Here is a 57,403-nt window from a genome sequence, read left to right as displayed (position 1 = left end):
CCCACCCCGGGCGAATGCCACTCATGCGGAAAAGGCAGACACGATTCCACGTTGCCGCGAGCCGTCAAGAAGGGGCGGAGCCTGCCTCAGGGAGGCGGGTCGGCGTCGCGAGGCACCTGGCCGGAGTCGCGCTGTCCCGTGCCCGCGGGCGGTTGCGGCAGCGGCCAGCCCTGGAACAGGGGCCAGGCGCGGTACATCGCGCGGCGCTGCTCGTCGGTGAGGGGCGTGGAGGTGTCCGGTGCGTCGGGGACGTCGGGCGGCGGCGGCTCGGTCTCCACGGTGTGGAGCCGGAGCGCCCACGAGGTCCCCTGAAACGCGGAACGGGACGCCGCGAGCTTCCGCGGCGTCTCGTCCCCACCTCACCCGCGCAAGGCGGGGCTCACGTCAGTTGTCGACGTTGAAGTTGAAGCGCTGGATGACGAAGTTGCCGACGGAGTCGTTCAGCCCCTCAGGCTTCTTCGTCGGGGAGGAGTGTGCGAAGCCGCTCGTCATCGGGACTGAGCGGACGCCAGCCGGGAGGCGGTGGATTCGCGAGGAGCGCATCTCCGACCTGCCTTGCTCGCTCCTCGTGCGTTTCTGGGGTGAAGCTAAGCCACAGGGCGATTGCCTTGGCGATGGTGAACCGGGTTTCACGGGTCATCACGGGCGGCCAACCGTTGGGAAGACTCTCGGACATCTCGCGAACGAACTGTCCGCGAACGAGGCGAGTGACCCGGTGGCCCCGCTCTGCTTCCTCAACCAGCCCGCTGAATAGCTGCGCCGCGCTCAAGTCATCCCCGCCAAGCTCTTCGGCCAACTCAACCAGCGAGGTGGTAGGGCGTGCCTCCGCGAAGGCGGTGAGCGAATCGTGACCGCGTTCGCGGACCCGCTCATACATGCGGGCCAGCCAGTTGCCCTGCCACGAGCGTCCCTCACTCATCGCCCTGTCCCGGGAGTGAAGTTCATCGGGAGGTTATAGCGCCGCATCTCGATTGCGACGATGTCCAGGACCTCATTCCGCGTCAACATCTCACCAAGCTTGAGCTCGGCGTCACGCAGCGCCTTCATGACCATCTGGTTCCATTCCCTGGGCCATGTTCGCCCCAGGCGCCAGTTGCCACCGCCGTGGATGGCCTGATGGTGTGCCTGCTCCAATCTGACGCAGAACTGGTCGATGTCCATGTCACCCGTGAAGCCACGCTGCTCGAACCACTCGCGGTGCTCCCGCGGCAGGACATGGTGCTTCGGTGCCTCGGACATGCCCGCACCCGCTCTACCAGTCTCATGCATGCCTCGCACCTCGGGGCCATCGCCCAGGGCATCGCGCACCCCTTGCGGCAGGTCCCCGTGCGCCTGCGCCATCATCATCCCACCCGCGTGGATGCGGATGGCGGCGCTGACAGCGGGAAGGGAGATGACACCCGCTTTCACGAGGCGGCGAACCATCTCCATCCACTCAGCGGAAACGACGAGCCGGGAACCCGCCATCACTCCGCCCGAGCCCATGACGAGGCCCACGCCGACCGTGGCGGGAGCGGCCGGCGGCAGCCGTGGCAGCGATAGCTTCAGCGTCGAGACCAGGGGGAGCATCTCGATGAATTGAGCTGTTGCCATGGCCTGCCCCCCGCGCTCGGTTGCCACGCGCACGCCTTCATGCATGGAAAGGAACTCGCGGCGGAGCTGCTCCATCACCTCGGCCATCACGCTCGCCGCGGCCTCGACCCTCTCCGGGTCCAGGGAGGCGAGCTCCACCAGGGTGGGCTCCATCGTCCGCTGCACGCGGCTCATGTCCATGAAGAGCCGTTCGGCGCTGTAGGCGGGACACTGCTGGAGCACTGCATCCGCGAGGGTGAGGAAATCGAACCACGCGGCGAGCAGCATGGTGCCGAACATGGAGGCCTGGAGCCGGGGCCCGGTGAGGCGGAGGAGGCCCAGTGCCATGTCCGTGTCAGCGACCTCCCGGGCAGCATCCGCCAGTGTGGTAGCGCCACCGAGCGCGCCGTGAAGCCAGGGAAGTTGCTGGGAGCCGTAGTCGACGTAGCGGTGGAAGACGCCGTTGGCCCCGCCGATACCCGCCCGATGCGCTGCGAGTCTGGGGAGCGAGCTGGCGATATCGGCCGTGGTGTCCTTCGCCTCTTTCACGGCATCAAGGACCGCCTGGCGGGCGAGTGCCGCGCTCTGCTGGCCACCCCCCACCGCTCCCGCCACGCGACGCGGGCCCGCTTCAGTCATGTCCGTCAGGGAACCCGGGCGGCGTAACAGCCGCTCACTCCTGGCGCTGTCAGCGGCGCGCGGTGTGTAACCCAGGCGCTGTTCCCGACCGGGCGACGGTGTCAGTGATGCACAGCCAGTGGCAAGGAGGGCCACGCTCAACAACAGGGCCTCAGCGCGCATGGTCCACTCCCAGCCCCACGGAAGCGAAGACGCCCGGGCGTAGCGTCCCGTCTCCTTGCGGGAACAGCAGCGTGCCGCCCATGCCGAGCGCGTAGACCTGTCCCCCGAGGAACCGCCAGCGCATCTCCGCCGCACCGAGGTAGCGCGCCCCGGGCCGCCCCATGCCCACGCCCAGCCCCCTGGCCACCACCTCCAGGCTGCGGCTGAAGAGCTGCACCACGACGCGCCCGTCCACGTCGAGGCGACCCCAGGTGAAGGCTTCCGCGCCCAGCGACAGCTTCAAGTGCTTCTGGAGTCCGCCATAGCCGACGGCATCCCAGCCCACCTCTGCCTCACCGGAAACGGAGTAGCCATCCGGAAAGGGCGCGTCAGCCACCGGCTCGCCGTCGGGGCCCGCTGCCCGGAAGCGCGCCAGCTCGTAGTCCGGGCCGAAGAAGCCCTGCCGGAAACCGCCATGCTGTCGGCGCACCTCCAATCGCAGCTTCATGTCCAGCGTGGAGGTCAACGCGTCGGCGCCCACGCCCGCGACCGCACCCCAGGCACCACCCTTGCCCGGTCGGCCACCCCAACCTGCTATCAGGTGCGCTTCAAAGTCCGGGCGCACCACCACCACTGCCGTTGCGTCCAGGTGCGCCAGCGTCACCGGGGGCGTGCGTCCTCCCGCCCTTCCCCAGTCATGCGCGGCGGACAGCGCCAGCGTGTAGCGCCCCGGCTCAGGGGGCTGGCCGAAGAGGACATGCTGCATGTCCAGCGCGACTTCCGCCCCCAGCAGCCGCGCGCCCAGCACGTCCGAAACGAAGGCCTGCATATAGAGGGGCCCCAGCGTGCCAGAGAGGAGTCCTCCCGCCGGGTGGTAGTCGGGATTGAGGCGGTTGGAGTAGCGACGCACGAGGTGCGCGGAAAGCAGGCTGTAGCTCTCCAATGCACCCAACCACAGGCGCAGAGGCGCTTCGCCCGAGCCCAGCTTGAAGCCACGAACCCACTGCCCCCAGTCGGAAAGGGTGTCCCAGTCCTCCTTCCGCACGAGCCCCGAGCTCTCGCCACCGCCCCAAAGCCGCAGCCGCACCGGGGCACCGATGTTGACGCCAAATCCGGAGCCGCCGTCGATGATGAGTGTGGGCTCGACCTGCACGAAGCCTTGAGCCGCGTCCACGCCCGCCCGTGGTAGCAGCGCCAGTGTCGTCCCTCCAGCCGCCTGAGGGAGTACCACCTGCGCGCAACGGCTTCCGGAGGCTTCGAAGCAGGGGCTTCCCGCGGCTCGGTGGTGGGAGATGGCTCGCCGGCCTCTTCCGTCCACGCGACTCCTGGCAACAGCATCAGTGCCAACGCGGCCCAGCGTCGTTTCAGTTGCATCGGTGTCTCCTGAAGGCGTCTTCGACAGGAGAGAAGACGCAGCCCTCCCGGCCGGCGCGGCATCGGCGCATCCAGGTCAGCAACGTTCACCGTCTACGTGGCGGTCGCTACATGCGACGCATGCTCGGAAGTGGCAGCGTCAAGGCAGATGGAAAGCTACCCGAGGCCCCATTCAAGCTGAAGGACGCGTCAGGTCCGGCCGTGTGCTGAACGTGGACCCTGAAACGCGGAACGGGACGCCGCGAGCTTCCGCGGCGTCCCGTCCCCACCTCACCCGCGCAAGGCGGGGCTCACGTCAGTTGTCGACGTTGAAGTTGAAGCGCTGGATGACGAAGTTGCCGACGGAGTCGTTCAGCCAGAGGTCCACGGTGTGCTCGCCGTCCACCAGCTCGCGCGTGTCGAGCTCGGCGGTCCACGTGCCGTCCGGCTGCAGCGTGCCGGAGCGGATGCCGGACATGTCGCGGCTGAAGCCCACGTTGCTCACCGGCCCGTAGTTGTCGGTGACGCGGGCGCGCAGGGTGATGGTGCCGCTGACCGTGCTCCCCACGCCGGGGCTGAGCAGCGTGGCCTGGGGCGCCGCCACGTCGTAGTTCACCCGGCGGGTGGTGGTCGTGGTGACGCCCGTCTCGCTCGTCACGGTGATGCTGAGCGTGTTGACGCCCGGCTGCAGCGCGGCCGTCGTCTGGACCTGGCCGCCGCCGCGGGGCAGCGACATCACCGGCCCGCCGTTGACGCGCACGTTGGTGGCGGAGAGCGTCTGCACGTTGATGGCGTACTGGAACGTATTGTTCGGCATCGGGCCGTAGAGCTGGCCGTCCGCGAAGTTGGTGCTCACCACCGGCGTGCCGGGGTCCGACCAGATGATGATGAACTTCTCGGTCACGTTGCCCGCGCTGTCCGTGGCGCGCACCATGATGCCCTGGTCGCCGTAGTTCACCGTCACGTTGTGGGTGACGGAGCCGTTGCCGAACTCGAGCAGCGACACGTTGGCCCACTGCGTCTCCACGCGCACCGGCGTCTGGTCCTGCACCGACGACGTCACCGCAATCACCGACGAGCCGATGGCCGCGCCATGCGCCGGCGACTGGATGGTGAGGATGGGGGCGACGCGGTCCACCGTGAGGTTGACCTGCTTGGTGGTGACGCCGCCGAAGCTGTCGCGCGCCGTCATGGTGATGATGTTCGGGCCTTCCACCAGGGTGATGGTGGTGAAGATGAGGCCGCCGTTGCCCGGCGTGAGGACGATGGGCGCGCCGCCATTCACGATGAAGGCCGCGTAGGTGACGTAGGCGCCGGGGGCGCGCGGCGTGGCGTAGCCCCAGATGTCCAGGGTCGTTTCACGGGTGAAGGCCGGCGGGTTGCCGATGGTGACCGACGGCGTCTCGTGGGGGAACGGGTCGATGATGAGCGTGCGCGAGGCGGTGCTGCCCAGCAGGTTGGCCAGGGGCGCCTGCAGCTCCACGCCGGAGTACACCGCGCGGTAGTCCTGCGTGCCCGTCACCGTCCAGCTGTCCACGGCGGGATTCCACGGGGTGGTGAACAGGCCGTCGCCGTCCGTGTCCTGGTCCGCGCCGACGGGCACGCCCGCGACGTAGAAGGTGACGACGCCGCGGCCCGGGCCGACGACGGGTGCGCCCGAGTCCGTCACGCGCGCGGACAGCGTGGCGCCCTGGCCGATGATGACGTGGGCGTTGGTGGCGGGCGTCTGGATGGTGGTGACGGTGGGACGGCCCGTCACGGGAGGCAGCGGCGGGGTGTACGCGTTGACGCGGGCCTGACCGGACACGCCCGGCGCGCCACCCGAGGCGGCGATGAGGGTGAACTCGTTGGTGAGCGCGGGGAACAGCATCGGCGGCGCGGTGACGGTGATGCTGACGGTGCCCTCGTCACCCGCGGCGAGGAACAGCGTGGGCTGGCTCACCACGGCGGACCACCCGGGCAGGCCGGCCGGGGGAACGCTCAGCGTGTACGTGTCCGCCTGGTAGCCGTGGTTCTTCACGCGGAACGTGAAGGTGGCCGTCTGCGGAGCATTGTGGTCGATGAGCAGCTCCTTCCGGTCCGAGCCCACCACGGAGACCTTCACGCTGAAGTCGCCGAAGCAGGACAGGCCCAGGGCCGCGAAGGTGGTGGGGATGTCGAACGTCGCGGAGCCGGTGCGCCAGCTGCCGTCGGCGGACTGGCGCGTCTTCAGCCACTCAATCGCGCTGCGCAGGCGCGGGTCCGTGGCGGGCTCGCGGCCAGCGAGGCACAGGCCGTAGATGGCGCTGCCGGTGGCGAAGTCGTTGGCGGCCTCGTTGGCCAGGTTGCCCCAGCCCGGGACGCCGGCGGTGGAGGCGCGGGCGCTGAGGCGGTCGGCCAGCGTGTTGATGGCGGCGGTGTTCTCTCCATTGAGGCCGGGGCCCGCGGCCTTCAGGCCGACGATGGTCCACGCCACCTGGAAGGTGTAGGGCATGCCGTTGCCGGTGGCGGAGGTGTCACCGTTGTTGAGGTTGGCGCGCAGGTAGCTGGCGGCCCGGTCCAGCGCCGCCTGGTACTGCGCGGCCTTCGCGGGGGCCTCGCGCTGCTTCGCCTGGGCCAGGCCCGTCATGAGGCGCGCGGTGGTGGGCACGCTGCCGTAGTCCACCGGGAAGAGGGCGTGGTCCGACGGCCACCGGCCGCTGACCTCCTGCGAGGTGAGCGCCCAGTTGGCCGCGGCGACGAGCCCCGCGCTGTACTGGGTGGAGACGTTCTGGTCGTACCCGGCCAGGCCGAAGGTGGAGAAGGACGTCTTCTCGTTGCGGAACGACGTGCCCTCGTGAAGCCACGAGCCGTTCGCCAGCTGGTCCGTCTTGAGGCGCTGGGCGAAGAGCTCCAGGTTCTGGGTGTTGGTGCGCCCGTTGGCGACGACGACGCCCATGTCGTAGCCGTTGGCCTTGGCGTTGGCCATGCCGTACACCACCGCGCCCTGGCGGTGGCAGGCCACGCAGTTGTTCTCGGCGGTCCAGTGCGCCACGTCCGCGCTGAGGAAGTTGATGGCGCGCTGCGTGGCCTGGGTGTTGGTCTGCGTCTGGGCGGACGCGGGAAGGGCGAGGACGGACACCACCAGCGCCACCAGTCCGAGCAGACCGGTGCGACGCGCGGCGGGCCGCGGTGAGGAATTGGGATGCATGACGCTCCAAGGGGACGGCGGGTGTCAGGAATTGACACCACGCGCCAATCCTCCGGAGCGGTCAGCAAGACGCAGCGCGGCCCTCGCGGGGGAGATGCGCTCTCCCTCCGACGGGTGCTGTCTCTGCGAAATGGAAGGACGTCCCCCTCAGTTCAGCGCGTGGCTGCGGAATACTCTAGATTCACTGGAAGTGTCCAGTAGCCGGCTTTCGGACACTTCCCTGTATGCCTGGGGGTTGGGATTGACCCCGGTATTCCGAGACGCGTCTGTGACAGGGACTGGGGCGGGCTTTCAGCCTCCGACGATGTCGAGCTGCTGGCCGACGCCGCGCTTCAGGGCGACGTCGTAGAGGGCGCGGGCGAGGGCCACGTCCTGGAGCGCGAGGCCGGTGGAGTCGAAGACGGTGATTTCGTCCCCGGAGCGGCCGGGTTTCCTGCCGGCGACGACTTCTCCGAGGGTGCCGGCAATCTGCTCCTCCTTGAAGAGGCCATCGTGGAGGGGGACGTTGACCTCGCCGGAGTGGGTGGCCTGCTCGGTGTCGTCGATGAAGACGCGGCCGTCGGTGAGGATGCGCGCGTCCAGCTCCTGCTTGCCGGGGGCGTCGGCGCCCATGGCGTTGATGTGGGTGCCGGGGCGGATCCACTCGCGCTTCACGATGGGGGCGCGCACGGGGGTGGAGGTGCAGACGATGTCGGCGCCGCAGGCCTCCTGGAGGCTGACGATGCGGCCGCCCTTCTCGGCCTGGAGGGCCTTGGCGGCGGCCTCGGACGCGTCCGCGAGGAGCAACTCCAGCTCGCCGTAGATGGCGCGGTGGGCGTCGATGAAGACGCGGGCCTGCACGCCGCAGCCGACGAGGCCGAGGGTGCGCGGGGCCTTCTTCGCGAGGAACTTGGACGCGACGCCGCCCGCGGCGCCGGTGCGCCAGGCGGTGAGCAGGGTGCCGTCGAGGATGGCGAGCGGGGAGGCGGTGTCCGGGTCGCTGAGGATGTAGAGGGCGCGGACGGTGGGGAGGTTGTGCTTCTCGGGGTTGCGCGGATGGGCGTTGACCCACTTCACGCCGGCGGAGCCGTCGAGGAACGCGGGCATGGCGCGGAAGTCGCCGTCGTACTTCGGCAGGGAGAGGTAGACCTTGGGAGGCATGAGCGCCTCGCCGAGGCCGTGGGCGCGGAAGGCGCGCTCGACGGCGGAGAGGCCGAGCTCGACGGTGTAGAGGCTGCGCAGGTCCTTCGCACTGAGGATGAGGGTGGACATGGCGCGGCTATATAGCGTGCGCGCTGGGGCTGGAGAGGCCCGGATGCGCCGTGTCCGGTTCACCGCTGTTCATCCGGACGCGTATCCGCTTCGGCCGGGGCGGTCTTCGACGGGCAGAGTGCGCTCCAGTACGCTCGGCAGTGGAGGCCCCATCCACCCGTGAGTGAGCAATACGAAGCAGAGCTGCGCCATGCGCTCGCGGAAGGCGTGCTGTCCCGCGACGAGGTGGAGGCCCTGCGTACGGAGGCCGCGCGCAGGGGACTGGGCCCGCTGGAGTTGCTGCGGGAACAGGGCCGCATCTCCGAGGACTCGCTCATCCTGCTGCGCCACGAAGCCCGGGCGGATGCAAGCAAGGCCTCTGGAACCGTGGGCGCGGACACGCTCGCGCCCGCCGCCGGCCCACCCATGCCGTGCGCGGTAGGCGCTGCGGAACTTCGCACTGACGACACGCAGGCTCCGGGTATCGCCGCCGTGAAGCCCGCGTCACGCTCGGATCCACGCTCTAGCGACACGCTTCCTCCAGGCACCGCCGCGGTGAGCCCCGCGCCCCCACCCGCCGCGACCACCGGCCGAGAGCCCGAGGCCGCCCTCCGCGCCGACGAACCCGCGTTCCCCGTCCCCGGCTGGGACCGCTACCAACCCGTGCGCTTCCTCGGGCAGGGAGGCATGGGGCGCGTGTTCCTCGCGTGGGATCCGCGCCTGCGCCGCCACGTCGCGCTCAAGTTCGTCCGCGACGATGACGCCGAGCTCTCCCGCCGCTTCGTCTCCGAGGCCCGCGCCCAGGCCCGCGTGGACCACGCACACGTGTGCCGCGTGTACGAGGTCGGCGAAGTCCAGGGCCGCGTCTACATCGCCATGCAGTACGTGGACGGGCAGCCGCTCAACGTGCTCGTGGGCGCGCTCACCGTGGAGCAGAAGGCCATGCTCCTCCGCGACGCCGCCGAGGGTGTCCACGCCGCCCACCGCGCGGGCCTCATCCACCGCGACCTCAAGCCCTCCAACGTCCTCGTCGAGCGCAGCCCCGAAGGTGGCCTCAAGCCCTACGTCATGGACTTCGGCCTCGCCCGCGACTGGAAGGACGGCGCCACCGCCACCGGCACGGTGCTCGGCACGCCGCACTACATGTCCCCCGAGCAGGCCCGGGGTGAAGTCACGCGGCTGGACCGCCGTGCCGACGTCTACAGCCTTGGCGCCACCCTCTACGCGCTGCTCACCGGACAATCTCCTGTCCCCGGCGACAACGGATTGGAGGTGCTCAGCAACATCGCCACCGCCGAGCCCCGCCCGCCGCGCGCGCTCGACAGGGACATCCCCGCGGACCTGGAGGCCATCACCCTCAAGTGCCTGGAGAAGGACCGCTCCGCCCGCTACGGCTCCGCGCGCGAGCTGGCCGAGGACCTGGGCCGCTTCCTCGACGGCGCGCCCGTCCTCGCGCGCACCGGCCCCGGCTACCGCGCGCGCAAGTGGCTGCGCAGGCACCGCCGCGCCGTGGCCACCGCGTCCGTCGCGCTGCTCGCCGTGTCGCTCGCGCTGGGGCAGGCCGTGCTCGCCCGCCGTGAAGTCACACAGCGCGAGGCGCTGGCCCGCCGCTTCACGGAGGGCGTGGAGCGAATCGAAGCGCAGGCCCGCTACTCCGGCACCGCGCCGCTGCACGACACGCGCGCCGACCGCGAGGCCCTCCGCGCGCGGATGCGCGACATCGAGTCCGCCATGCGCGACGCGGGCCCCGTGGCGGAAGGGCCGGGGCACTACGCGCTGGGACGCGGCTTCCTCGCGCTCGGAGACGAGGCCCGCGCCCGAGAGCACCTGGAGGCCGCATGGGCGCGGGGCTACCAGGAGCCGCGCGTGGCGTACGCGCTGGCGCTCGTCTTCGGCCACCTCTACCAGGCGCAGCGGTTGGAGGCGGAGCGGCTGCGGGACGCCGCGCGTCGCGAGGCCCGCCTGCGCGAGGTGGAGGCCCGCTACCGCGCTCCCACGCTGGACTTCCTCCGTCGCAGCGAGGGCGCGGAGGTGCCCGCCCCCGAGTACGTCGAGGCTCTGCGCGCCTCGCACGAGGACCGCCCCGACGACGCGCTCGCGAAACTGGCCGCGCTCGGCACGCGGCTGCCAGGGTTCCACGAGGCGCCGCTGTTGCGCGGTGACATCCACCTCGCGCGGGCCCTGCGGCGCTGGAACGCGGGAGACCGCGAGGGCGCGCGCGTCGACTTCGACGCCGGTCGCCGCGCCTATGCCGAGGCCGCGGACATCGGCCGCAGCGTGCCCGCCGTCCACCGGGCGCTGACGCTGCTCGAGTACGAGTCGCTCGTCGTGGAGGTGTACGGGCAGGGCGACGTGCTGCCTCCGTACACGCGCGGCGTGGAGGCGGTGGGACGCGCGCTCACGGCGGCTCGCGACGATGCGATGAGCCACGTGCTGGAGTCCGCGCTCCACCGCCGCCTCGCCGAGCAGCACTCCCGGCAGGGCAAGGAGGTGGAGCCCCTGTTGGACAAGGCGCTGGCGGCGGCACGGGAGGCCGTGTTGCTCGCACCGACGGAGCCGAAGGCGCTGACGGAACTGGCGCTGGACTCGTGGCAGCGCGCCAACTACCGCCAGGAGCAGGGGCAGGACGTGCGCGAATTGCTCCGCGAAGCCGTCGCCACCTTCGAGCGCATTCCCACGGAAGCGCGCGACTTCGACTTCCACATCAACCTGGGTCTCGTCTTCAAGGTGTGGGCCGACTCCGAGGACGGCGCGGGCGGAGACGCGCTCCCGTACCGAGACCGCAGCGTGGACGCCTTCCGCACCGCCGTGGACCTGGACGCGCGCCGCGCCGAGGCGTGGACCAACCTGGGGCAGGCGTACGTGTCCCGTGCCTCGCACCCGCGCGCGCAGGACGCGGACGGCGACCTGGCCCGCGCAGCGGAGGCGATGGAGCGCGCGTGCACCCTCAACCCGAGCCTCCTCGCCTCCTGGTTCTACGCGGGCGAGGTGTACGAGGCGCGGGCCCGGCGCCTGCGGGACTCGGGAAGGGACGCGGAGCCGGAGTGGGCGCGAGCCCTGGAGGCCTACCGCCGGGGCGTCTCCATCAACGCGAAGCTGCCGCCGCTGCACAACGGCGTGGGCACCATCCTCTTCGAGCAGGCGAAGGACGCCTGGGACCGGGGCGACGACGCGCAGTCCCTGCTGCGCCAGTCCGTGGAGGCCTTCGAGCAGGCCATCGCCGTGGCACCTGGCCAGGGCTTCGCCCACAACAACCTCGGCGAGGTCCACGCGTGGCACGCGGAAGTCCTGCTCGCTGGCACCGACTCTCCGCTGCCCGCCGTGCGCGCGGCGGAGGCGGCGCTCCAGCGGGCCGTGACGCTGCTGCCGGACGTGCCACAGCCGTGGATGTGGCTGGGCGCGGTGCACCGGGTGGAGGCAGCCCACGCGCTGCGACGCGATGCCGACACGGCTCGCCCCCTGAAGCAGGCGACAGAGGCGCTGCGCCGTGCGCTCGCGCTCAACCCGGGGCTGGCCCAGGCGTGGCTGCTGCTGGGCGAGACGCAGGCCGTGGAGGCGCACGCGCGGGCGTGCAAGGGGCAGGGCCGCGACGAGGACTTCGACGCCGCGGCCCGGTCCTTCCAGAAGGCCGTGGACCTGGAGCCCGCGCGTCCGGAGTCACGCACGGCCTTCGCCCGGTTCTGCCTCACGTGGAGCGAGTGGCGCTCGCGTGCCGGCAAGGACGCGACGCCCGCGCTGGAGCGGGGCCTGACCCTGGCGGAGGCGGCGGTGGCGGCGCGGCCCACGTGGGCGGAGGCGCTGGCCGTGCGCGGTGCCCTGCTGGCCGAGCGGGTGAAGCTGCCCGACGCGGCGGCGCCCCGCCGTCAGGAGCAGTGGCGCGTGGCCCGTGAGGAGCTCACGCGCGTGCTGTCGGGGGACGACGCACGGAAGCGGGTCCTGGCGCGAGAGCAGGCCCGCCTGACGCGCGCTACCCCGAGGTGACGACGCTGAGGTTGCCCTTGATGGTGTCGGTGACGCCCTCGCCCTCACCGGTGCTCGTCAGGTTGTTACAGCCGCTGGTGCAGTTGCCGCCCTTCTGCTGGCAGACGCCGAGCTTGTAGTCGCCATCCGCGGGCGCGCCGATGTCCACCTTCCCCCCGGAGGCCGACACGCTCTTCGGCGTCACGGCGTTCTTGCCCTCGGAATCGACGATGACGACGCAGGCCGTGTACGACAGGTCGTTCGTCAGGGTCAGCGTGCCGGCGTTGCACAGCCGCCAATCGGAGCCGGGCGACGGGTCGAACTTCTTCTTCCCCGAGTCGTCCAGCTTCACGGTGATGGGCAGGCTGCTACTGCAGAGCCCCCCGTCCCGTGCTCCAGCGCCCGGGGATTCCAGGGTGACGGTCTCCGGCTCGCCGGCCTCCGCGCCCTTCGAGCGCGTCGCGCAGGCGCTTCCCCAGACCACTGCCACCACTGCCACCACGGCGTATCGCTTGTGCATGTCGGTTCCCTCCCGTTTCACGACGCGGCGCCAGCGTACAGGGCCCGGCATGAGCCCCGCGCGAAAGTCGTGCGACCCGTCCGGTGCACCCGCGTCCGGGATGTGTCCGTGCACTTCCCGCGCCGTCCACGCACCGGATGGTTCGTTGATTGCGGCGAGAGTGGGGGATAGGGAAGGGCGGACATGGCCTCTTCCCTGAACCGGACCTTCAACTGTCCCGTCGAGCTCGCGCTGGAGGTGCTCGGGGGCAAGTGGAAGGTCGTGATGCTCGCGCGGCTGAAGGAAGCGCCGCTGCGGTACGCGGAGCTGCGGCGGCTGACACCGCGCATGAGCGAGAAGATGCTCACCCAGCGGCTGCGCGAGCTGGAGGAGCAGGGGCTCATCCAGCGCGTCACCCGGCCCGGCGCGGGGAAGCAGGTCTTCTACACGCTGACACCCCGGGGCGAGTCCGCGCGCCCCACGCTCCAGGCGCTCTACGACTGGGGCCTGCGCCTGGCGGACGAAGTCGGCGCCCGCATCGAAGCACCCCGACCGGCAGCCCGGAGGAACACCGCATGATTGTCGAATACATCCGCTACACCATTCCCGAGTCCGACGCGGAAGCGTTCATCGCCAGCTACACCCGCGCGCAGGGCGCGCTCCTCGAGTCGTCCCACTGCCTGGGCTGGGAGCTGTCGCGCTGCACGGAGGACGCCACGCGCTTCATCCTCCGCATCCAGTGGGACTCGGCCGAGGGCCACATGCAGGGCTTCCGCAAGAGCCCGGAGTTCACGCGCTTCTTCGCGGAGATTCGCCCCTACATCGGCCGCATCGAGGAGATGCGCCACTACGCGCTCACGCCTGTCGCCGGTGTGAAGCGCTGACGGGGACGCGTCATGTGTTCCGCGGCGTGAGGCCCAGCTCCTTCAAGCGCCGGCCCAGCGCGCGGCGGGACACCTCCAGCCGGCGCACCATGGCGTCCAGGTCGCCGTCGCACTCCTGGAAGCAGCGGGTGATTTCCTCCGTGCTCAAGTCCCCGGCGGTGCGCAGGTTCGGGCTCTTGTCGATGAGGTCGTACAGCGAGGGCCTCGCAATCCCGAGCGCCTCCGCCGTGGCCTTGAGGTCCCAGTCGTTCTCCCGCAGCGCGGTGAGCAACTCCTGCTCGGTGAGCTGCGACGCCTTCCGTCGCGGCGCGGTCTTCTCGGGGGCGGGCTCGGAGGAGGCCGCCCCGGGGCTCGGGGACAGCGCCACCCTGTCCGCCAGTGGCGCCATGACGGGCGTCGGTGCGCCGCCGGACAGCGCATTGGCCGGAGCCTTCCGGGCCGCGGCCTCCAGCTCCTGCTCCAGCCGGGGCTCCACCAGCAGCCGAGGCTGACCCCGGCTGCCGATGACGAGCTGCCGCGCCAGGTTGCGAAGCTGGCGGATGTTGCCGGGCCACGCGAAGCGCACCAGTCGCACCGCGAGCGGCGCGGGCAGCCACGGCTCCGCGTACGCGTCGTCGTTGTCCAGCCGGTGCGCCTCGCCAATCGCCTCCAGCTCCTCGCGGGCGAAGTGGAGGAACAGCCGGCCGATGTCCTCGCGCCGCTCGCGCAGTGGCGGCACGTGGATGTCATAGCCGGCGAGCCGGTGCAGCAGCGGCGCCTTGAAGCGGCCGTCGCGAATCTGCTCCTCCAGGTTCGCATCCGTGGCGGCGAGCAGGCGCACGTCCACGGTGACGGGGGTGCTGCCGCCGACGGGGTACAGCTCGCCCGTCTCCAGCACGCGCAGCAGCATCACCTGCACCTCGGGCGGAGCCTCGCCCACCTCGTCGAGGAACAGCGTGCCGCCGTGCGCGGCGCGGAAGAAACCGTCGCGGCCCTGGGTGGCGCCCGTGTACGCGCCCTTCTGCGTGCCGAACAGCTCGGCGGCGGCCAGCTCCTTGGGGATGGCGCCCAGGTTGACGCTGAGGAACGTCCCGTCCCGGCGCTGGCTGCGCTGGTGGATGGCCTGGGCCACGCGCTCCTTGCCCGTGCCCGTCTCGCCGCGAATCAGCACCGGCACGTCCAGGTCCGCCACGCGCTCGATGTGCCGGCGCAGCCGCCGCACGCCGGTGCTCTCGCCCACCATGCCCAGCGTGTCGGCGGCGGGCGCTTCCTCGGTGAGGTCCGTCAGGTGCAGCAGCACCACCACGTGCCCGCCCAGCTCCAGCGGCACACCGTCGGTCAGCTCCTCGCGGGACAGCTCCCACGTCCCCTGCATCGGCGTGCCGGCGATGCTCACCTGCGTGCCGCCGTCGCTGTTGGTCAGCCGCACGCTGCCGGGCAGCGAGCCCGGGCCCAGGTGCAGCGGCTTGCGGCTGACGAACGGGTCCAGCAGCGGCTCGCCGAGCGCGGAGCCGGGACGCGTGAAGTCCGGGCCATTGCGAGACAGCTCCACGCCCCTGCCGGCGGTGAGGGCGTCGAGCAGCACCTGCTCGCCGACACGCCGGGACAGGGGATGCGACACGACGGTCAGCGCCGGGACGGTGCGGGGCTCCTTCGAGCCACCACTCCGTTGCGGGCGGGCGGCGGTGGAGACATCGGCGAGCGAGCGGGACATGGGGGCCTCGGGGCCAGGCGGCTCACTCTACTCCAGCACCGAGCGCAGGCCCGGTGGCGCTCAGGAGATGAACCACGCGGCCGACACGTTCCAGCCGTCCAGCGAGCCGCTCTCCTGCGCGGACAGGCCGCCCTCGGTCTGCCAGGTGACGCTGTTCTTGCCGACGGAGGGGATGGCCCACTCCAGGGTGAACGTCGCGCCGTTCGCCGCCTGGTAGACGACGTAGCCGTTGGCGGCGTTGGAGAAGTCTCCCGGGCTGACGAACTGCCCGGACTGGCCGGCCGCGATGGTGCCCGGCGGAGACTGCACCCACGGCAGGGCCGTGGCCGACCTCACGAGGGTGAGGACCCCCGAGGTCTGGTTCATGAGCGTGGCCTTGAGGCTCTCCGTCGTCTGCGGCGAGGGCTGCTCGTTCGTGGGCTTGGGGACGGACACGGTGGGCATGACACGGCTCCTTCTCGCCGGGAGGCGGAGGTGGGTGGGAGCGCGTCGGGAGCCGCGAGGCCCTTCGTTCGCGCCTGCCCTTCTCCCAGTGCAGCGCATGTGCCATGGCCCGCCGCCGCGCCTCCTCCTCTGGCGCCGCGTGCCTCCGTCCGTCCCGCCAATGTCGAAAGCATGCGTGCGACGTGTCGGAAGCCGCGTGCCGACATGTCGGAAGCGCTACCTGCGCACCCTGGGCCGGAGGACTTCGTAGACGGGCACGGCGGTGAGGCTGGCGCGGTCGGCCTTCACCAGCCGGCGCTGCTCGAGCCGGCGCAGCGCAGCCTGCACCGCGCTCCAGGACAGGCAGCCCTGGGGACCTGTCTGAAGTTCAAGGAACCGGACGGCAACCCGTTCGTCCTCTCGTCGCGCTGAAGCGAAGCTACTCGGCGCAGGGGAAGGACGTGTCCAGCGTCTTGCTGTCCTTGATGCCGGGCCCCGTCAGCGTGACGGTGAGCTTCACCTTCGAGGCGCACGCGTAGGGAATCAGGAAGGGCACCTGGGTGACGCCCTTCTCCGCGAGCGAGTGCAGTTCGCGCGTCTGCGTCACCTTGAAGCCGGGGCTCTCCCCGGCCTCGGAGGACTCCTTCGGCGCGGTGGCCTGGAGCTTGAGCTTCAGCGGCGCGCTCCCGTCGTGGGTGCCCTGCAGCATCACGACGATGAAGGCATCCACGTTCATCCCGTACGGGTCGGACGCGGAGTCCATGTCCACGACGGCGCCCTGCTGCCGGTCATAGACCTGTGCATGGATGTCGATGATGGAGACACGCGGCTCGGCGGGCTTCGAGGCGGCGGGAGCGCTCCCTGCGGCGGGGGCGAGGAGCAGGGAGCAGCCCAGGGCAAAGGCGCGCAGGTGGAGTCGAGCGGTCATGCCCGCAGTGTAGCGCTACCGGCGAGCCTTCTTCGCGGGCTGTGCATCCACCCACTTGGAGAGGACGTCCGCGTGGCAGGGGCCGGGCTTGCAGAAGCAGCCCAGGCGCTTGCCACGCAGGCCCAGCACGGCGGCGCGGTAGTCCGCGTCGTGCTTCGCGCGCAGCTCCAAGTACCAGCGGAAGGACTCGAAGGCGTCCGCGTCGGGGCCCATGCGGTGCAGGGCCTCCTCGCGGATGCGTGCCTGTTCGTCCTCCGGCAGCGCGGCGAGCCACGGGGCGAAGTAGGTGCGGAACATCGCGCCCGGAGTGCGCACGCCTCCGGGCTTGAAGGGATTGCCGAAGCGGCCGGGCACCGGGTTGATGGGGCTCGGCTTCGCGTAGGCGCGGAAGGCCCGGCCCACGTACACGTCACAGCCGTCGTGCACGTGGACCGCGATGGTGCGCTGTGTCCCGCTCATTCCCAGGGCTTCCTCGCGCCTACTTCTTGCGCTTCTTGCCGGAGGCCGGCACGGCGGCCGGGCTGGCGGCCTGCTCGGCGGCGACCTTCAGCTCGTCGCGCTCCTTCGTCAGCGACGCGACTTCACCCTCCAGCTCGGTGACCTTTTCCTGGAGCGCCTTGTTCTCCGCGCGCAGCGAGTCCGCGTCCTTGCGCGCCGTGTTCGCCTCGATGCGGGCCTTGTTCAGCTCGCGCGAGGAACCGCACCCGACGAGGGGAACCACCGCCAGCGCCACCACAGCCATCCATGCCTTCATTTGGTTTGTGCTCCTGGTTGTCTCGGGCCCACGGTGCCTCGGCCCGGAAGTCTTGCGTCACTCAGTGACGGGAGTGACCTGGTCAGCCACGGTACTCGTGAATCCACACGGATTCGAGTCCCCACGTGAAGAGCATCCGGTGGCGGGAGAGGACGGTGAATCCTTGGCACTCCACCGGTCGCGTCACGGTGAGGATGCGCGTGCCGGGGCGGCAGGTGCGCAAGCGCTCCACGAGTCGGGCGCGCGTCTCCGGGGTGAGGGCCGTCCAGTTGGTGAAGACGTGGGTGGCGTCCTGCAGGTCCGCGAGCGTCGCGTCACCGACGACGAGCTGTGCGCCCGCGCGCTGCAGCGGCCCGGCGGCGAGGGCGACATGGCCCGGGAGCAGCTCCACACCGCGAGCCTGCGCACCCAGCCACCGAGCGGCGAGCAGCGTGCGCCCGCGCCCCGCGCCCAGGTCCACCAGGAGGCCGTCCTTCCCGAGCCCGGCCTTGCGGAAAAGCGACAGCGCGGTGTGCACGGGCGTCTCGCCGTACATCAGCTCGTTGAAGGTCTGCCCGCTGGCCTGGAGCAGGCGCGTCAGCTCGAAGGAGCGGCGCACCCGGTAGGGAGACACGAGCGCCTCGCGCAGCCACAGGCCCAGGTAGGGCCCGAGCAGCCGGGGACGCCATATCAGCACCGCGAGGTCCCCGAGCCGCGTGAGCAGCTCGAGGACCATGGACCACAGGCGGATGAGGATGAGCCGGGGCAGGGACACGGCGAAGTCGTCGTCGTGAGGCGCCTTCACCGGCGGGCTGGAGGGCTCCTGGGCCATGGGCTTGGAGCCCTCCAGGATAGCACCTGCGCGCCGCCGCTCACCGCAGGCGCAGCAGGGTGGAGCCGGCCTCGACGCCACTGCCGAGCACCTCGGGGAAGCCGTCGTGCTCGACGTCCAGCAGGGCCACGTCGGTGGCCAGGATCCACAGGTGGGGCAGGGTCCCGAAGCACGCCGGGGGCTTGTAGCTGGTGAACCCTTCGAACGTCAGGACGCAGAGGGCCTCGTTTGACGAGGCGGCGGCGATGAGCTCCCGTGCTCCGTCTCCGTCCAGGTCCCCCGCGGTGAGCCCGTACACGTCCCCGTAGATGGGGAGGTAGGTGCCGTTCCAGAACGAGAACCCGCCCTGGTTCCACAGCGGAAGCACGCCGCCCTGGGGGCCCTGACAGCCGACGATGATGTCCTTGTCCCCGTCCTGGTCGAGGTCGTCGAGGAGCGGGTAGGCCGACCCCTGGCAGCTGAAGTTGGGCACGTGCGGGGCGTACTCCGCGACCTTGACCATCGTGCCGTTCGCCCGCCCTTCGTAGAGGGACAGGTCGTAGGCGCTGCGGACCGTCAGCAGGTCCGCCCTGCCATCGGCGTTCAGGTCCCCCAGGGTCAGCCCGGTGATGTTGGAATGGGTGACAATCTGGGCGCCGGGCTCGAAGGTGCCATCTCCCTGGCCACGCAACAGCCTCACGTCGTAAGCGCTCTGGAGGTAGTGGAGCCACACCAGGTCCTGCTTCCCATCCCCATCCACGTCTCCGGCGGCCATGCCGACGGGACTGCCTCCGGTGGGAATCTCCTCGGCGCTGGAGAACGTGCCCGTGCCCGAGCCCCGCAGCAGGAAGAGCTTCCGGACCCCGATGCCCCCGGAGAGCTCGGTGTAGGTCATCGCGACCAGGTCCACCGTGGCGTCCGCGTCGAAGCGGCCAGCCAGCAGCCGCCAGGTGCCCTCGGGGGTGGGCGAGGCGCCTCCCGCCACGAGTCCTTCTCCCGCCCGGGTGAGGTGCACCTGGAGCGCGTTGCCCACCAGTGAGACTGCGTCGTTCCAACCGTCCCCGTCGAAGTCCGCGGTGACGGCGGAGGCGCCGATGACCGGCCGCGAGGGAACCTCCAGGTCGCGCAGCACGCGCACGTCATCCCGCTTGGAGAGCACGGCCAGGTCATTCCTGCCGTTGGCGTCGAAGTCCGCCACCGCGATGCGCGTGGGATACCGCTGCGCCGCGAGGTCCTGGCGCTCGAAGGTGCCATCGCCCTTTCCGCGGAGCACGGTGACGACGTCATGGAAACCACTCACGTAGGCCACGTCCAGGTGTCCGTCCGCATCCACGTCGCTGGCGACGAGCGAGGCGGCGTCTTCCAGCGTGCTCAGGTTGTCACGCTCGAGCAGCGGTACGGGCTCGAGGAAATGGCCAGCACCGTCTCCCGGCAGCAGCTGGAGGACCGTCTTCTTCGATTCCCAGCCCGAGTTCGAGCCCCGCACGAGCGCGACGAGGTCCAGATGGCCGTCGCCGTTGAAGTCCCCGGACGCGGCGGACGGGACGCGGCCTCCCAGCACGCCGACGTACTCCGGGGTGAAGGCGAGCTGGCCCCGGCCCCTCAGGGCGTGGAAGGTGTCACCCACCACCAGCACGTCCTGGACGCCGTTCTCGTCGAAGTCTCCCACGACGACGGAGCCCTGGGGAATGACGGGCGCCGTGAAGGCCACGGCGAGGCGGCCTCCCCCCGTGTGGCGCAACACGAACAGGGTGTTGGTGTCGGACACGACGACTTCCGGCGTGCCATCGCCGTCCAGGTCTCGCACCACGGGGGCGGTGGGCTTGAAGTTGCCCGTGACCCCCAGCGAGAGGGAGACCGGCGCCATGAAGAACCCGGACCCATCCGCGCCGAGCGCCACCCTCACGCTCGTTGAGTAGTGGATGTCGCCGTCGACGACAATCAGGTCCAGCCGCCCGTCTCCGTTCAGGTCCGCGGCGGCCAGCGTGTCACCGGTCAGCGGGGAGAGGTTGGGGATGGGGCGCCCGAGGCGTCCGTTGCCCTGTCCCGCCAGGAAGCTGATGCCGGCGTCGCCGTCGTGGAGGACGACCAGGTCCGGCTTGCCGTCACGGTCGAAGTCGCCGAGCGCCAGGTCCTTCGCGCCATAGCCGGGGCTCACGGGCGCCTGCTTCGTGGGGCTGGAGTCCAGGTCCAGCTCGCAGCGCCGGCTCGCGGCCTCCAGTGACACGGGCAGCGTCTGGCTCACGGACGGGGTGCCGGGCACGGCGGCGGTGACTCGCACCCGGGCGGTCGCCGCGGCACCGGGGATGTCGCGTGAGCGGTTCCAGTGGAAGGTATGCGCGCGGCCCTGGGCCGTGGTCTCCAGCGCCACCAGGCCCGACATCCGCTCCAGCGTGTCGCCGCCCGCCTGGATGGCGCGGGTGAACGTCCCGTCTCCGTCGGCGTCCACCTCCACGAGCACGTCGGCCCGCTCGCCATCGACCTGGCGCAGCTCGTAGGACACGGAGCGGCAGCCGCTCGCTTCCGGGGAGACTCCCAGCTTCGCCAGCGCCACGGGCGCGGGCAACGGGCGCGCCCGCATGGACGCCCCGACGGAGCCGCTCCCCACCGCGTTGTTCGCGGTGATGGTGATGGACTGCTCCTGCGTGCTGGGCATGTTCTCCAGCAGGACCTCGCGCGCGTCGGGGCCCACCTCCACGTGCGCGAGCGAAGGCAGGGCCGTCACCGTGAAGCCGGTGAGGGGGGAGCGCCCGTCGGACTCCGGCGGCGCCCAGGTCAGCGTGATGGAGCGCACCCCCGGCTTTGTCTCCACGCGCAGGGGCTCACCGGGAATCGTGGGCGTGAACACCAGCTCGGAGTCCGTGGTGCCCCCCGGGCCGACCTCGTTCACCGCGGCCACGATGACGCGGTAGGCGGAGTCGTCCTCCAGGCCCGTGAAGGACGCGGTGGTGGTGGCGCTGTCGAGCTGCTGGCTGGCGCCGCCGGGGATGAGCGTCGCCACGTAGCCGGTGACGGGCAGTCCGCCCGTTTCCGTGGGCGCCTGCCAGGAGAAGGACACCCTGCGCACGCCCGGCACGGCGTGCACGGACGCGGGCTCGCGGGGCCTGCGGGCCGGCACCACGGGCGCGGAGGGCTCGGACGCGGGTCCCGCGCCCACGTCATTGACGGCGAGCACGGTGAAGGTGGTGGCCTCGCCGTTGGGCAGGCCGTCCACCACGGCCGTCAGCTCCGAGCCGCTCGTCTCGACGCTCGAGCCCCGGGGGTGCGCCGTCACCACGTAGCGCAGGATGCCCAGTCCGCCGTCGGAGGGAGGGCGCGCCCAGGTGACGCGGGCCTGTCCATCGCCGCGCTCCACGACGAGGCCCACGGGCGCCTCCGGCACATCCGACAGCCGCCGGGCCTGCGAAGTCGTGGCCGGGCCCACGCCCTCCGCGTTGCGCGCGGCCACGGTGAAGCGGTACGTCGCGCCCGCGCGAAGTCCCGTCACCCGCGCGGTGCGTCCCTCCACCGTCACCGCCATTCCTTCTTCAGCCGGGTCGGCCCGCACGTCGTAGCCGGTGATGGGGCTGCCGCCGTTCGTCTCGGGCTCGAACCAGGCGAGCTCCGCCGCGCGGACCTTCGGGACGACGGCGAGCTGGCGCGGAGCGGAGGGCGCGGTCCGCGAGGGCGGCGGCCGCAGCCGCTCGCACTGGGTGGCGTCCGCGACGCAGAGCTGGGCATCGGCGCAGCACGTCCAGCCCTCGGCGCAGGGGCAGGGCCGCTCTTCCTCCTTCACGAGGTCGATGCAGCCGGTGGTCAGGAAGGCACCGAGCAGCAGCAGCAGGGGTAGGGCGCGCGAAGAGCGCTTCGTGGGTGTCTTCAAGTTCAGCCTCCGCCGCTTCAACGTCGCGGCAGGGTGCGCCGGACGAATCAGAACTCGCCCGCCAGGCCAAGGGTGGCGCCCGAGGGGCTCAGGTCGGCCATGGGCAGCGTCTCCGCCTCCGGCCACAGCAGCAGCAGCGTTCCGCCGAGCACCGCCGTCGCGCCCAGTCCGTAGAGGAGTCCGCTCCGGGAGTTGAGGCTCCGGATGCGGCTGTTGCGCGTGGCCGCTTCGGCCTGGGACACGTCCGGGGTGATGCCGTCCCGGAGGTCTCGCGCCTTCAGCGTGGACCACAGGCCCACGCCGGAGGACGCCACGCCGAGCGCCACGCCGCTCCAGCCCAGCCGCGTGCGCGTGAGCCACGGGCCCGACGCCGACGGAGGGGGCGAGATGACAGAGGGGAACTGGAAGCCGGTGACGGACGCGTGGCTGAAGGGGAGGGTGAAGATGTGCTGGAAGGCCGCGTGCGCGGAGCCGCGCGAGGCCACCCGCACGGGCTCGGCGGAGAGCGACTCCAGGCTCACCACGTCGGGCGCGGAGGGCAGGGGGTACTCCGTCTCGTCGCCCACGCGCCACAGGAAGACGGGGCCGCGAGGCGGAGGCCGCAGCAGTCGCAGGGACTGGCCGGGCGCGTTGTGGAACTCGGCCAGGCGCACGCCGTTGGCGTCCTCGAGGACGTAGTGCGCGCCCTTCGAGCCCTCGACTTCCAGACGGCGTTGGAGGCCGGGGCGCAGGTCCACGAGCTGCTCGGAGTCCCTGGGCGGGCGCGCGTGGACCTGGGGGCGGAAGCGGTCATTGGGGATGGCGGCGTTGGCGCGCTCCACGAAGGCGGCGATTTCGCGGTAGCTCACCTGGCCGTCGCCGTCCGCGTCCGCCGCGCCGAACAGGCCCGAGCGCACCTCGTGGTTGAAGACGCCGGCCTGGAAGGCCTCCCACTCGTGGCTCTCGCGCGCGGAGGAGGTGGACAAGAGCAGGCCCACGTTGTCCGCCTGCGCGAGGCCCACCGCACGGGTGAAGCCCTCCGGCAGCGGCCGCCGCTGCCCACCGGGGCCCCGGCTGTACGCGAGGAAGTACGAGTAGCACGCGTCGACGATGAGGTGGACGCGGTCCGCGCCGAGCGCGCCCACCACCTGGTCGGACAGCATGGGCGCGGTGAGGGGGCCGTCCTCGAGGCTCACGTAGCCCTCGCCGTTGCGCACGTTGCCGTGGCCCGCGTAGACGACGTAGGCGACGGTTTGCACGCCGCGGCTGCGAGCCAGGGTGATGTCCTCGGAGAGCCGCTTCACGGCGGTGGTCAGCTCGGCGCGCTTCGGGTCCAGCGCCTCGGCGGCGGCCTGCGGGTGCAGCCGGCGCGTGTTGTCGTCCAGGCGCGCGAGCAGGTACGTGCGCGCGCCGAGCAGGCGGAACAGGTCCAGGTAGCGCGCGGCATCGTCATCCGCGTAGCGCAGCACGGGCTGGTCCGGCTCGCTGCCACGGTTGACGCCGATGATGAGCGCGAAGGAGGCGGTGCGGGGTGTGGCGGGGCCGGCTTCGGGAGTCGGAGCGCCCGCGAGGCCCGAGGCGAGCAGGGCGAGGAGCGGGAGGGCGGAGCTCATGGGAGGACCTGAAGCTGCAGCGACGTGACGTCCGCGCCCGGTGGGAGCACGGACTGGAGGGAGTCGTCCTTCGCAAGCAGCGCCTCCATGTCGCGCACGGTCAGGGGCGTGTCCAGGAACACCGCGTGGAGTGAGAGTGGCCCGGATGCTAGCGGGTGGGAGATGGCCTCGGGCAGCTCGCGAGCTGCCTCACCGGGAGGGATGGAGAGGGCCGAGGGGTTGCCCGCCGGGTCGGTCCAGCTCGGGTGGTACCAGTAGACGCGGCCGGCGGAGTCGCGCGCGAAGACCATGAGGAAGCGGTGGGCGTCCGGGTTGCGGAAGGCGAAGGCCAGCTCCTGGTCCGGCCGCAGCGTGGAGCCGAGCAGGGTGGTGTGCCCGCCGGGCTCCACCGCGTAGACGCGCAGCCGCGCCTCCGCCACGGCGTTCCCGGCGCCGCGGGGGGTGAACCCGTCATCGCCTGTGTTGGTGCCGCTCCAGGGGATGCGGACCATGAGGAGCGCCAGGCACGCCACGGCCAGAGGGACGAGCGCGAGGCGCCAGGGCGAGGCGGGCTCGCGGGCGTCGAGGCCCAGGCCCCGGGCCAGCCGGGTGCGGGCGTCGGGGGCGCGCGGGTCCAGGCGGGCGAGGAGGAGGTGACGCTCGTAGCGCTCGCGGCAGGAGGTGCAGCCGGGGAGGTGGGTGCGCAGGCGTTGCTCGTCGCCCGGATGGATGCGGCCGGAGAAGTGGCGGTCGACGAGGGGGGATTCGGCGCAGGCGGGAGTCATCGACCCTCCGGGGGGAGGAGGAACTTCTTGAGGAGCTGGCGGACGCGCAGCTCCTGGTAGGCGAGGGTGGTGCGGTGCATGCCGAGGGCGGTGGCGGCCTCGCGCTGGCTGAGCTGACGGAGGAAGCGGGCCTCGAAGACGGGGACCCACTTGGGCGGGAGGCGCTCGTGGCGGAAGCGCTCCAGCAAGTCGCTGGCGTCGATCAAGGGCTCCGGGGGCGCGGGGGTGTCGTCCCACCGGGGCTCCTCTGCGAGCCGGTCCAGGGCGCTCTGCTCGCGCTGGCGCTTGCGCACGGTGTCCACGGCGAGGTTGCGCGCGAGGGTGTGCAGCCAGGCGGAGAGAGAGCCTCCCCGGAAGGAGCGGCGCGCGGCTTCATCGGAGACGAGGCGCAGGAAGACGTCGTGGACGACGGTCTCCGCGTCCGCGCCGGAGAGGACGCGAGTGGCGGCGCGGTACACGGTGTCGAAGTGTTCGCGGTAGCAGGCATTGAGCACGTGCGCCTCCCCCGCATGGAAGCGGGCGAGCCACGAGTCCTCCCCGGCCGAGGCGTCGTCACTGCTCATGCACACATGCCCTGGGAGGCCACCGGGTCCACGCATGAATCATCCACCGCATCTGCCCCTCAACGTGTGGGGTGGGGGAAGTGGACGAATCTTTTTTCGCGGGGTTTCTACGTAGAGCGTGGCGGGTGCCGCCCCGAGCGCAGGAAGGCGAGGATGGCGGCCTTGTCGCCGGTGGCCAGCGTGTAGGGGATGCCCGGGGCGATGACGCCCGGACGCGCGGCGAGGGCGTCCACGGCCTGCTGTGCCTGGGTGAGCTGGATGCCGGCCCCGCCACCGCCAAGCACGAGCGGTGCACCCAACTTGAGGTCCAGGACGACGACCCAGCGCCGCGCCGGGCGAGGCTCGGACATGTCCACGACGATGAAGTCTCCCGCGAAGCGGCGTTGGTCACACCGGAAGACCCACATGTTCCGCTTGCGGCTGAGCAGCTCGCGGACGAAGGGCTTCTCGTCACTCTTCAGGGCATAGCGCTCGGAGAGGAGCGAGGCGGTGGCGAGGGAGTGGCCCTCCTCCTTCGCGAGGAGCAGCGCCCACGGGTTGGCGTGCCCGAGCAACGGCAGGGTGACGGGCAGGACGATGGGAGGCTCGCGAGGCATGCGTGGGGCGGGTTTCGCCGACGGCGATCCACGATTGTGCTGCGTGACTGTGTCCACGACAATTTGCTCATGGTCGGTTTGAGAACGGAGCCGTTTCCCTCAACGCAACCGTTCACCTCATGGCGCCAGCCTCGCTGGTCGGACGAGGGCGTGTCGGCTGCTCTTCTGCGGAGCTTCCCTATGCGCCGGTCCTTCCCCTGTCGGGTGCCGGATGCGATAAGCGGTGCCGGATGCCCCACCCGTCTGCCTCCTTCCTGCCAGGGGCTGTCGCAGCACCGCATCGACTCCGGGAGTGAGTCCGGCATGGCCCAACTCGAGAAGCTGACCATTGAAGGCTTCAAGTCGATCCGGTCGCTGAAGCACCTGGAGCTTCGGCGGCTCAATGTCCTCATTGGCGCGAACAGCGCGGGGAAGAGCAACTTCATCGCGTTCTTCCGGCTCTTGAATGAGTTGATTGAGGGGCGGCTTCAACTCCACGTCGCGCAGCGCGGGGGGCCGGATGCGCTACTCCACTATGGGCGCCGGACGACGCCCGAACTGAAGGCCGAGTTCGTCTTCGGTCAGAATGAGTATTTCCTCAGCCTTGTTCCCACCGTGGATAATCGGCTGATCTTTTCCGAGGAGTCGTACTGGCTTGCTGGGAGCCAACATCCCTATGACGGCCATGGAATGGGGCACGCGGAGAGCATCGTTTCGAACGCTGAAGGCCCTCTACCCGTGCACTCTGCTACGGTTGCTTCATCGATTCAGTCTTGGCGCGTTTACCACTTCCACGACACGAGCGACGCGGCGAACGTCAAGCGCGTGGGCGCCATCAACGACAACCTCTTCTTGAGGCCTGACGCGGGAAATCTAGCGGCCTTCCTCTATCGAATGCAGGTGCAGCACCGTGCCGATTACGAGCGCATCCGCGATGCGGTCCGGCTGGTGATGCCCACGTTCGATGACTTCCTGCTTCGCCCGTCGCCGCTCTCGCCGAACTCCATCGAACTGGAGTGGCGAGAGCAGGGCTCCGACTTTCCGTTCCTGGCGCATCAGCTCTCGGATGGCACGCTGCGCTTCATCTGCCTCGCAACGTTGCTGCTCCAGCCAGCGCTGCCCTCCACCATCCTCATCGACGAGCCAGAGCTGGGGCTGCACCCCTACGCCATCAACGTCCTGGCTTCCCTGCTTCGGAGCGCTTCGACCCGAACTCAGCTCATCCTCGCCACCCAGTCCGTCACGCTCATCGATCTGCTGGAGTTGGAGGATCTGATCGTCGTGGAGCGCCGTGACGGACAGTCGGTGTTCAAGCGGCTTGCCCCCACTGAGTTCGCGCAGTGGATGGAGGAGTACAGCCTGGGCGAGCTGTGGATGAAGAATGTCCTGGGTGGGAGGCCCTCCAGGTGAATCGGCTGAACATCATCGTCGAGGGACAGACCGAGGAAACCTTCGTGCGGGATCTGCTGGCGCCCCATCTGGGCCAGCATCAGGTCTTCGTGGTCGCTCGGTGCGTCGAAACGGGACGGCGCAAGCAACACATCCACCGTGGAGGACTGGTTCGCTACGCAAAGGCAAAGCAGGACATCCAGCGCTGGTTGGCGCAGGACAGACAGGCGCTGGTCTCCACCATGTTCGACTACTACGCCCTGCCCGAGGACTTTCCCCGGCCCGCGGCACAGCGTGGGAGTCTGGGCATCCAGGAGTGGATATCGAGGCTGGAAGCAGCCCTTGCCGCCGACATCGGTGACGCCCGTTTCGTGCCGTACCTCCAGATGCACGAGTTCGAGGGGCTCCTCTTCAGCGATGTGACCTCAACCGGTACCGTCCTTGGCGCGACTCCGCAGCAGCTTCAGCAGCTCCAGAAGATTCGTGATGCCTTCGAGACGCCCGAGCACATCAACGACTCACCGGAGACCGCTCCCTCGAAGCGGCTCATCCAGCTCTTCCCCAGGTACGACAAGACATTCTATGGCCCGGCGGCGTTGGCGCGAATCGGCCTGGATGCCGTCCGGCGAGCGTGCCCCCACTTCGCGAGCTGGCTGACGATGCTGGAGCGGCTGGGAGCTCGAGCCAACAGCGGCGGAGCGGCCGGGGCATAAGCGGCCCCAGCTCTCAACCGTTCACCCATGGCGCCAGCCGGCCCAGGTCGATGGGCGCAGCGAGGCAGGTGTCCGGAGTCCCGAACGCGTCCACCAGCGCCACCGCGTTCGGGCTGACCTCCGCGCACAGCTCCTCCACCGCCTCCTTGCGGATGGCCAGCGCCTTCGTGCCCTCCAGCAGCCCGTTCTCCAGAAACCAGCCCCTCGCCGATTCCAGGCACGACAGGCCGTAGATGTCACACAGCCGCCCCAGCACCGTCTTCGGCCCCGGTGCGCCGCTCCACCGATGCCGAATACAAGCGGCTGCTCGCGACGTGGCAGGAGCTGAGGAGCAGGGGCGAAGAGGGCCGTGCGGCACTCCTGCGGTTGATGGAGGGCGGTAGCCCGCCCGTGCAGGTCTGGGCCGCGTCGCATGTCCTGGAGTTCGCCCCCGCAGCCGCGGAAGCCATGCTGGAGCGGCTCGCCAGGGGCGCCCCCGGCATCGCGAGACTTGATGCCGAGATGACGCTCAAGGAGTGGCGGGCCGGCAACCTGACGTTTCCGGCAGGGTGAGATGCTCTCCCGGCCTACTCCGCCTTCCCACCCGTCCGCTGCCAGAACTCCCTCAGCAGAATCGTGGCGAAGCGCGAGTCATTCAGGATGTACCGGCGCCACAGCCGCTTCGGCTCATTGACCAGCCGGTACAGCCACTCGAACCCCGCCTTCGCAATCCACTGCGGCGCGCGCTTCGCCGTGCCGGCGATGAAGTCGAACCCCGCGCCCACGCCAATCGCCACGGTGGGCCCCAGCTTGTGCGCCACCTGCGAAATCCACACCTCCTGCTTCGGGCTGCCCAGCGCCACGAAGAGCAGGTGCGGGTCCTTCTCGCGAATCTTCGCCACAATCGGGTCGTTCTGCGCGTCGCCCGCGTCCAGCCTCACCATGGGCGAGTCCCAGCCCACCACCTCAATCCCGTACTTCTCGCGGACGATGTTCGCCACCTTCTCCGCCACGCCCGGGCCCGCGCCCATCAGGTACACGCGCCACTTGCGCTCCGCCCCCGCCTGCATCAGCGGCAGGATGAGGTCCGAGCCCGCAATCCGCTCCGGCAGCGACACGTCCATCGCCTTGGACGCCCAGACAATCGGCATCCCATCCACCACCGAAATCGTGGCGCGCGAGTACGCCTCGCGGAACTGCACGTTGTCCTCGGCCAGCACCACGTGGTCCACGTTGGCCGTGAAGACGTAGCCGCCCTGGTGCAAATCCACCAGGCGGCCAATCTCGCGGATGGCGTCCTCGAAGGTGAGCTGGTCGATGGCCAGCTGGCCAATGCGCAGCCGCGGCCGGCCGGTGGAGAACGAGGACGTCGGAGGGGAGGCGGCGTTCATGGCTTCTTCACCGTCAGGTCGAGCACCGTCATGGAATAGGGCGGCAGCCGCTGCGTCAGCGAGCCCTCCGCCTTCGCACCGGGAGTCTGCTCGGCGAAGCCCCCCGGCGCGCCCGAGTAACCCAGCACGCGCACGCTGTCGAGCGTACCGCAGCCCTTCAGCTCAATCTGGGCCTGCGCGGCCTCGTCCGGGTTGAAGTTGAGGACCACCGCCACCAGCTTCTTCCCCGCGTCGTCTCGCGAGACGAACAGGCTGGTGCCGTCCGCCGCCTTCGCCGGCACCCAGTGGTCCTGGAAGCGGCCGCCCTTGCCGTCGAAGTCGCGGAACGCGCGGAACGCCCAGAACACCGGCGAGCCGTCGGGCGGGTACTGCCAGAAGTACGCGGAGAGGATGTTCTCCTGCGCGAAGCGGCCCAGGGCCTCGGCCTGCGCCAGGCCGCCGCTCATGTGCTTGAAGGCGCCGAAGTTGTACTCGCCGATGGAGATGCCCCGGCCCGGGTAGTTCTGCGCAATCCACTCCTTCATCCGGGGGATGAGGCGCACGGGCTCGGCAATCCAGGACTCGTCCTTGTAGGTCGGGTCCCACAGCCCGCGCACGCTGCGGATGCGGCGCGCGTTGGTCTCCTTGTCCGTGTTGCCATCCAGCCCCACGCCCACGTTGCTCTGCGGGTAGAAGTGCAGGTCCACCACGTCGAGGATGCGCGTGCCCGTCTTCTTCTCGTGCTCGCGCAACTGCTGCAGGTACCAGGGCAGGAGCGGCACGTTGCCGTGCGCGAGCCGGTCCGAGTGGTTCATCTTCCCCGGCGCGAAGTCGGCCGCGGACCAGAGGTAGTTCGTCCAGCCCCACTCGGCCGGGCCGGCGATGACGGCCTCGGGGTCCGCCTTTCGCACCGCGGTGCCGTACGCAATCGTCCGCTTGAGCAGCTCGTCGTAGCCGAGCGGCTCCGGGAAGACGTCGCGGTGCGTGGAGTTCCAGAGCATCGGCTCGTTGTCCAGGATGTACATCTGGACGCCGCGCGCGCCACGGGCCTTGTCCTTCGCTCGGATGGCCGTCACCCACTCGCCGATGAACTCGGGCGGGGCCTCCACGCTGGTGAGCGTGGGCTCGCCGGGCTTCAGCGGGGTGCCCTCGCGGCTGTTGCCATTCCCGTTGCCGTTGTCATCCCGTTGCTGCGGGCCGAAGCGGGACACGGGGAAGCCGGCGGACTTCGTGTCCTTGGCCACCCAGCCCAGCATGGGCACGGTGAGGGCGGACTGGATTCCGCGCTTGCGGTTGGTCTCCAGGAAGTCGTCGTAGGAGACGCCGATGTCGACGTTCTCGTAGAACCAGTCGTTGGCGGTGTTCCACGCGCCGCCCAGCTTCCAGTTGTAGCGGGACGTGGGGTTGCCGCCCCAGCGGCGGGCGCTGGCGCCCATGCGGAACTGGTGCGTGTCCGTCTTCTCGTGCAGGCCGTCGAAGGCGATGCCGTAGATGAGCGGGCTGATGCGGTGGCTCGGCGCGGTGCAGTCGATGGACATGCGCGCCTCGCGGCCGCTGCCCTTGCCCGTCTTGCCGCCTCCCGCGGCGAGCGCGGCGGCCAGCTCCGGCGGCAGCGGGACGAGCGCCACCTTGTCGAAGAGCACCCAGTCGCGGCCCACGTCCTTGGACGCGCGCAGCACCACGCGGTCGAACGTCTCGCCGCGCGGGTTGAGCAGGTCCATGGGGATGACGACCTCCGTCCACTCGCCGTCCTTCTTGACCTTGAGCTCCGGAGTCACCGGGACGCGCGGGAAGACGACGGCGCCGGGGGCGTCGAGGCGCGCCTCCAGGAACTCGCCGTAGGACTCCGGGGCGCTGAAGCGGAACGAGAGCGCGCCAAAGCCGCCCTCCAGCTTCGGCCGGTAGAGAATCCACCCGCCGTAGTTGAACAGGCGCATGCGCGCCGGAGCGCCCTTCGGCAGCTCGCGGGGCGACCAGCCGATGTCACTCCACCCGGTGGCCAGGCCGCCGTCGTAGACCATGACGGGCGCGGTGGAAGGGGCCGCCGGGGCAGGCGCGGGGGCCGTTGCTCCCGCCGGGGTCTCCGTCGCCGGTGCCCGGGCGTCCGCGCCCGAGCCCCCCGTACCCGCCGCGTCCGTGCCCATCGCCCGTGCCACCGCCACCGTCCCGCCCGCGAGCAGGGCGCACGACAGCACGGCCGCGCCAGCCTTCATCCGCGCACGCTTCACACCGACCTCCATGAGCTTCTGTCCCCCGGATGCACGCAGCGGCGCCTTCAGAGCGCGACGTCGTCCGGGTCCTTGCGCGGGAAGATGCGGGCAGGGATGCCCACGGCCACGCTGTCGGGAGGAACGTCCTGGAGCACCACCGCATTCGCGCCAATCCGCGAGCGCGCGCCGATGCGCACCGGCCCGAGGATGCGCGCCCCGGCGCCAATCCACACGTCATCCTCGATGACGGGGTAGCCGTTGTCCTTGGCGGTGCCCACGGTGTTGTTGCCGTAGAAGCGCACCCGGTCGCCAATCCTCGCGTCGCCGCCGATGACGACGCCCAGGCTGTGCACGAAGTACACGCCGCTGCCGAGCGTGACGTCCTTGCCGATTTCAATCCCCATCACCGCCGTCTGCGTCACGCGCAGCACGTGGTTGACCAGGGGAATCCGGTACGCGAGCGCCGCCTCGCGGGCGCGGTTGAGCGCCGTAATCCGGTACGAGTCGCTGGTCAGCACCACCTTGGCGATGGACTTCGCGTCCGTGGTGCCGTTGGCGGCCTTCGCCAACTCCAGCGCGTCCGTGACGAGCGAGCCAATCATCGAAGTCTTGAGCCTCATGGTGCCCACTCAGTCCTCTCGCCCCTGCAGGTAGCGGGCGACCTCGCGGGCGACGCCCGTCCAGCCGCCGGCCTCGTTGCGGGCGCCGCGCAGGTACTCCATGCCGTACACCACCGAGGTGCCGGCGAAGGCGGCCTTCTCCAGCCCCAGCTTGTCCGCCGTCTTCGCCACGTTCATCACCGTGTTCGTCAGCACGCGCGTGGCCTCGGGGGCGACGACGGTGGCGGCGAGCAGCGGGCGGGCCAGCGGGTTGGTCTCGAAGAGCAGGCGCCACGGGTTGAGGCCGCGCACGTCCGGGTGCTTGCGCGCCACCTGCGTGTCGAACATGCCGTAGCGGTTGGCGCGCTTGAGCCAGCGCTCGAAGGACACGTGGTCGCTGCCGTGCAGCACGTACGCGTCGCGGGCGAAGACGAAGGTGCAGCCGGCCTTCTCCAGGCGCACGCCCAGCTCCACGTCCTCGGACTGGCCCAGGGACTTGTCGAAGCCGCCCACGCCCACGTAGTCCGCGCGGTGGAAGGACACGTTGCCGGTGTACAGGTTGGTGCCGCGGGCGCGCGCGCCGGGGGCGGACAATTCGTCGGCCATGCGGCCGTTGAGGTACGCGTACCAGCGCTCGAACAGCGGCATGTCGCCAATGGACGGGTCCGGGCGGATGCGGCCGAGCACCACGTGGCGCGAGCCGGGCGGGTGGTGCGCCAGGTGCTTCTCGAGGAAGTCCGGGGCCACCTGCATGTCGTCATCGGTGACGAGGACGACCTCACCGCGCGAGGCGATGACGCCCCGGTGGCGCGCGGCGGCGGCGCCGGCGTTCTGCTGCACCTCCACGCGCAGGCTGTACGGGAGCTTCTGCTCGAGCAGCGGCTCGCGCACGGGCTCCTTCGAGCCGTCGTCCACGACCACGACTTCGAACTGCTCGGGCGCAAGCGTCTGGCCGGCGAGCTGCCACAACAGGCGGGTGATGAGCGGCAGCCGGTTGTAGGTGGCGATGACGACGCTGAGGCGGGGCGTGGACGCGGTGCTCATGGCTTCTTCTTCTTGTCCTGCGCGGTCTTGGCCTTCTTCTTCTTGGACCGGGGGAAGATGACGCTGCCCACGAAGCGCTCGGCGCCCACGTACTCCATCGTCTTCCGGGCGGCGCTGAACTCCGTGTCCCCGAGCCCGACGCAGAGCAGGACGCCGTCGGCGGCGAGCGCCAGGGGCAGGCTGGCGGGGTGGGTGAGGAGCGAGTCGAGGACGACGACGACGCGCTCACCCTGGGCGACGCGCTCGCGCAACTGCAAGACGAGGCGCGGGGCGTCGGCGGGGGAGATGCCGGTGGCGTCCTGGAGGTGGATTTTCTGCGAGTACGCGTAGGGAGCGCCGGCCTCGAGGATGGCGGTGGCGGCCTCGAGCGCGGGCCCGCCGGGTTGGGCGGGGACGACGGTCAGGTAGGACCAGGCGCGGCGCTCGAGCGCGAACCACAGCCGCTGCAGCTCCGGAGAGGGCACGGAGCTGTCGGGCGGAGCGGCATCCGCGGGACTGGAGGGTGCGCTGGAGTCGGCGGCCATGGAGAGGCGCCCGGTATAGCGCAACGCGTGGCGGCGGCCCAACGACCTGCCCGGGCGGGCAGGGGGGCGGGTGCCGGTTGCCCTGCTTCCAGGGATTTCGAGGGGTTCTCGTGGGGGAAGGGGCCGGCCGGGCGCCGCGAGGGCGCCCGGCACCCCCTGACTTCAGCCCGCGGAATAGAGGTCCGGGGACTGGGAGATGAACGAGTGGTCGCGGGGCGGCTGGTCCTCTTGCGCCGGCGCATACAGCCCGTCGGTGCTGCCGGGGTTGTTGATGAGCGAGAGGAAGTTGTCGGCAATCTCCCGGTATATCTGGTCGGCCGTGCGGGTGCCGTTGTTGAACGCGCGGGACTGGGCCTCCGTCCAGCCCTTGTTGAAGGCCACCATCAGTGCCCAGTCGGGCTGGGCGGCGTCCAGCCCGGGCCACGAGGTCAGCATGGGGCCGAAGGGCGTCTGCTGCGTGCCCACGCCCTGCGCGGCGTCCTCCGCCGAGGGCATGGCGTCCGGGTAGACCTGCTGCGCCTTGTAGAGCGTGAGGTTCGCGAAGACCATCAGGTTGTAATACGGGTCCTGCACCACGCGGGCCATGTCGATGTCCGGCATCTGCAGCGTGAGGTTGGCGTCCGCCAGGAAGGGGTCCGCGGCGGTGCCCTGGATGCGCTGGCCGTTCTGGTAGACCTCCACGGACGCGGCGATGGTGGACGTGGGGAAGGTGAGCTGCGTGAGCCCCAGCCCCAGCGTGTCGCCCGTGGTGCGCTCTCCCTGCGCGACGCCCGCGTCCCAGCCGATGTTGACGGGCACCTGCTGGCCGTTGACCTGGATGGTGGGCCAGCCGTTCCCGCCCTGGGCCTGGGTCCACAGCTGCGGGTAGCCGTCTCCGTTCATGTTCCGGTACTGGTCCTCCGGCTCCAGGAACTGACGCGGGTAGGGGTCCTGGTAGTAGCGCGCCTGGGCCTCGCCGAAGGTGTAGGCCTTGAGGATGTCGGCGGGGACGCCCGTGCGCAGCTCCACGGCCTCGAAGAGGATGAGGTACTCGTTGCGGGAGAAGTCCGTCACGCCCGACATGGCGCGCTCGGAGATGAGGTCGGCGCGGGTGAGGACGGCGGCGCGGCGCGCGCGCTCGTCGGACGGGCGGTCCGCGGGCTGGGCCGCGAGGTAGGCGTCGTACTTCGCGAGGGCGGCATTGGCGGCTTCCTCGCGGAGGGCGTTCGCCTCGGCGGTGTTCGCGCCCTGCGGAATGACCGCGTTGTCGCGCGCGGACGTGCGGATGGCGGACCGGGCGCGGTCTCCGCTGAAGCCGTCCGCCACGGACATGGAGACCAGCGCCGGGTCGATGTTCGAGCGTGAGATGGCGGCGTCCCGCTCGGGGCCCGGCGACGCGGAGAGGATGTCATGGACGGCCTGCCCGGAGGCGGTGCCGGCGACCTGGTAATGGCGGTTCTGCTGGAGGAAGTCGCCCACGGAGGACCACTGGCCGGTGGCCGGGTCCCACAGTTGGTCTCCCTGGCGGATGACGACATGGCCGGAGTCGCCCTCGGCGCCGGACCGGGTGTCGCGCAGGAAGACCACCTCGCCCTCGGCGAGCAGCCCGGGGTCGGCGGCGAGCTGCTCTCCCACCAGGTCCAGGCAGTTGGCCTGCGAGTCGCGGGTGTTCTCCGAGCGCAGCGTGGTGGCGGCGGGCTCCGAGCCCAGGTCGGGCGCTCGGGACGCGGGACGTCGCGAAGTGAAGGTGTCCTGGGGCCGGGCCGTCTTCCGGGCGGCTTCCTCGGCGGCGCGCCGGACGGCCTCCTCCGCGGCACGTCGAGCTGCTTCCGCCGCCGCGCGCCGGGCGGCTTCCTCGGCCGCGCGCCGGGCCACGTCCCCCAACGTGGATGGCGGGACCTGCGGTCCATTGATGGTGCTTCCCATGGCTGTTCCCCCTCATTGGCGTCACCCCGGCAATGGAGTGACACCTGAATCATCGAGAGCACGGCGAGGAAGGTTCATCGGGCAAGTGGCCGTGGCGGGAAACCCACCCGGCCCGGCGCGGTCCGGACGCCTCCCCGCACGGTGCGTGCATCCCTTCCGCGGGGTGTTCGCTCGGGAAGGGCTCTCATTCCCGGGGAGCCTTCCTGCTCCCGGTGTACGACAGGTCCTGGAGGGACTGCCGGGATGCGGTCATGGACTGGCCCGGGCCGCGGCTCGGCGTCATGATTGGGGAACCTGACCGGGCAGTCCTTCCCGTCTCGTCCGCCACCGGGCCGGAGTCTCGGGGGCCCGTTGTCGGGACGACGGGTGCTGATTACCGCGAGGGTTCACGGCGAGAAGGGAGGCACCGGCGTTGGAAGGCTCCCATCAGCTCATCGCGAATGCCTCCGTCAAGGCCGCGCCCGCCCCCACGAGCATCCTCATGGTGGACGACCACGAGGCGAACCTGCTCGCCCTGGAGGCCATCCTGGAGCCGCTCGGTCAGCGGCTGGTGAAGGCGTCCTCGGGGCCCGAGGCCCTGCGGTGGCTCTTGCGCGAGGACTTCGCCCTCCTGCTGCTCGACGTGCAGATGCCGGGGATGGACGGCTTCGAGACGGCGCGCCTCATCCGCCAGCGGCAGCGCACGCGCTACACGCCCATCATCTTCCTCACCGCGCACAGCCGCGACGAGGCGCACCTGGTGCACGGCTACGCGACGGGCGCGGCGGACTACGTGGTGAAGCCGTTCAACCCGGACGTGCTGCGCTGGAAGGTGGAGGCCTTCGTCGCGCTGTACCGCCAGCAGCAGCGCCTGCAGGCGCAGGAGGCGGCGCTCTGGGAGCGCGAGCGGCACATCCTGGAGCGGCAGAGCGAGCTGCGCTTCCGGCGGCTGGTGGACTCGATGCCGCAGTTCGTCTGGGCGCTCCTGGTGGATGGCACCATCAGCTACGCCAACCGGGGGTGGCTGGAGTACGCGGGGCTGACCCCGCAGCAGGCGCGGCGCGGCGAGGAGGCGCGGCGCTTCATGCACCCGGAGGACCAGCCGCGTGTCCAGGACGCCTGGCTGGCGTCGCTGCGTACGGGACAGCCGCTGGAGCAGGAGTACCGGCTGCGGCGGGCGAAGGACGGCGAGTACCGCTGGTTCCTGGGCCGCACGTTGCCCGAGCGGGACGAGGAGGGCCAGCTCGTCGGCTGGATTGCCACGGCGACGGACATCGACGACGCGCGCCGGGCGGTGGAGGTGCTGAAGGCGGCCAGCGAGGCCAAGGACATGTTCCTCACCATGGCGGCACACGAGCTGCGCACGCCGCTGCAGGCGGCGCGCAGCTACGCGCACCTGGCGAAGGTGAAGGCGGGGGCGGGGGTGGACCCGGGGGTGGACAAGGCGCTGCGGGGCATCCACCGCAGCGTGAATCGCATGGCGAGCCTGGTGGAGAACCTGCTCGACGTGGGGCGGCTCCAGCGGGGCGAGCTACCCCTGCAGCCGGGCGAGGTAGACCTGGGCGTGCTGCTGCGCGAGGTGGTGGAGCACTTCCAGCCGCTGCCGGAGGAGTACCGCATCCACCTGGAGGCGCCGGAGTCGCTGGTGCTGCGGGGAGACCGGGAGCGGCTGGAGCAGGTGTTCACCAACCTGGTGGCCAATGCGCTGCGCTACTCACCCGGGGGCGGGCCGGTGCGGCTCACGGTGCGCGAGGAGCCGGGGCAGGTGCACGTGGAGGTGACGGACCGGGGGCTGGGGATTCCGCCGGGGCAGCTGGAGCACATCTTCGAGCGCTTCAGCCGCGCGCACGGAATCTCCTACGGCGGGCTGGGGTTGGGGCTGGCGATTTCGCGAGGCATCGTCGCGAGCCACGGCGGGCGCATCTGGGCGGAGTCCTCCGGCCGCGAGGGCGAGGGCAGCACGTTCCACGTCGTGCTGCCGAGGGGCTGAGCGCGAGGGCGCCCTGCTCCAGCGCTCAGGACGCCTTCCTGTCGCCAGCCGTCGCCGCGGCCCCCTCCTGATTCGGGAAGGAGATGGCACCGGGCGGCGGGACGGGCGCGGACGGCGACAGCGAGAGCAGCGTGCTGTTCGGCATGGGCCACGCTCCCGAGTACACGGCCAGCTTGCCCGCCATGGCCACGCACACGGAGATGTGGAACGTGCAGATGTACGAGATGATGCCCATGTCCCCGAACACCTGATTGATGTACGCCGCCACGATGCCCACGATGATGAGCGCGCAGGCGCGGTCCTCGGAGACGGGACTCCGGTGGTACGCGCGCACCGCCATGAACACGGTGACCACCAGGTACAGCCACACGCCCGTGTAGCCGAGCACCCCTCCGAAGGCGAACAACCCCAGCAGCGAGTCGTGCGGGTGGAAGCGGTACTGGGGGAAGACGAAGGCGATGTCCGGCAGGGGGATGGGCAGCAGGAACTCGTGCCCGTACCCCGTGCCGAGGATGGGGAACTGGGCCCACGTCGCAATCAGGTCCAGGTTCTCGATGTCCCGGTAGTCCAGGTTGCCCTCGCCGCCCTGGCCCTCGACGAGCGACTTGATGGTGTCCACCGGCGAGAAGATGCCCGTGGGCCGGTTCCACCCCACCGCGATGTAGACGGCGATGAACGGAGCGACGAACGGCAACGTCCGCACGAGGAAGCGCTTGAGCGGCGTCCACGGGTTGATGAGGAAGGCGGCCAGCAGGCAGCCCCCGAAGCTGACGTAGGCCAGTCGCCGGTCGTTGAAAATCATCCCCGTGACGATGATGGCGAGGACGGCCAGGCCCCGGATGAGGTGCGCCGCCTTCGGCTGCTCGATGAAGCGGATGAACACCACTAGGAGGCAGAAGATGAACGTCATCGAGTCCGAGTGGGACGTCGTGTACTCCACGAAGACGCCCAGGGCGGGGACGATGGCGAGCGCGAAGTAGCTGCCGACCAGGGCCTTGGTGATGCCGGCGGCGACGATGATTTTCGCGACGATGGGCCAGTCCTGCGGCCCGCGCAGGGCGTAGTGATACATGGCCACGATGAACGGCATCATCGCGGCCTGGTGCCACTGCCAGAGCGACTGCTTGAAGTCCCCGCCCCGGGCGACGCCACGCACCTCCATCCACAAGAGGGCGATGAGCGACAGCGCCGTCACCAGGATGAGCGGCCGGGGCATGGGCGGCGTCGGCGGGTCGATTGTGGACCCCACCACCCGCCGGTACATGGCCAGCCCCATCAGCCCGACGATGATGACGTCGATGAGGGGGAAGCGCAGCGCTCCAATCTTGGTGATGTAGCTGAGCTGGGCGAACAGCAACTCCCCGATGGGGTACAGCGGGGACTCCCAGAGGCCGGACTGGGGGCGCTCGGCCACGTAGTCCACGGCCAGCGTCAGGTACGTCACCACGAAGACGGGGTAGCGGACGGGCACCTTGAGGATGACCCACACCACGGCGACGCCCAGCACGGGGGCCAGGGCGACGATGGGGTGGATGATGCCCCCTCCCACGGTGGCCAGCACCAGGAAGCCGAGGAGCGCGAGGTAGCGCAGGTAGGGTGGGCGCTCGGGGGAGTACATCGTGGGCGGGAGGAGGCTACATCTGGAGGCTGGGTTGGGATAGATGGAGCGGCACGCATGCCTGCTTCCCGCCCTCGTGTCCTCCTGATTGCCGAGCTGTGCAACCCCGACTGGGTGAGCGTCCCGCTGGAAGGGTGGTCGCTCTACCGCGCGCTGACCGAGGTGGCGGACGTCCACCTCGTCACCCACGTGCGCAACCGGGAGAACATCCTGAAGCAGGGCGTGCAGGAGGGCGCGGGCTTTACGGCATTGGACTCGACGCCGGTGGAGAAGCCGCTCGACAAGGTGGGGCAGCTCTTGCGCGGCAGCGCGGGCGTGGGCTGGACGACGGCCACGGCGCTGAGCGCGCTGCCGTACTACTACTTCGAGGAGGTGCTCTGGCAGCGCTTCGGCGCGCGCATCCAGGCGAAGGAGTTCGACCTGGTGCACCGCTACACGCCCATCAGCCCCACCACGCCGAGCACGCTGGCGGCGCGCTGCAAGGCGGCCGGGGTGCCCTTCCTGATGGGGCCGCTGAACGGCGGCCTGCCGTGGCCCAAGGGCTTCGGCGGTGCGCGGCGGCGGGAGAAGGAGTGGCTCAGCTACGTGCGTGACGTCTACAAGCTGATGCCCTTCTACAAGTCCACGCGGGAGAACGCGTCGGCCATCCTCACGGGCTCGCGGGCGACGCGGGGGCAGGTGGCCCAGAAGTGGCAGTCGAAGACGGTGTACATCCCGGAGAACGCCATCGACACGCGGCGCTTCGGCTCGGCGAAGTCGGAGGGCCCGGTGGAGTTGCCGCTGCGGGTGGCCTTCGTGGGGCGCTTCGTGCCGTACAAGGGCATGGCCATGCTGATGGAGGCGGCGGCGCCGCTCATCCGCGAGGGCAAGGTGGTGCTGGAGTACATCGGGGATGGGCAGGAGATGCCGAACCTGCGGGCGCAGGCGGCGCGGGAGGGGATTGAGGCGGGGGTGACGTTCGCCGGGTGGGTGAAGCACCAGGAGCTGCAAGGAAGGCTGGCGAAGAACCACGTCTTCGGCTTCCCGAGCGTGCGCGAGTTCGGCGGCGCGGTGGTGTGCGAGGCGATGGCGCTGGGGCTGGTACCGATTGTGATGGACTACGGCGGGCCGGGAGAAATCGTGAGCCCGGCGACGGGCTTCGCGATTCCGATGGGGACGCCGGAGGAAATCGTGGTGCGGGTGCGCGAGGTGCTGGCGAAGCTGGCGGCGGACCCGTCCGTCATCCGTCCCATGGGCGAGCGTGCCCGGGAGCGCGTCTTCAAGTACTTCACGTGGCAGGCGAAGGCCGGGCAGGTGCTGGAGGTGTACCGCTGGCTGCTCGGCGAGCGCGGGCAGCCCGACTGGGGCATGCCGCTGGCGGACTGACGGCCGCGCTCAGGGCCTTCACGCACGAAACCAAAACTCCATTTTAGTTTCGTGCACGCCCACCTGCTCCCACCTCAAGGCACCGTGGGCACGCGGTCGAAGTCCATGGTGCTCACCGGGGCGAAGCGCTCGAACCGGTCCTCTCGCTGGTCCAGGGCTCGCGCCTTGCGGATCAGCTCCCCCAACTCCGTCACATCCGCCCGGCCCTTCAGCGGCTGGCCAACCTCTTCCCACAGCGACACCAGCCCGTCGTACGTCAGCGGCCGCGTCCAGTACGAGCCGCGGAGCTTCTCCGCGAACGCCGCCGCCACGTACGACAGCCGCGTGGGCGGCGCGGCCCGGCCATACGCCGTGCGCACCAGCGACGACGGCAGCGGCTTCTCCAGCAGCTTCGACTCCCCACCCTCCGGCGCCTTGTAGCGGATGCGCAGCGTGCCGAAGGACGCGGCGGGCTCGCGCAGCTTCACCTCGTACAGCGCGGTGACGGCGTGTCCCGCGCCCACCTCGCCCGCGTCCACGCGGTCATCCGCGAACTGCTCCTTCGTCAGCAGCCGGTTCTCGTAGCCAATCAGCCGGTAGCGCACGACGGCCTTCGGGTCGAACTCCACCTGCAGCTTCACGTCCTTCGCCACCACCTGCAGCGTCCCCGTGAGGTTCTGCACGAAGATGCGCCGCGCCTCCTCCAGCCGGTCCACGTACGCGTAGTTCCCCTCGCCCACGTGCGACAGCCGCTCCATCAGCACGTCGTTGTAGTTCCCCATCCCGAAGCCCACCGTGGACAGGGTGATGCCCCGCGACGCGTGCTCCTTCACCCGCGCCCAGATGCCGTCCGCGTCGGTGATGCCGTTGTTCGCCACCCCGTCCGAGCAAAGGATGACGCGGTTGATGCCCCCCTCCACCACGTGCTTCGCCGCGAGCGCGTAGCCCATCTCCAGCCCCTCCTGCGCATTCGTGGAGCCCTCGCTCGACACGCTGTTGATGGCGCTCAAGAGCTTCTGCTTCTGCGTCGCGTTCGTCGGCCCGAGCACCAGCCGGGCCCGCGAGCCGTAGACGACGATGGACACCCGGTCCCGCTCGTCCAGCGCGTCCACCAGCAGCCGCAGCGCGCGCTTCACCAGCCCGAGCCGCTCCTCGCCCTCCATGGAGCCGGACACGTCGATGACGAAGACGAGGTGGCTCGGCTTGCGCTCCTCCGCGCTCACCTCGTGCGCCTTCACGCCGATGTGCACCACCTGGTAGCCCTTGCGCGCCGGAGAGGGAAAGCCCTCCACGTGGACGCTGAAGGGCGCATCCGGCTCCGCCGCGTAGCCGTAGTCGAAGCTGTTGACGAACTCCTCCACGCGCACGGCCTGCTCGTCCGGCAGCGCCCCGCGCTCCAGGTACGCGCGCGTCAGCGTGTACGCGGCCGTGTCCGTGTCCACGGAGAACGTGGAGAAGCGCTCCTCCTCCGTCGTCACCGTCGGATTCACCCCGTGCCCCTTGAAGTACATGTCGAGGAAGGAGCCCTCCCTGGCCGGCACGGCACGCTCGGACGACACGCGAACCCGGGTCGCGGGTGCGGCGGGAGTCCCCGTCACCTGGGGGCTCGCGTTGATGCCGTAGGCGGGCTCGGACGAGGACAGTCCATCCACCACCCAGCCGTTTTCCGGCTCCGTCGAGCCGTTGAGGGACACACCGAAGGTGTCCGCCTGGGCGGCAGGCGCCAGTTCGGCCAGGGTGTCGAAGGAGTGGGCCGCGCCGGCCTTGCCACCCGGCTGGGCCACGGCGATGCGCCGGATGAACTCCTGGTCCACCCGGACGCCCGTCGTCGTGGAGCCCACGTCGATGGTCGGCGGGGTGCCGACAATCTCCGCCATCTCACCGAGCGACGCGGGAAGCAGCTCCACGTTCACTCGGATGGTGCGGTTGGGACGCAGCTGGATGTCTGCGCGCGCGTATGGCTTGTGGTCTTCCGTCTCGAACCGGAGCGTGTAGACGCCCGGCGGAAGCTGGGGAATCCGGTAGTGGCCCTGCGCGTCGGTGACCACGACCTGGTCGCCCGGGCCCGGGAGCTTGGGAGAAATCGCGCTGACGACGACGTCGGGAAGGGGCTGCCGTGTCTGCGCGTCGATGACGGTGCCGATGATGATGCTGGTACCCGTACCGGCATCCGGCTGTGCCACGGCGGGGGCGGCCATCATCAGGAGACCGCAGACCAGGCTGCGAGTGAGGGAGTGCATCGGTGCCACCTCGGTGAATCGGGAGGTGGCCATCTTCCGGACGACGCGCGCCGCGTTCCGCACGGGGGGCTCAGCGCTTCATCACGGTTCCCTCATGGCGGGTAGTCCGCGAATTACAGGGCACAGCACCTGGCCTCGCGGGGAGGGGGGCTCCTCAAGAGGGCCTGCTTTGTGGGTAGTCTGTCGTTGGGTGCCGGCGGCGCCGTAAGCGCGCCAGGGAATCAGCAGACAGCGAGTGTCAGTGATGATGATTGAAGACCCGTCGGGGCTGCTCCAGCGCATTCCGGAGCTGCGGGCGTTGTGTGAGGACTCGAAGGTGCGCCGGGCGGTGGAGCGCGGCGACCCGTTCAAGGTGTACCGGGCACTCATGTGGGCGCGGTGGCTCGGCAGGCTGCGCTCGCACCGCGAGGTGCTCGACACGCTGCTGCGCCGTCGCCGTCTCTTCGCCCGGCCGCTCAAGGACAAGAGCCTCTTTCTCGGCACCCTCAACGGCTTCGGCGCCACCCTGCTGGGCGACGCGGAGCCGGACCCGCACGACGGCACCTCCATCGCGACGCATGCGCTGGTCGCGCTCTTCGTGCTCCCGCTCCTTCCCCTGGGCGCCTACGTGGTGCGCCCGGGCGAGGGCAGCGGCCCGATGAGCCGCTCCTGGACGTTCTTCGCGCGCGTGCCGCTGGGGACGCTGCCGTGGATGTGGAGCCGGGCGGTGGCGCTCTCCGTCATCGCCCTGGTGGCCACCGGCGCGGCGCGGGCCTTCCATGCCTCGCGCTACCGCGACGTGTACGTGGCCAACGGCTTCGAGGAGCCGTTGAACGTCACGCTGGGTGGCTCGACGCAGGAGGTGCCCGCGCGCCAGGTGGTCTCCATCACCGTGCCCATGGGCACGCAGCCGGTGCGCGCCGTCACGAGCGGCGGCGCGGAAGTGGACGCGACGGAGCTGAACGTCACGTCACATCCAGGCGTGCTGGCGTGGAACATCGCGGGCGCCATGCCGCTCTACCTGGCGCGGGTCGTCTACACCGAGCGCCCCAACCCCGATGGGAACGGGGAGAAGCCGACGGTGTTCTGCGGGCAGCGCATCGTCGAGCTGGGTGAGGTGGACTACGTCCTCACCGACCCGCCCGAGTCGCTCAGCATCCCGAAGGGCAGCAGCCACGTCGCGCGCAGCCACCTGGGCATCGCGGTGCCGGCGGAGCCCCCGCTCCAGGTGTGCTTCAGCTACCTGGCGGCGAATGACAAGCTGGGCCAGGCGGTGCCCTTCACCGAGGCGGCGGCCCGGGTGTCGGGGTGGACCAGGGAAGAGGCCGCGCGTGCATTCCAGGCGGCGATGGCCGCGGGCCCGGCGGAGGCGGCACGGGTCTCCAAGGCGTGGCGGGAGGCGCGCCCGGACGACTCCGACGCCCACCGCACGTACCAGTGGGCCGCCCAGCGCAATGGCCAGCTCGAGGCCATCACCGCCGAGTACGCCGAGCGCGCCCGGGCGGCGCCGGACTCGTCGACCGCCCAGTACCTCCATGCCCGCCTGCTGCGCGGGCCCGAGGCCACGCGCGCCATGGAGCAGCACGCCGCGCGCTTCCCGAAGGACGCCAACCTCCTGCGGGCGTTGACCCATGGCCGCTACCTCGCCGGGGACTGGGAGGGAACGACGCGAAGCTTCTCGCAGCTGCGTGCCGAGAACGAGAAGGAGGCGGCGGAGGTCCTCGAGGCGCAGACGACCGCGCTCGTGGCGCTCGGCCGTCCGGCGGAGGCGCTCGAGCTGCTGAAGCACTTCTTCGAGTCCGACAATCCGCGCACGCGGGCCCGGAGCGCCGAGCTCTACGCGCTCGTCACGGCGCACACGGGCCAGGGCCAGCCGGACGCGCTCGTCGCCGCGCTCGAGAGTGAGGGCAAAAGCGAAGGCGAGATGTTCACCTGGCTGCGGGTGCGTGCCCGGCTGCCGGTGAAGGAGGAGTCCGAACAGCCCGGCACCCGGTTGATGCAGCTGATTGGGAAGGACCCGAAGGCGGCGCTGGCGGTGGCTCCGCGCGTGGCGATGTACGAGCTCGTCAGGCTCTCCGCGGAGGCCTGGGCGCTGGCCTATGGCGAGGCGGTGCGCACCGGGGCGGCGGAGAGCGAGCGCGCCCTCGCCGGCGCCCCGTTCCTCCAGCCCGAGGACCTGGACGGGTTCCGGCGCTTCATCCGCGGGGAGAGCGGCTCGCTGGACACGAGCGAGCTGACGCCGGACATCCGCGCGGCGGCGTACTTCCTCCGCTCGCGCAACGCGGCGCTGCCGGAGCGCGAGCGCAAGCGGCTGGTGGAGCAGGCCCGACAGGAGGACTGGCTCCACGGGCCGGTCAGCGAGGCGATTGCGTCATGGAGTCCGTGAATCCTCCGGGCATGGCCCGGCGCGCGGCGCTGACGGTGGTCCTCTGGGCGGGCTTCTGGCTGCTGGGGCTCGCCGTCGCGGGGGCCCTGCTCTGGGTGCCCGTGGCCGAGGCGCGCTACACCGGCTCCATGGGGCTCGCCGGAATCATGGCGGCGCTGGGCGCGGCGACGGTGCTGTGGGCGCTGCGCCCGCGAGGCTGGTTCACCCGCCAGAGCAACGACGCGAAGCCCCTGTCGCGCGAGGAGTTCCCCGAGCTGTTCAAGCTGCTGGACCAGGTGGCCACGCGGGCGGGCACGGCCGCGCCGCGCAAGGTGTACCTGTCCGGTGAGGCCACGGCCTTCATCGGCATGGAGCGGCGCTGGCTGGGCCTGAAGCGCGAGCCGGTGGTGGGCATCGGCCTGCCGCTGTTCGCCTTCCTGGACCGCGAGGAGCTGGCCTCCGTCCTGGCGCACGAGTACGGCCACCAGACGGGCGGCGACCTCTCGCTGGGGCCGTGGGTGTACCGCACGCGCAGGTCCATCGCCCTGGCGGTGGACTCGCTGGAGGACTCGGCCTTCTTCCTGGACGTGCCCTTCCAGCTCTACGGGCGGTTCTTCCTGCGCATGTCGGGCACGGTGTCCCGGCAGCAGGAGCTGGCGGCGGATGCGCTCGCGGCGTCGGTCTGCGGGCCCCGTCCCACGGCCGAGGCCCTGCGCAAGGTGCACGCGCTGGCACCCCTGTGGGGCGCGTACTTCGCGCATGAGCTGGTGCCGCTCTTCGAGCAGCGCGTGCGCGTGCCGATGCTGGAGGGGTTTCGCCGCTTCGTGGCCGAGGAGCGCCGCCGCCGCGACGTGGAGGAGGGCCTGCGCGAGGTGCTGGAGCGGCCGCCCTCTCCGTGGGACTCGCACCCTCCGCTGGAGGAGCGGCTGCGCGGGCTGGGGCGCTCCGGGGACTCCGGAGCCGCGGCGGCCTCGCAGCCGCTGACGGGGTGCCTGGAGCTGCTCGGCGGCGAGCAGGCGGCGGAGGAGGCGTGGTTCGAGCGCGCCGTCATCGAGGGACTGGTGTCGCTGCGGTGGGAGGAGCTGCCGGAGAAGGTCCTCGTGCCGGACATGCAGAAGCAGTGGGCGGGCTCGGCCATCGACCCGAGCCGCATGTCGCTGCGAGAGCTGCCGGGGCTGCTGAAGGAGGGCGAGGCGCTGTGGCAGCGCATCCGTCCTCCGGGCATCGAGCTGCTGTCACCGGAGGGGCAGCGGCAGCGCGTGCGGCAGCTGCTGGTGGGGTGGCTCGGCTCGGCGCTGGCGCACCGGGGCTTCACTCCCGAGCTGCGTCCCGGTGCCTACTTGCGGATGACCTGCGATGACGTCTCGGTGGAGCCGCAGGCCATCGTCGAGCGGCTGACGACGGGGGCGCTCACCGAGGCGCAGTACCTGGAGGCGTGCGAGGTGCTGGAGTCGGCCGCGCTGCAGCGGACGGCGGCGGCGGGGTAGAGGGACCGCGCCGCCGCCCTTCCTTCAGGGCCTCTCGGCCTCGCGCGTGGTGCGCACCCACTCGCCGCGCTTCTCCGCGCCGGGGCCGCGCAGCATGAGGCCCACCTTCCACACCACGTAGACGGGCGCCCAGGCCAAATCCAACAGGCCGCGAGGGCCCACGCCGGACACCCACCAGCCGCGCAGCACGTACGCGCCCAGCGACGCCAGGCCGAAGCCCGCCACGCTCGACGCCAGCACCGCCGTGCCCCCGGACAGCCACGCCACCACCGCCGCCGCCACCGCGCCGCCTACCACGGCCAGCACCAGCTGGCTCAGCGGCGGCACCAGCACGTCCATGGACAGGTCCAGCAAGAGCCCGCTGCGCTCACGCAGCGCCGTGCTCAACAGCGGCCACCCGTGCAGCTTGCGCATCTGCTTGCGCCCGCCCTCCCAGCGCTGGCGCTGCGAGCGGCTCTGCTTCTCGCCGGACACCATCTCCCCGAGCACCTCCGCCTCCCAGGCGTAGTGCACGCGGTGGCCCTTCTTGCCCAGGCGGATGCCGTACTCCAGGTCCTCCACCACGCTGAAGGCGTCGTGCGGCACCTCGCGCAGCACCGCGTGCGTGAAGCACATGCCGTTGCCGCGCAGGCCGCAGGACACGCCCAGCGCCTCGCGGCCCAGCGAGCGCACCTTGTGGAACATGCCCAGCGCAATCGTAATCAGCCGCGTGCGCCACGACGCCGTCGGGTTCATCACGCCGTAGTGCGCCTGCACCGCGTGCGCGCCCTGCTCCAGCCGGGCCGCGTACGCGTGCAGCAGGTTGGGGGACACCACCGTGTCCGCGTCCACCACCACCACCGCGTCGGCGAAGCCGTCCTTCTGGCTGAACTCGAAGGCGTACGCCAGGGCGTAGCCCTTGCCGCGCTTCTCCGTGTCGTGCCGCTCCAGCACCGTGGCGCCCGCCTCGCGCGCCTTCTGTGCCGTCGCGTCCGAGCAGTTGTCCGCCACCACGAGGATGCGCCGCAGCGCGCCCGGGTAGTCCACCGCGGACAGGTTCGCCACCGTCCGGGCGATGCCCAGCTCCTCGTTGTGCGACGGAATCACCACGTCGAACTTCCGCGTGGGCGCCGGAGGCACCGGTGCCGTCCGCCGCCACGACAGCAACGTCAACAGCAGCAGATAGCCGCAGGCCGCCGCCACCGGCAGCAGCCCCACACACAGCGCCAGGTCCACCCAGGTCCACACCGTCACGACTGTCTCCCCCGCTGGCGCGTCAGCGCCGCTCAGGCTTTCCCTAGCGCCGCTCCAACTGTGCGAGCACCGGCAGCTTCAGCAACCGCTCCACCTGCCACCGCTCCAGAATCCGACGACGGATGATGTCCAGCGCCACCGCCGCGAAGATGCCCATGGCGATGCCACCCACCACGCCCGCGGCGACGATGAGCTGCACCTTCGGCTTGGACGGCTTCTCCGGGAAGGTGGGCGGCGCCAGCACGCTGAAGCGGTGCTTCATGGACGCGCGCGAAATCTCCAGCTCCGTCCGCGACTGGTCCAGCCGCCGCATCTTCTCCCCGTACCGGGCCACCAGCATGCGGATGCGGTCCGTCGCCACCGACACCTCCGGGTTGTCCCCGATGGACGGGCCCATCGGCCCCGCGGCCAGCCCCGTCGTGGTGAGGCCGGACTCCAGCTCCGCCGGGTTGCCGCCGTTGCGCATGTACTCGTTGATGAGCTCCGTCAGCTCCGAGCGCAGCGCCACCAGCTGCGGCGAGTCCTCCGTGAGCGCGGCGATGCGCTGCTCGATGTCCGTAATCTGCGGGTGCTGCGGCGAGTACATGACGCGCGCCTCGGAGAGCTGGTTGCGCAGCTCCGTCAGCCGCCGCGCGCGGAACTCCTCCACGTCGCTGATGGCCCGGCGCTTCGTCTGAATCATGAAGCGCATCTGCGCCAGCATGTGGTCGGTGTTGATGAGCCCGCCGCCCACCGTCTGGATGCTCTTCTTGCCGGACTTCTCCTCCTCCTTGCGGCGCCTGGCCTCCAGGCGCTTCACCGTCGCCTCCCAGTCCGCGACGGCCTTCTTCACCCCTTCGGCTTCCTCCACCACCTGCTTCTCCAGGATGGTGATGGCCTCCTGCACCGCGCCCATCTCCGCCGACTGGCGCATGTCGAGGAAGTTCTTCTGCGCCGCCTCCACGATGTTCAGCGCCAGCTGCGGGTCCGCCCAGTCCACGCCGATGGTGACGGTGCCGCTGCCGCCCTCCACCATGACAATCAGCGACTGCTCCAGCATGGCGACGAGCGCCTCTTCCTTGGCCTTGTCCTCCATGGGCGCCGGCGGCTTCTTCGTCACCTTCTCCTTCAGCTTGGAGATGGGCGAGCGCATCAGCTCCCAGTACTCGACGAGCTTCGCCTCGTGGACGATGGTCTTCAGGCTGTCGTACTTCATGATCATCTCCCACGCGGAGCGCGTGGGCTGGTCCGCGTCCACGGGGATGGAGCGCCCGGGGTTGGCCAGCGAGGCGATGATGAAGTTGCGCTGCGTCAGCAGCCGTGTTTCCACGTGGTACTTGCGCGGCATGATCTTGCTCACGCCCACGCCCATCGCGGACACCAGCCCCATCACCACCAGGGCGAGGAACCAGTGCCGCAGGATGGAGTTCTTCAGGTAGCCCACCGAGTCGATGAGCAATCCCCAGTCGATGAGGTCCGCGGGCGCGTACGTCTCCGGGCGCTCCGGAACGAACATCGGGTGGGGATGCGGCACCGCCTGCGGCTGCGGGCGCGGCCCGGAAGGCCCGGGCGCGGGCATCGTCACGACTTCCTCCTCGGCCCGTAGCCCTTCATCACCTGCTGCACCCGCCGGGTGAACTCCTCCTGGGTGAAGGGCTTGCCCAGGTAGCCGTTGGCACCCGCCTCCTCGGCGTGGGCCTTGTCCTCGGGCAAGTCCCGCGCGCTCACCACCAGCACCGGCACGTCCTTCATCGCCGGGGTGCGGCGGATGACTTCACACAGGTCGTAGCCGGAGATGTCCGGCAGCGTCAGGTCCAGGCACACCAGGTCCGGACACGAGGCGGTCTCCAGGTGCTTGAGCGCCGCGCGGCCGCTGGGCAGCTCCACCACCTCCTCGAAACCCATGTCCCGCAGGTAGTCGCCCAGCATCTTCCGGAAGAAGGGGGCGTCCTCCACCAGGAAAACGGTCTGCAGTTGAGGCTCCATCCGTCGTCAGCCTTTCTTCGGAAAGCGTGCTCAGCCGAACCCGAGCCTCGGCACCCAGACGAGGACGCCGTACGTGTATGCCGCGTTGAAGAGGACGATCCACAGGATGGCCTTCTTCAACCCCCGCACGGGGTGCGGGTCCCTGGCCGCCATCGCGGGCAGGACGATGGTCATGAAGAGCACGGACATCAGGATGAGCTTCGCCATGTCTAGCGCCCTTAGAGGATACCAGTTTGCCGCACGGACAGGCCCAGCGAGGCGGCCCAGGTCAGGCGGGCCGCTGGCAGCTCGGGCGAGCGGCTCCACGTGCTCCGCGTGTCGACATCCACTGAGACCCAACGTGTAAGAAACCACGAAGCCGACGCGCCTCCGTTGATGATGCGGTCCCCGGTGGCCCCGCCCACGGCGAAGGCGGTGCCGGCCGTGCTGGACAGCCGCACGCGCGGGCTCAAGGCCCAGCTGCCCGTCAGGGTGAGGTCGGCCCTCGGGTACACCCTACCTGTCAGGCGGTCCACGAAGGGCGTCACGCGCACGCCGACGCTGCCGTTGAAGTCCGCCGTGCGAGAGGGGATGTGGTGGCCCACCGAGAAGGTGAGGTTGGGCAGCAGCTCAAGGCGGGGGGCGTCCGCGGCGGGCCCACCCACCGGGTCCTCCGGCGGGTCTTCTGGCGGGTCCTCGGCGTCGTCCGGGGCCTCCAGGGAGTTCACCACGCTCACGCCCGCGCCCGCCTGCAGGGCCGTGCGCCGGCTCACCCGCCGGCCCCAGCCCTCCGTCAGCGTCACCACCGTGTTGTTGGCCCCGGTGGAGAAGCGGGAGTGGTTCACCGAGACGGACGTGGTGATGGCGCTCAGCGGAGTCAGCGCGCGGCTCAGCGACACGTCGAAGCGCGGGCCGTACTGCATGGGCACCGCCTCGCGCGCGGGCCCGTCCAGGCCGCCGCTGATGGAGAAGCCGGTGGAGCCGCCCAGCTGCCAGCCCGGGCCCAGCCAGCTCGTGCTGGCCGTCAGCGTCGTGGCGGAGGACAGGAAGTAGACGGTGTCGGCCTCCGGCAGGGGCTGCAGCGGGCCGCCGCCCTCGGGCGGCCTGAGCGGCCCGTCCGGGTCCGAGCCGTCGGTGTCCGGCAGCGGCAGCGCGTCCGTGGTGAAGAGGTTGACGGCGCCCAGCGTGAGCTCCTGGCCCAGGCGCAGGGACAGGCCGCGCTCCGGGCGCCAGTCCGCCGCGAGCCGGCCGCTGTGCTGGATTTCGGTGCGCGGCCGCGCGGTGATTTCGCGCAGGCTGATGCGCGGGACATAGTCCAGCAGCAGGGCCACGTTGCCGTCGCGCACCGCCAGGCCCAGGACGGGGACGATGTCCGTGTCCCCGGCGATGCCGGGGGCGTCCTCGGCCGGGTCCTCGTTGGAGCGCACCCGCGAGTCGGTCCGCAACGTCACGTCGTAGGTGACGGAGGCGGCGGACACCTCCAGCAGCGCGGCGGTGAGCGCGGCTCCCAGCACGGGCTACTCCACCACGACGACGTCGCCGGGACGCAGGCGGAAGGTCGGGGCCTTGCCCTCGGCGCGGATGAGGTCCTCGTAGCGGAAGCGGATGCGCACCGGGACGCCGTCCTCCTGCCGCATGACGAAGACGCGGTCCTTGTGGGCGTACTCGGTGAAGCCGCCCGCGCCGGCCAGCGCCTGGAGGAGGCTCGAGCCCGTCTCGATTTCCAGCGGGCCGACGTTGTTGATTTCCCCCACCATCGTCACCTTGATGGGGCGCGCCTGCTCCAGCGCCACCGTGACGACGGGGTGGTTGATGTAGTCCTTCAGGCGCGTGGAGATTTGCTGCGACAGCATGGCCGGCGAGTGCCCGGCCGCCTCCACGTCGTCCAGGAAGAGCAGGCTGATGCGCCCGTCGTCCCGCACGCGGGCCTGCGTGGTGAGCGCCTCCTGGTTCCACACGCGGATGTTGAGCAAATCCCCCGCGGCGATGCGGTAGCTCGCGTCCAGCGGGGGCGGCTTCTCCTGGTACTCGTCCACCCAGGTGTACTTGCCCAGGCCGCTGCAGCCGGCGGCCATGAGCAGCAGCGCGGCGCAGGCGAGCGCGCGAAGCGGGAGGCACGAGGAGGGCGGGGACTGGCGGGGCGCGGACGACATATGCGGCGAAGGTCTCCTCTAGGGGGCCGGTGAGATGGACACGGCGGGGACCGCTTCCGCACCCGGCGCGGGGTTGCCACGGCGGCGCGCCACGCGCACCACCTCGATGACTTCGGCGGGGCGCACCGCGCCGGTGGCGAGCACGCCAACCACGTAGAGCACCGCCTCGATTCCCAACCGCACCCACGGATTGAGCGGGGCGAGGACGGTCTGGTCCGCCACGGCGATGGCGATGCACACCGCCGCCGTCTTCCCAATCATGGTGAGCAGGCGGGCGTCGAAGGCCGCGCTCTTCATGCGGCCCATCAGGCTGAAGGTGACGAGCACCTCCATCAGCAGAATCGCCAGCGCGGTGCCCGCGGCGGCGCCGCCGGCGCCCAGCGCCGAGTGCATCACCGGTATCAGCACCAGGTTGAGCACGGGGATGATGAGCAGGCTGCCGATGACGTTGGTGATGGTCACCCACCACTCGCGGTTCGTCATGGTGAGCCACATGCCCGCGTTCATCGTCACGAAGGCGAGCACGAACAGCGGCGACATCAGCCGCAGCGCGGTGGCGGACGGGCCGAACTTGCCGCCCAGCAGGCCCACCCACAGCGGCGCGCCCAGGACGATGAGCATCATCAGGGGCACGGTGATGACGAGGGTGCCCTCCAGCGCGCGGCGGATGAGCCGGGTGAGCTCCGCCTCGGAGCGCTCGGCCGCGCGCGACGCCAGCGGCATCAGCACCCAGCTGAAGACGGGGTTGAGGAAGAAGGTGAGGCCCGCGATGTTCCACGCGGCGCCGTAGTAGCCCACCTCTTCGTAGGAGGCCTTCAGGCCCAGAATCATCACGTCCAGGCGCCCGTTGGTCGCCAGCGCCGCGCCGGTGATGAAGAAGGGCAGGCTCTTGCGCAGCACCGTCCACGTGGCGGGCAGGTCCACCTTGAAGGTGAGCCCCATGTGCTGCTTCGCCAGGTACCAGCCCACGCCCAGCTTCACGGCCTCCGACGCCACCAGCGACGCCGCGAACCACGGCAGCGAAGCCTCCAGCACCACGGCCAGGAACAGGCCGCCGCCCCACACCAGCTTGGTGACGACGTTGGAGATGGACAGCCCCGCCACCTTGCCCTTGGCGTGCAGCAGCGCCGCCATGGAAGAGTTCATCATGACGAGCGACTGCGCCACCGCGGAGACGTAGACGAGCTGCCGCACCTCCTGCGAGTGGCTGTCGTGCGACATGACGAACGCGAGCGCGCCCATCAGCACCGCGGTGAGGGCCAGGCGGATGAGCAGCGTGGCGCCGAAGAAGTCGCTGGCGTGCTCCGGCCTGCGCGTGACTTCCTTGCGGATGTACATCTCCAGGCCCAGGTGCGTGGCCACGAAGAAGACGGCGGAGAAGCTGTCAGCCCAGTTGAAGCTGCCGAAGCGCTCCACGCCCATCTGCTTGGGCAGCAGGAAGCGCACGCCCATGGCGATGACGTACGTCACCAGCAGCGAGCCGCCGAGCTGCAGCCCGTTGCGGATCGCGCCCATCGCCTCGTGCGAGGACGCGGAGTCACGCCCCTGGGCGTCCTGCGGAATGGATTGGCTGGGACTGTTCACGGTGGATTCTCGGGCCCCCCGGCCCTGAGCCGGTCCTACCCGGGTGCATAGAAGACGAGCGGGGGCGGCACGTCAATGCCGCCCCCGCGTGAGACTGGTTGCCTGGAAGCCGCCCGAGTCGCGTCTAGCTGGCCCCTCGACCGGTGAGCACCACCGGCACCGTCTGGAGCAGCAGCGTCAGGTCGCTGGTGAGGCTCCAGTGGTCGATGTACTGCATGTCCAGGTACATCCACTCCTCGAAGGAAATCTGGTTGCGGCCGGAGACCTGCCAGATGCAGGTGAGGCCCGGGCGCACGGACAGGCGGCGGCGCTGCCACGTCTCGTACTTGGCGACTTCGCTGGGCACCGGCGGGCGCGGCCCGACGATGCTCATCTCACCGCGCAGCACGTTGATGAACTGGGGCAGCTCGTCGATGGAGAACTTGCGGATGAACCGGCCGATGCCGGTGATGCGCGGGTCGTTCTTCATCTTGAAGACCGGGCCCGTCTGCTCGTTCATCGCCGCCAGCTTCTCCTTCAGCTCCTCGGCGTTCACCACCATGGAGCGGAACTTCAGCATGTAGAACGGCTTGCCGTTCTGCCCCACGCGCATCTGCTTGAAGAAGATGGGCCCCTTGGAGGTGAGCTTCACCACCGCCGCGACGACGGCGAGCAGGGGCAGGAGCATCCACAGCGCGACGGCCGACACGCAGATGTCGAACAGGCGCTTCATGGCCATCTGGTGCGGCTTGGGGCTCACCGCCGCGAAGTGCAGGAAGCCGTCGGACACCGCGCGGCGCTCAATGGGGCGGGCGCGGTCCAGGCGGAAGCTGTGCGCCGGCAGCGCGAAGGGCACGCCGAAGCGCTCGGCCAGCTTGATGGCCGCCTGCATGGACTCGCCCTGCTTCAGCGTGTTGCCCGCGATGTAGACCTCGTCCACCGCCGTGTTGCGGAGGATGCGCTCCAGGTCCTCCAGGGAGCCCATGATGCGCGCGGGCAGCTCACCGGAGCCGTTGTCCTCCGGGAAGCGCACGTAGCCCAGCACCTGGCGGCGGCCGCGGCCCACCAGGTCCTCACCCGTGTAGCGGCCCATCGCGCCGGTGCCGACGATGAGCACCGAGTCCATGGGGCGCTCCTGCGCGGCCACCGGACGGAAGACGAACAGCCGGAGCAGCAGCGCCACCGGCCAGAAGATGACCAGCAGCGGCGCCACGCCCGTCATCGTCACGCGGTCCGGCATCGCCAGGCCCACCAGCGCCAGCACCGTCACCACCGCCAGCGTCGTGACGGACACGAGCGCCACGTGGTCCAGCTTGCTGCGCTCGGCGAAGCGCGAGTCGTACAGGCACAGCGCGGTGCCGGTGATGATCCACGTCATCAGCGACGACACCATCAACCCGGTCACCACCCAGCCGAACTCCGGGGTGAGCAGGCCGCCCAGCCACGAGGCCACGGCCAGCACCGCCGTCATCAAAACCAGGTCCACCGTGAGGTTCAGCTTCGCCGCGAAACCCGGAGCCAGCTTCGGCCCCTGGACCTCCGCCAAGCCCTCGCCCTGAGAGGATGCCGTCCCAGGAGCCCCGACCGCCGCACTTGCCGTTGCGCTGCTCATCGTCTCCACCCCCCTCTGCGCTGAGTGCATTCTTTCGTTCAGTTCAGGCAGAGGATGCCGTTGAGGCTAAAAATCTTCAAGTCGGAAAGAACTACTTATCACCGATACTGCGACGCGTTGCAACCGCCGCTCTGCAAGTAAGACGTGACAGGAGGTGAATTCTTGGGATCGTCCCGACCTCAGTCCCGGGTCGATTGAGCCCCATGAATTCGCATCCCGGACGCGCACGCCTCCCCGAAGCATTCGTGGCGCCGCGCCGGAAGAGTGCATCTACGGTGCCGGTCTGACTCTGGATGTCGCGGGGGGCTGGAACGCGGGGCGTCATGATCGGCGCGGACGGGGATTCGCGGGGTTACGGAAGGCGGAGACGCTCGGGTGCGGTGTAGATGTTGAAGCGCCCGTCCCGGACGAACGTCGCCAGCGTCATCCCGGAACGCAGGGCCAGTTCAATTGCCAGGGAGCTGGCTGCAGAAACTCCTGCGACCACGGGGATGTGGGCCACCGCTGCCTTCTGGATGATTTCGAAGCTGACGCGTCCGCTCACGGCGAGGACCGCCGCTTGACGTGTCAGTGGGGTGCGAGGGACTCGCACGCTGTGTATGGCTCCGGCGAGGACGAGGGCGCCCACCACCTTGTCCACGGCGTTGTGGCGGCCGACGTCCTCGAAGGCGGCGAGGACGTGGCCGTCGGCGTCGAGCGCGGCGGCGGCGTGGACCCCGCCGGTGCGGGCGAAGTTGCGCTGCACGTCGCGCAGGCGCTCGGTGGCGCGGGCCACGGCCTCGGGCGCGAGCTGGGGACCGGGCGGCAGGGGCGGGCAGACGGCGAGCAGGTCCTCCACGCTGCGGCGGCCGCACACCCCACATGCGGAGGTGGTGAGGGTGCCACGGCGAGCGGCACGCACACGCTCCACGTCGAGCACGGCGCCGGAGGCGGGCGTGACGTCGAGCACGTTGCCCCAGCCCTCTTCACCGGGCCGGCCGCAGTGGGCGAGGGTGCCCAGGTCGTCCACGCTCTGGAGGATGCCCTCGGAGAAGAGGAAGCCCGTGGCCAGCTCGCGGTCATGGCCGGGGGTGCGCATGGTGATGGCGACGGAGTCTCCGCTGACGCGAATCTCCAGCGGCTCCTCCACGGCGACGTCGTCCTCCTCGGGGCGGGAGAGGGCGGCGCCGTCCCACCGCTGCACGAGGCGCCGCGTCACGCCGCGCGAGTCCGCGGCGGGCAGGGGGCCGCGCCGGCCCGGGCGCAGGTGCATCAGGACGAGGTCCGCCACGGCGCGCACGTCGTCGCGGTGGAGCACCCGCATGTCCTGGGAGACGCCCGCGGGCCGGGTGGAGGACTCCGTGAGGAGGGCGAGGACCTCCGGGCGCGACGGGGCGAGGGGCGGGCCGAGGCCCTCGCGCCACAGCTCCAGCTTGGGCAGCGGGCCGTCCTTCCAGCCCTCCACGAGGATCAGGTCCACCGTGCCGGAGAAGCGGCGGAACAGGTGAGGCAGTGCGTCAGCGGGGGCGTCGCTGGTGGTGAGCTGTACGCCGGAGGGGGTGGCGAAGCCGGTGAGCACGGCGCCGGCTTCCTGGAAGCGCGCGGTGTCGCTGCCCGGGCGGTGCAGCGGGTGCGCGTCCGAGGAGTGCTTCACCACGGCGACGCGCAGGCCGCGCGCGGACAGCTCCGGTACGAGCTTCGTGAGCAGCGTCGTCTTCCCGGTGCCGGACCAGCCGACGATGCTGAGCGCGGGTGCGGGGCTCATGCGGTGGCTTCCGGAGCCGGGTCCGCCGCGCCGTAGGCGGCGTCGTGGAACAGCTCCACGTCGACGGAGTCGCCCTCGGCGAAGTCGGCGCGGCCGGCGGGGAGGACGGCCCAGCCCTCGCCGTGGACGTTCTGCAGAATCTGCCCGGCGCCCTGGGGGCGCAGACGCGCGAGGGGCTCGCCGCCGCCGGAGTGCTCCAGCGCGGCGGTGATGAGGTACGTGAGCCCGGCCTGCTTGTGGCGCGGCTCGGAGAGGCGGGCGCGGACGCGGCGGCGCGTCTCGAGGACGCCCTGGCGCTTGAGGAGCAGCGGACGCGCGAGCTGGTCGAACGCGACGGTGGCCGCGCCGGGGTTGCCGGGCAGCACGACGACGGTGGTGTCACCGAGGCGCGCCACGGCCACGGGCTTGCCGGGCTTGAGGGCCACGCCGTCCACATGGAAGCGGGCGCCGAGCGCGGTCAGCACGCGCTTCACGTGGTCCTTGTCGCCCACGGAGGCGCCGCCGGTGGTGATGAGCACGTCGACCTGGGGCGCGAGGCGGCGAAGTGCGTCGCGCAGTGCGCCCTCGTCGTCGCGAGCGCGGTCGAGGTGGCGCACGTCGGCGCCGGCCTCGCGGGCGAGCGCGGCCACGAGGATGAGGTTGCTCTCGTAGACCTGGTGGGGAAGCGCGGGCGCGCCGGGCGAGACGAGCTCGTCACCGGTGGCGAGCACCGCCACGCGTGGCGCGGGGCGCACCCAGGCGGCTGTCTCTCCCATGGACGCGAGCACGCCGAGCACCGCGGCACCGACGCGCTGGCCGGGGGCGAAGAGGGGCGTGCCGGCGACCACCTCTTCGCCCGTGCGACGGATGTCGTGGCCGGGCGGGACGGTGATGAAGACGTCGACGTGGCGCCCGTCGTCACTGGCGCGCGCGGCCTCCTGGCGGATGACGGCGTCGGCGCCGGAGGGGAGCGGGGCACCGGTGAAGATGCGTGCGGCCTCGCCGGGCTGGAGCGGGCGCGAGGGGAGGGCGCCCGCGTAGATGGCGTC

46 protein-coding genes and 1 pseudogene (1 of these 47 only partly in view) are annotated in these 57,403 nt (G+C 70.7%); 10 read left to right on the top strand and 37 right to left on the bottom strand.

Features of this window, described 5'->3' with window-relative positions; all coding sequences use genetic code 11:
• Window positions 1–86 precede the first annotated feature (86 nt).
• The 6 genes and pseudogenes from ACX9TP_RS48645 to ACX9TP_RS48620 form a co-directional block, all read right to left on the bottom strand.
• A complete protein-coding gene (locus tag ACX9TP_RS48645; RefSeq protein WP_482977576.1) occupies window positions 87–278 on the bottom strand; it encodes a hypothetical protein in 192 nt (63 codons plus the stop codon).
• Window positions 279–448: 170 nt separating this feature from the next.
• Window positions 449–919: an NUDIX hydrolase gene (locus tag ACX9TP_RS48640; protein WP_482977575.1), complete on the bottom strand. Its 471-nt coding sequence runs from the start codon at window positions 917–919 to the stop codon at window positions 449–451.
• Entirely contained in the window at window positions 916–2,373 is a 1,458-nt protein-coding gene (locus tag ACX9TP_RS48635; RefSeq protein WP_482977574.1) for a DUF2380 domain-containing protein, read from the bottom strand. Before ACX9TP_RS48635 ends, ACX9TP_RS48640 begins: the two co-directional genes overlap by 4 nt.
• A pseudogene (locus ACX9TP_RS48630) lies at window positions 2,363–3,726 on the bottom strand (hypothetical protein). Before ACX9TP_RS48630 ends, ACX9TP_RS48635 begins: the two are co-directional and overlap by 11 nt.
• A 295-nt stretch (window positions 3,727–4,021) precedes the next feature.
• Window positions 4,022–6,874, bottom strand: a complete 2,853-nt coding sequence (locus tag ACX9TP_RS48625) for an Ig-like domain-containing protein (protein ID WP_482977573.1) — start codon at window positions 6,872–6,874, stop codon at window positions 4,022–4,024.
• 291 nt (window positions 6,875–7,165) lie between these two features.
• Window positions 7,166–8,125 carry an ornithine cyclodeaminase family protein gene (locus ACX9TP_RS48620; protein ID WP_482977572.1) on the bottom strand — a complete coding sequence of 320 codons (960 nt, stop codon included), beginning with the start codon at window positions 8,123–8,125 and terminating at the stop codon, window positions 7,166–7,168.
• Window positions 8,126–8,284: 159 nt separating this feature from the next.
• Between ACX9TP_RS48620 and ACX9TP_RS48615 the strand changes: the two genes are divergently transcribed.
• The gene (locus ACX9TP_RS48615; protein WP_482977571.1) at window positions 8,285–12,085 is read left to right on the top strand and encodes a protein kinase domain-containing protein; all 3,801 of its coding nucleotides are present in this window, start codon (window positions 8,285–8,287) and stop codon (window positions 12,083–12,085) included.
• Here ACX9TP_RS48615 and ACX9TP_RS48610 read toward each other — a convergent pair.
• Window positions 12,072–12,584, bottom strand: coding sequence for a hypothetical protein (locus ACX9TP_RS48610; RefSeq protein WP_482977570.1), 513 nt, complete (start codon window positions 12,582–12,584; stop codon window positions 12,072–12,074). The two genes, ACX9TP_RS48615 and ACX9TP_RS48610, sit on opposite strands and share 14 nt — an antisense overlap.
• Before the next feature lie 183 nt (window positions 12,585–12,767).
• Here ACX9TP_RS48610 and ACX9TP_RS48605 point away from each other — a divergent pair, with 183 nt between their 5' ends.
• Window positions 12,768–13,142, top strand: a complete 375-nt coding sequence (locus ACX9TP_RS48605; RefSeq protein ID WP_482977569.1) for a winged helix-turn-helix transcriptional regulator — start codon at window positions 12,768–12,770, stop codon at window positions 13,140–13,142.
• Window positions 13,139–13,447, top strand: coding sequence for a putative quinol monooxygenase (locus ACX9TP_RS48600; RefSeq protein ID WP_482977568.1), 309 nt, complete (start codon window positions 13,139–13,141; stop codon window positions 13,445–13,447). The genes ACX9TP_RS48605 and ACX9TP_RS48600 overlap by 4 nt, the downstream gene beginning before the upstream one ends.
• 10 nt (window positions 13,448–13,457) lie before the next feature.
• Here ACX9TP_RS48600 and ACX9TP_RS48595 read toward each other — a convergent pair whose 3' ends face one another.
• From ACX9TP_RS48595 to ACX9TP_RS48545, 11 genes are all read right to left on the bottom strand, one after another.
• Window positions 13,458–15,140: a sigma 54-interacting transcriptional regulator gene (locus tag ACX9TP_RS48595; protein WP_482977567.1), complete on the bottom strand. Its 1,683-nt coding sequence runs from the start codon at window positions 15,138–15,140 to the stop codon at window positions 13,458–13,460.
• A gap of 60 nt (window positions 15,141–15,200) precedes the next feature.
• Window positions 15,201–15,584, bottom strand: a complete 384-nt coding sequence (locus ACX9TP_RS48590) for a hypothetical protein (RefSeq protein WP_482977566.1) — start codon at window positions 15,582–15,584, stop codon at window positions 15,201–15,203.
• 418 nt (window positions 15,585–16,002) lie between these two features.
• Window positions 16,003–16,491 carry a hypothetical protein gene (locus tag ACX9TP_RS48585; protein WP_482977565.1) on the bottom strand — a complete coding sequence of 163 codons (489 nt, stop codon included), beginning with the start codon at window positions 16,489–16,491 and terminating at the stop codon, window positions 16,003–16,005.
• 15 nt (window positions 16,492–16,506) lie between these two features.
• Entirely contained in the window at window positions 16,507–16,950 is a 444-nt protein-coding gene (locus ACX9TP_RS48580) for a DUF4326 domain-containing protein (RefSeq protein ID WP_482977564.1), read from the bottom strand.
• Window positions 16,951–16,969: 19 nt separating this feature from the next.
• Window positions 16,970–17,245: a hypothetical protein gene (locus tag ACX9TP_RS48575; protein WP_482977563.1), complete on the bottom strand. Its 276-nt coding sequence runs from the start codon at window positions 17,243–17,245 to the stop codon at window positions 16,970–16,972.
• 82 nt (window positions 17,246–17,327) lie between these two features.
• On the bottom strand, window positions 17,328–18,056 hold the full coding sequence (locus tag ACX9TP_RS48570; protein ID WP_482977562.1) for a class I SAM-dependent methyltransferase: 729 nt from the start codon (window positions 18,054–18,056) through the stop codon (window positions 17,328–17,330).
• A 40-nt stretch (window positions 18,057–18,096) separates the two neighbouring features.
• The gene (locus tag ACX9TP_RS48565; protein WP_482977561.1) at window positions 18,097–21,897 is read right to left on the bottom strand and encodes an FG-GAP-like repeat-containing protein; all 3,801 of its coding nucleotides are present in this window, start codon (window positions 21,895–21,897) and stop codon (window positions 18,097–18,099) included.
• 47 nt (window positions 21,898–21,944) lie between these two features.
• Window positions 21,945–23,489, bottom strand: coding sequence for a caspase family protein (locus tag ACX9TP_RS48560; protein WP_482977560.1), 1,545 nt, complete (start codon window positions 23,487–23,489; stop codon window positions 21,945–21,947).
• The gene (locus ACX9TP_RS48555) at window positions 23,486–24,253 is read right to left on the bottom strand and encodes an anti-sigma factor (protein ID WP_482977559.1); all 768 of its coding nucleotides are present in this window, start codon (window positions 24,251–24,253) and stop codon (window positions 23,486–23,488) included. Before ACX9TP_RS48555 ends, ACX9TP_RS48560 begins: the two co-directional genes overlap by 4 nt.
• Complete coding sequence (locus ACX9TP_RS48550; protein WP_482977558.1) at window positions 24,250–24,816, bottom strand: RNA polymerase sigma factor; 567 nt, start codon at window positions 24,814–24,816, stop codon at window positions 24,250–24,252. The genes ACX9TP_RS48555 and ACX9TP_RS48550 overlap by 4 nt, the downstream gene beginning before the upstream one ends.
• Window positions 24,817–24,923: 107 nt before the next feature.
• Window positions 24,924–25,412 carry a hypothetical protein gene (locus ACX9TP_RS48545; protein WP_482977557.1) on the bottom strand — a complete coding sequence of 163 codons (489 nt, stop codon included), beginning with the start codon at window positions 25,410–25,412 and terminating at the stop codon, window positions 24,924–24,926.
• Window positions 25,413–25,715: 303 nt separating this feature from the next.
• Here ACX9TP_RS48545 and ACX9TP_RS48540 point away from each other — a divergent pair, with 303 nt between their 5' ends.
• Window positions 25,716–26,801, top strand: a complete 1,086-nt coding sequence (locus ACX9TP_RS48540; RefSeq protein ID WP_482977556.1) for an AAA family ATPase — start codon at window positions 25,716–25,718, stop codon at window positions 26,799–26,801.
• The gene (locus ACX9TP_RS48535; RefSeq protein WP_482977555.1) at window positions 26,798–27,493 is read left to right on the top strand and encodes a DUF4276 family protein; all 696 of its coding nucleotides are present in this window, start codon (window positions 26,798–26,800) and stop codon (window positions 27,491–27,493) included. Before ACX9TP_RS48540 ends, ACX9TP_RS48535 begins: the two co-directional genes overlap by 4 nt.
• Window positions 27,494–27,506: 13 nt before the next feature.
• Here ACX9TP_RS48535 and ACX9TP_RS48530 read toward each other — a convergent pair whose 3' ends face one another.
• Complete coding sequence (locus ACX9TP_RS48530; protein WP_482977554.1) at window positions 27,507–27,749, bottom strand: acyl-CoA dehydrogenase; 243 nt, start codon at window positions 27,747–27,749, stop codon at window positions 27,507–27,509.
• Between the two features lie 14 nt (window positions 27,750–27,763).
• Between ACX9TP_RS48530 and ACX9TP_RS48525 the strand changes: the two genes are divergently transcribed.
• Window positions 27,764–28,045: a DUF2019 domain-containing protein gene (locus ACX9TP_RS48525; protein ID WP_482977553.1), complete on the top strand. Its 282-nt coding sequence runs from the start codon at window positions 27,764–27,766 to the stop codon at window positions 28,043–28,045.
• A 14-nt stretch (window positions 28,046–28,059) separates the two neighbouring features.
• On the opposite strand, the gene epsA is transcribed toward ACX9TP_RS48525, so the two are convergent.
• From epsA to ACX9TP_RS48495, 6 genes are all read right to left on the bottom strand, one after another.
• Window positions 28,060–28,863 carry an exopolysaccharide biosynthesis glycosyltransferase EpsA gene (gene epsA, locus ACX9TP_RS48520; protein WP_482977552.1) on the bottom strand — a complete coding sequence of 268 codons (804 nt, stop codon included), beginning with the start codon at window positions 28,861–28,863 and terminating at the stop codon, window positions 28,060–28,062.
• Window positions 28,860–31,082 (bottom strand): GH44 family glycoside hydrolase EpsB, encoded by a 2,223-nt coding sequence (gene epsB, locus ACX9TP_RS48515; protein WP_482977551.1) that lies wholly within the window; start codon window positions 31,080–31,082, stop codon window positions 28,860–28,862. Before epsB ends, epsA begins: the two co-directional genes overlap by 4 nt.
• A gap of 35 nt (window positions 31,083–31,117) precedes the next feature.
• Window positions 31,118–31,672, bottom strand: coding sequence for a serine O-acetyltransferase EpsC (gene epsC, locus ACX9TP_RS48510; RefSeq protein WP_482977550.1), 555 nt, complete (start codon window positions 31,670–31,672; stop codon window positions 31,118–31,120).
• Between the two features lie 9 nt (window positions 31,673–31,681).
• Entirely contained in the window at window positions 31,682–32,695 is a 1,014-nt protein-coding gene (epsD, locus tag ACX9TP_RS48505) for an exopolysaccharide biosynthesis glycosyltransferase EpsD (protein WP_482977549.1), read from the bottom strand.
• On the bottom strand, window positions 32,692–33,219 hold the full coding sequence (locus tag ACX9TP_RS48500; RefSeq protein WP_482977548.1) for a hypothetical protein: 528 nt from the start codon (window positions 33,217–33,219) through the stop codon (window positions 32,692–32,694). The genes epsD and ACX9TP_RS48500 overlap by 4 nt, the downstream gene beginning before the upstream one ends.
• 162 nt (window positions 33,220–33,381) lie before the next feature.
• Window positions 33,382–35,124, bottom strand: a complete 1,743-nt coding sequence (locus ACX9TP_RS48495) for a hypothetical protein (RefSeq protein WP_482977547.1) — start codon at window positions 35,122–35,124, stop codon at window positions 33,382–33,384.
• Window positions 35,125–35,536: 412 nt separating this feature from the next.
• Here ACX9TP_RS48495 and epsF point away from each other — a divergent pair, with 412 nt between their 5' ends.
• Complete coding sequence (epsF, locus tag ACX9TP_RS48490; RefSeq protein WP_482977546.1) at window positions 35,537–37,093, top strand: response regulator EpsF; 1,557 nt, start codon at window positions 35,537–35,539, stop codon at window positions 37,091–37,093.
• Between the two features lie 25 nt (window positions 37,094–37,118).
• Here epsF and wzy read toward each other — a convergent pair whose 3' ends face one another.
• Window positions 37,119–38,711 (bottom strand): exopolysaccharide repeat unit polymerase, encoded by a 1,593-nt coding sequence (gene wzy, locus ACX9TP_RS48485; protein WP_482977545.1) that lies wholly within the window; start codon window positions 38,709–38,711, stop codon window positions 37,119–37,121.
• 57 nt (window positions 38,712–38,768) lie between these two features.
• Here wzy and epsH point away from each other — a divergent pair, with 57 nt between their 5' ends.
• Window positions 38,769–40,076, top strand: a complete 1,308-nt coding sequence (epsH, locus tag ACX9TP_RS48480; RefSeq protein ID WP_482977544.1) for an exopolysaccharide biosynthesis glycosyltransferase EpsH — start codon at window positions 38,769–38,771, stop codon at window positions 40,074–40,076.
• A gap of 74 nt (window positions 40,077–40,150) precedes the next feature.
• On the opposite strand, the gene ACX9TP_RS48475 is transcribed toward epsH, so the two are convergent.
• Window positions 40,151–42,295: a YfbK domain-containing protein gene (locus tag ACX9TP_RS48475; RefSeq protein ID WP_482977543.1), complete on the bottom strand. Its 2,145-nt coding sequence runs from the start codon at window positions 42,293–42,295 to the stop codon at window positions 40,151–40,153.
• Window positions 42,296–42,539: 244 nt separating this feature from the next.
• Here ACX9TP_RS48475 and ACX9TP_RS48470 point away from each other — a divergent pair, with 244 nt between their 5' ends.
• Window positions 42,540–44,660, top strand: coding sequence for a tetratricopeptide repeat protein (locus tag ACX9TP_RS48470; protein ID WP_482977542.1), 2,121 nt, complete (start codon window positions 42,540–42,542; stop codon window positions 44,658–44,660).
• Window positions 44,648–46,126 carry a M48 family metallopeptidase gene (locus ACX9TP_RS48465; RefSeq protein WP_482977541.1) on the top strand — a complete coding sequence of 493 codons (1,479 nt, stop codon included), beginning with the start codon at window positions 44,648–44,650 and terminating at the stop codon, window positions 46,124–46,126. The genes ACX9TP_RS48470 and ACX9TP_RS48465 overlap by 13 nt, the downstream gene beginning before the upstream one ends.
• Before the next feature lie 24 nt (window positions 46,127–46,150).
• Here the strand turns inward: ACX9TP_RS48465 and epsU are convergent, their stop codons facing one another.
• From epsU to ACX9TP_RS48415, 10 genes are all read right to left on the bottom strand, one after another.
• Window positions 46,151–47,359: an exopolysaccharide biosynthesis GT2 family glycosyltransferase EpsU gene (epsU, locus tag ACX9TP_RS48460; RefSeq protein ID WP_482977540.1), complete on the bottom strand. Its 1,209-nt coding sequence runs from the start codon at window positions 47,357–47,359 to the stop codon at window positions 46,151–46,153.
• A gap of 43 nt (window positions 47,360–47,402) precedes the next feature.
• Window positions 47,403–48,917: a PCP family exopolysaccharide biosynthesis protein EpsV gene (gene epsV, locus ACX9TP_RS48455; RefSeq protein ID WP_482982339.1), complete on the bottom strand. Its 1,515-nt coding sequence runs from the start codon at window positions 48,915–48,917 to the stop codon at window positions 47,403–47,405.
• Between the two features lie 2 nt (window positions 48,918–48,919).
• A complete protein-coding gene (gene epsW, locus ACX9TP_RS48450; protein WP_267858008.1) occupies window positions 48,920–49,324 on the bottom strand; it encodes an exopolysaccharide biosynthesis response regulator EpsW in 405 nt (134 codons plus the stop codon).
• A gap of 30 nt (window positions 49,325–49,354) precedes the next feature.
• Window positions 49,355–49,531 carry a hypothetical protein gene (locus ACX9TP_RS48445; RefSeq protein WP_482977539.1) on the bottom strand — a complete coding sequence of 59 codons (177 nt, stop codon included), beginning with the start codon at window positions 49,529–49,531 and terminating at the stop codon, window positions 49,355–49,357.
• A gap of 11 nt (window positions 49,532–49,542) precedes the next feature.
• Window positions 49,543–50,817 carry an exopolysaccharide export protein EpsX gene (epsX, locus tag ACX9TP_RS48440; protein WP_482977538.1) on the bottom strand — a complete coding sequence of 425 codons (1,275 nt, stop codon included), beginning with the start codon at window positions 50,815–50,817 and terminating at the stop codon, window positions 49,543–49,545.
• Window positions 50,818–50,820: 3 nt separating this feature from the next.
• Window positions 50,821–51,456, bottom strand: coding sequence for an exopolysaccharide export protein EpsY (gene epsY / locus ACX9TP_RS48435; protein WP_482977537.1), 636 nt, complete (start codon window positions 51,454–51,456; stop codon window positions 50,821–50,823).
• Between the two features lie 18 nt (window positions 51,457–51,474).
• Window positions 51,475–53,040: an exopolysaccharide biosynthesis flippase gene (wzx, locus tag ACX9TP_RS48430; protein WP_482977536.1), complete on the bottom strand. Its 1,566-nt coding sequence runs from the start codon at window positions 53,038–53,040 to the stop codon at window positions 51,475–51,477.
• A 124-nt stretch (window positions 53,041–53,164) separates the two neighbouring features.
• Window positions 53,165–54,640 carry an exopolysaccharide biosynthesis polyisoprenyl-phosphate hexose-1-phosphate transferase EpsZ gene (gene epsZ / locus ACX9TP_RS48425; RefSeq protein WP_482982338.1) on the bottom strand — a complete coding sequence of 492 codons (1,476 nt, stop codon included), beginning with the start codon at window positions 54,638–54,640 and terminating at the stop codon, window positions 53,165–53,167.
• Window positions 54,641–54,983: 343 nt separating this feature from the next.
• The gene (gene fdhD / locus ACX9TP_RS48420; protein ID WP_482977535.1) at window positions 54,984–56,375 is read right to left on the bottom strand and encodes a formate dehydrogenase accessory sulfurtransferase FdhD; all 1,392 of its coding nucleotides are present in this window, start codon (window positions 56,373–56,375) and stop codon (window positions 54,984–54,986) included.
• Window positions 56,372–57,403, bottom strand: partial view of a molybdopterin molybdotransferase MoeA gene (locus tag ACX9TP_RS48415; protein WP_482977534.1) — the 3' portion only. 231 nt of this gene lie beyond the right edge of the window; the window shows 1,032 of its 1,263 coding nt (coding positions 232–1,263); its start codon lies off the right edge, out of view; it ends in the stop codon at window positions 56,372–56,374. Before ACX9TP_RS48415 ends, fdhD begins: the two co-directional genes overlap by 4 nt.

Source organism: Pyxidicoccus sp. M15 (assembly GCF_056858435.1).
Note: the sequence above shows the minus strand (reverse complement) of the source record. Positions and strands in the feature narration are given on the sequence as shown.

Bases quoted from the DNA above. Each gene is read 5' to 3' on its own strand.
- ACX9TP_RS48640 (WP_482977575.1), bottom strand. From the start codon at position 919: ATGAGTGAGGGACGCTCGTGGCAGGGCAACTGGCTGGCCCGCATGTAT.
- ACX9TP_RS48635 (WP_482977574.1), bottom strand. From the start codon at position 2,373: ATGCGCGCTGAGGCCCTGTTGTTGAGCGTGGCCCTCCTTGCCACTGGC.
- ACX9TP_RS48625 (WP_482977573.1), bottom strand. From the start codon at position 6,874: ATGCATCCCAATTCCTCACCGCGGCCCGCCGCGCGTCGCACCGGTCTG.
- ACX9TP_RS48620 (WP_482977572.1), bottom strand. From the start codon at position 8,125: ATGTCCACCCTCATCCTCAGTGCGAAGGACCTGCGCAGCCTCTACACC.
- ACX9TP_RS48610 (WP_482977570.1), bottom strand. From the start codon at position 12,584: ATGCACAAGCGATACGCCGTGGTGGCAGTGGTGGCAGTGGTCTGGGGA.
- ACX9TP_RS48605 (WP_482977569.1), top strand. From the start codon at position 12,768: ATGGCCTCTTCCCTGAACCGGACCTTCAACTGTCCCGTCGAGCTCGCG.
- ACX9TP_RS48600 (WP_482977568.1), top strand. From the start codon at position 13,139: ATGATTGTCGAATACATCCGCTACACCATTCCCGAGTCCGACGCGGAA.
- ACX9TP_RS48595 (WP_482977567.1), bottom strand. From the start codon at position 15,140: ATGTCCCGCTCGCTCGCCGATGTCTCCACCGCCGCCCGCCCGCAACGG.
- ACX9TP_RS48590 (WP_482977566.1), bottom strand. From the start codon at position 15,584: ATGCCCACCGTGTCCGTCCCCAAGCCCACGAACGAGCAGCCCTCGCCG.
- ACX9TP_RS48585 (WP_482977565.1), bottom strand. From the start codon at position 16,491: ATGACCGCTCGACTCCACCTGCGCGCCTTTGCCCTGGGCTGCTCCCTG.
- ACX9TP_RS48580 (WP_482977564.1), bottom strand. From the start codon at position 16,950: ATGAGCGGGACACAGCGCACCATCGCGGTCCACGTGCACGACGGCTGT.
- ACX9TP_RS48575 (WP_482977563.1), bottom strand. From the start codon at position 17,245: ATGAAGGCATGGATGGCTGTGGTGGCGCTGGCGGTGGTTCCCCTCGTC.
- ACX9TP_RS48570 (WP_482977562.1), bottom strand. From the start codon at position 18,056: ATGGCCCAGGAGCCCTCCAGCCCGCCGGTGAAGGCGCCTCACGACGAC.
- ACX9TP_RS48560 (WP_482977560.1), bottom strand. From the start codon at position 23,489: ATGAGCTCCGCCCTCCCGCTCCTCGCCCTGCTCGCCTCGGGCCTCGCG.
- ACX9TP_RS48555 (WP_482977559.1), bottom strand. From the start codon at position 24,253: ATGACTCCCGCCTGCGCCGAATCCCCCCTCGTCGACCGCCACTTCTCC.
- ACX9TP_RS48550 (WP_482977558.1), bottom strand. From the start codon at position 24,816: ATGAGCAGTGACGACGCCTCGGCCGGGGAGGACTCGTGGCTCGCCCGC.
- ACX9TP_RS48545 (WP_482977557.1), bottom strand. From the start codon at position 25,412: ATGCCTCGCGAGCCTCCCATCGTCCTGCCCGTCACCCTGCCGTTGCTC.
- ACX9TP_RS48540 (WP_482977556.1), top strand. From the start codon at position 25,716: ATGGCCCAACTCGAGAAGCTGACCATTGAAGGCTTCAAGTCGATCCGG.
- epsA (WP_482977552.1), bottom strand. From the start codon at position 28,863: ATGAACGCCGCCTCCCCTCCGACGTCCTCGTTCTCCACCGGCCGGCCG.
- epsB (WP_482977551.1), bottom strand. From the start codon at position 31,082: ATGGAGGTCGGTGTGAAGCGTGCGCGGATGAAGGCTGGCGCGGCCGTG.
- epsC (WP_482977550.1), bottom strand. From the start codon at position 31,672: ATGAGGCTCAAGACTTCGATGATTGGCTCGCTCGTCACGGACGCGCTG.
- epsD (WP_482977549.1), bottom strand. From the start codon at position 32,695: ATGAGCACCGCGTCCACGCCCCGCCTCAGCGTCGTCATCGCCACCTAC.
- ACX9TP_RS48500 (WP_482977548.1), bottom strand. From the start codon at position 33,219: ATGGCCGCCGACTCCAGCGCACCCTCCAGTCCCGCGGATGCCGCTCCG.
- ACX9TP_RS48495 (WP_482977547.1), bottom strand. From the start codon at position 35,124: ATGGGAAGCACCATCAATGGACCGCAGGTCCCGCCATCCACGTTGGGG.
- wzy (WP_482977545.1), bottom strand. From the start codon at position 38,711: ATGTACTCCCCCGAGCGCCCACCCTACCTGCGCTACCTCGCGCTCCTC.
- epsH (WP_482977544.1), top strand. From the start codon at position 38,769: ATGCCTGCTTCCCGCCCTCGTGTCCTCCTGATTGCCGAGCTGTGCAAC.
- ACX9TP_RS48475 (WP_482977543.1), bottom strand. From the start codon at position 42,295: ATGCACTCCCTCACTCGCAGCCTGGTCTGCGGTCTCCTGATGATGGCC.
- ACX9TP_RS48470 (WP_482977542.1), top strand. From the start codon at position 42,540: ATGATGATTGAAGACCCGTCGGGGCTGCTCCAGCGCATTCCGGAGCTG.
- ACX9TP_RS48465 (WP_482977541.1), top strand. From the start codon at position 44,648: ATGGAGTCCGTGAATCCTCCGGGCATGGCCCGGCGCGCGGCGCTGACG.
- epsV (WP_482982339.1), bottom strand. From the start codon at position 48,917: ATGCCCGCGCCCGGGCCTTCCGGGCCGCGCCCGCAGCCGCAGGCGGTG.
- epsW (WP_267858008.1), bottom strand. From the start codon at position 49,324: ATGGAGCCTCAACTGCAGACCGTTTTCCTGGTGGAGGACGCCCCCTTC.
- ACX9TP_RS48445 (WP_482977539.1), bottom strand. From the start codon at position 49,531: ATGGCGAAGCTCATCCTGATGTCCGTGCTCTTCATGACCATCGTCCTG.
- epsY (WP_482977537.1), bottom strand. From the start codon at position 51,456: ATGTCGTCCGCGCCCCGCCAGTCCCCGCCCTCCTCGTGCCTCCCGCTT.
- fdhD (WP_482977535.1), bottom strand. From the start codon at position 56,375: ATGAGCCCCGCACCCGCGCTCAGCATCGTCGGCTGGTCCGGCACCGGG.